56 protein-coding genes and 7 tRNA genes (1 of these 63 cut by a window edge) are annotated in these 57,499 nt (G+C 51.1%); 24 read left to right on the plus strand and 39 right to left on the minus strand.

Annotated elements, in window-relative coordinates; all coding sequences use genetic code 11:
* The first annotated feature begins 315 nt into the window (after nt 1-315).
* Entirely contained in the window at nt 316-525 is a 210-nt protein-coding gene (gene cspE, locus QRY16_RS07310; protein ID WP_006118399.1) for a transcription antiterminator/RNA stability regulator CspE, read from the plus strand.
* Nucleotides 526-854: 329 nt separating this feature from the next.
* Entirely contained in the window at nt 855-1,286 is a 432-nt protein-coding gene (locus tag QRY16_RS07315; protein WP_193405034.1) for a GNAT family N-acetyltransferase, read from the plus strand.
* Here QRY16_RS07315 and QRY16_RS07320 read toward each other — a convergent pair.
* A complete protein-coding gene (locus QRY16_RS07320; protein WP_289776140.1) occupies nt 1,264-2,619 on the minus strand; it encodes an aminotransferase-like domain-containing protein in 1,356 nt (451 codons plus the stop codon). The two genes, QRY16_RS07315 and QRY16_RS07320, sit on opposite strands and share 23 nt — an antisense overlap.
* A 128-nt stretch (nt 2,620-2,747) precedes the next feature.
* Here QRY16_RS07320 and QRY16_RS07325 point away from each other — a divergent pair, with 128 nt between their 5' ends.
* From QRY16_RS07325 to tatE, 6 genes are all read left to right on the plus strand, one after another.
* The gene (locus tag QRY16_RS07325; protein ID WP_289776141.1) at nt 2,748-3,713 is read left to right on the plus strand and encodes a substrate-binding domain-containing protein; all 966 of its coding nucleotides are present in this window, start codon (nt 2,748-2,750) and stop codon (nt 3,711-3,713) included.
* A gap of 2 nt (nt 3,714-3,715) precedes the next feature.
* Complete coding sequence (locus tag QRY16_RS07330; protein ID WP_289776226.1) at nt 3,716-4,510, plus strand: deaminated glutathione amidase; 795 nt, start codon at nt 3,716-3,718, stop codon at nt 4,508-4,510.
* 18 nt (nt 4,511-4,528) lie between these two features.
* Nucleotides 4,529-5,416, plus strand: a complete 888-nt coding sequence (locus QRY16_RS07335; protein ID WP_289776227.1) for an ABC transporter substrate-binding protein — start codon at nt 4,529-4,531, stop codon at nt 5,414-5,416.
* Nucleotides 5,413-6,366, plus strand: a complete 954-nt coding sequence (locus QRY16_RS07340; protein ID WP_289776142.1) for an amino acid ABC transporter permease — start codon at nt 5,413-5,415, stop codon at nt 6,364-6,366. The genes QRY16_RS07335 and QRY16_RS07340 overlap by 4 nt, the downstream gene beginning before the upstream one ends.
* The gene (locus tag QRY16_RS07345) at nt 6,363-7,139 is read left to right on the plus strand and encodes an amino acid ABC transporter ATP-binding protein (protein WP_289776143.1); all 777 of its coding nucleotides are present in this window, start codon (nt 6,363-6,365) and stop codon (nt 7,137-7,139) included. Before QRY16_RS07340 ends, QRY16_RS07345 begins: the two co-directional genes overlap by 4 nt.
* A gap of 119 nt (nt 7,140-7,258) precedes the next feature.
* Nucleotides 7,259-7,462 carry a twin-arginine translocase subunit TatE gene (gene tatE, locus QRY16_RS07350; protein ID WP_193405038.1) on the plus strand — a complete coding sequence of 68 codons (204 nt, stop codon included), beginning with the start codon at nt 7,259-7,261 and terminating at the stop codon, nt 7,460-7,462.
* Between the two features lie 298 nt (nt 7,463-7,760).
* On the opposite strand, the gene lipA is transcribed toward tatE, so the two are convergent.
* From lipA to leuS, 13 genes are all read right to left on the minus strand, one after another.
* Nucleotides 7,761-8,726 carry a lipoyl synthase gene (gene lipA / locus QRY16_RS07355; RefSeq protein WP_289776144.1) on the minus strand — a complete coding sequence of 322 codons (966 nt, stop codon included), beginning with the start codon at nt 8,724-8,726 and terminating at the stop codon, nt 7,761-7,763.
* Nucleotides 8,727-8,896: 170 nt separating this feature from the next.
* Nucleotides 8,897-9,556, minus strand: coding sequence for a lipoyl(octanoyl) transferase LipB (lipB, locus tag QRY16_RS07360; RefSeq protein ID WP_193405040.1), 660 nt, complete (start codon nt 9,554-9,556; stop codon nt 8,897-8,899).
* 81 nt (nt 9,557-9,637) lie between these two features.
* The gene (gene ybeD, locus QRY16_RS07365) at nt 9,638-9,901 is read right to left on the minus strand and encodes a DUF493 family protein YbeD (RefSeq protein ID WP_193405041.1); all 264 of its coding nucleotides are present in this window, start codon (nt 9,899-9,901) and stop codon (nt 9,638-9,640) included.
* Nucleotides 9,902-10,001: 100 nt separating this feature from the next.
* Entirely contained in the window at nt 10,002-11,213 is a 1,212-nt protein-coding gene (gene dacA, locus QRY16_RS07370; protein ID WP_289776145.1) for a D-alanyl-D-alanine carboxypeptidase DacA, read from the minus strand.
* A 127-nt stretch (nt 11,214-11,340) separates the two neighbouring features.
* Nucleotides 11,341-12,423, minus strand: coding sequence for an endolytic peptidoglycan transglycosylase RlpA (rlpA, locus tag QRY16_RS07375; RefSeq protein ID WP_289776146.1), 1,083 nt, complete (start codon nt 12,421-12,423; stop codon nt 11,341-11,343).
* Between the two features lie 10 nt (nt 12,424-12,433).
* Nucleotides 12,434-13,546, minus strand: coding sequence for a peptidoglycan glycosyltransferase MrdB (gene mrdB / locus QRY16_RS07380; protein WP_289776228.1), 1,113 nt, complete (start codon nt 13,544-13,546; stop codon nt 12,434-12,436).
* 9 nt (nt 13,547-13,555) lie between these two features.
* Entirely contained in the window at nt 13,556-15,460 is a 1,905-nt protein-coding gene (gene mrdA, locus QRY16_RS07385; protein ID WP_289776147.1) for a peptidoglycan DD-transpeptidase MrdA, read from the minus strand.
* Between the two features lie 34 nt (nt 15,461-15,494).
* Nucleotides 15,495-15,965, minus strand: coding sequence for a 23S rRNA (pseudouridine(1915)-N(3))-methyltransferase RlmH (gene rlmH / locus QRY16_RS07390; protein ID WP_193405044.1), 471 nt, complete (start codon nt 15,963-15,965; stop codon nt 15,495-15,497).
* Nucleotides 15,966-15,968: 3 nt separating this feature from the next.
* Entirely contained in the window at nt 15,969-16,286 is a 318-nt protein-coding gene (gene rsfS / locus QRY16_RS07395; RefSeq protein WP_193405045.1) for a ribosome silencing factor, read from the minus strand.
* 135 nt (nt 16,287-16,421) lie between these two features.
* On the minus strand, nt 16,422-17,066 hold the full coding sequence (gene nadD / locus QRY16_RS07400) for a nicotinate-nucleotide adenylyltransferase (protein ID WP_193405046.1): 645 nt from the start codon (nt 17,064-17,066) through the stop codon (nt 16,422-16,424).
* Nucleotides 17,059-18,090, minus strand: a complete 1,032-nt coding sequence (gene holA / locus QRY16_RS07405; protein ID WP_289776148.1) for a DNA polymerase III subunit delta — start codon at nt 18,088-18,090, stop codon at nt 17,059-17,061. The genes nadD and holA overlap by 8 nt, the downstream gene beginning before the upstream one ends.
* Nucleotides 18,087-18,686, minus strand: coding sequence for an LPS assembly lipoprotein LptE (lptE, locus tag QRY16_RS07410; RefSeq protein ID WP_289776149.1), 600 nt, complete (start codon nt 18,684-18,686; stop codon nt 18,087-18,089). The genes holA and lptE overlap by 4 nt, the downstream gene beginning before the upstream one ends.
* Before the next feature lie 14 nt (nt 18,687-18,700).
* A complete protein-coding gene (gene leuS / locus QRY16_RS07415; protein ID WP_289776150.1) occupies nt 18,701-21,283 on the minus strand; it encodes a leucine--tRNA ligase in 2,583 nt (860 codons plus the stop codon).
* A gap of 223 nt (nt 21,284-21,506) precedes the next feature.
* On the opposite strand from leuS, the gene QRY16_RS07420 reads away from it, so the two are divergent.
* On the plus strand, nt 21,507-21,989 hold the full coding sequence (locus QRY16_RS07420; protein WP_289776151.1) for a zinc ribbon-containing protein: 483 nt from the start codon (nt 21,507-21,509) through the stop codon (nt 21,987-21,989).
* A gap of 31 nt (nt 21,990-22,020) precedes the next feature.
* Here QRY16_RS07420 and QRY16_RS07425 read toward each other — a convergent pair whose 3' ends face one another.
* The 9 genes from QRY16_RS07425 to miaB form a co-directional block, all read right to left on the minus strand.
* Entirely contained in the window at nt 22,021-22,746 is a 726-nt protein-coding gene (locus QRY16_RS07425) for an amino acid ABC transporter ATP-binding protein (protein WP_193405051.1), read from the minus strand.
* On the minus strand, nt 22,747-23,424 hold the full coding sequence (gene gltK, locus QRY16_RS07430) for a glutamate/aspartate ABC transporter permease GltK (protein WP_193405052.1): 678 nt from the start codon (nt 23,422-23,424) through the stop codon (nt 22,747-22,749).
* Complete coding sequence (locus QRY16_RS07435) at nt 23,424-24,164, minus strand: amino acid ABC transporter permease (protein ID WP_289776152.1); 741 nt, start codon at nt 24,162-24,164, stop codon at nt 23,424-23,426. Before QRY16_RS07435 ends, gltK begins: the two co-directional genes overlap by 1 nt.
* Before the next feature lie 154 nt (nt 24,165-24,318).
* On the minus strand, nt 24,319-25,215 hold the full coding sequence (locus QRY16_RS07440; protein ID WP_289776153.1) for a glutamate/aspartate ABC transporter substrate-binding protein: 897 nt from the start codon (nt 25,213-25,215) through the stop codon (nt 24,319-24,321).
* A gap of 423 nt (nt 25,216-25,638) precedes the next feature.
* Nucleotides 25,639-27,162 (minus strand): apolipoprotein N-acyltransferase, encoded by a 1,524-nt coding sequence (lnt, locus tag QRY16_RS07445; RefSeq protein ID WP_289776154.1) that lies wholly within the window; start codon nt 27,160-27,162, stop codon nt 25,639-25,641.
* A 4-nt stretch (nt 27,163-27,166) separates the two neighbouring features.
* Nucleotides 27,167-28,048, minus strand: a complete 882-nt coding sequence (gene corC, locus QRY16_RS07450; RefSeq protein ID WP_193405055.1) for a CNNM family magnesium/cobalt transport protein CorC — start codon at nt 28,046-28,048, stop codon at nt 27,167-27,169.
* 81 nt (nt 28,049-28,129) lie between these two features.
* Nucleotides 28,130-28,603, minus strand: coding sequence for an rRNA maturation RNase YbeY (gene ybeY / locus QRY16_RS07455; protein WP_289776155.1), 474 nt, complete (start codon nt 28,601-28,603; stop codon nt 28,130-28,132).
* Nucleotides 28,600-29,661, minus strand: a complete 1,062-nt coding sequence (locus tag QRY16_RS07460; RefSeq protein WP_289776156.1) for a PhoH family protein — start codon at nt 29,659-29,661, stop codon at nt 28,600-28,602. Before QRY16_RS07460 ends, ybeY begins: the two co-directional genes overlap by 4 nt.
* Nucleotides 29,662-29,869: 208 nt before the next feature.
* Nucleotides 29,870-31,294 (minus strand): tRNA (N6-isopentenyl adenosine(37)-C2)-methylthiotransferase MiaB, encoded by a 1,425-nt coding sequence (miaB, locus tag QRY16_RS07465; protein WP_289776157.1) that lies wholly within the window; start codon nt 31,292-31,294, stop codon nt 29,870-29,872.
* A gap of 175 nt (nt 31,295-31,469) precedes the next feature.
* Here miaB and ubiF point away from each other — a divergent pair, with 175 nt between their 5' ends.
* Complete coding sequence (ubiF, locus tag QRY16_RS07470; protein WP_289776158.1) at nt 31,470-32,642, plus strand: 3-demethoxyubiquinol 3-hydroxylase; 1,173 nt, start codon at nt 31,470-31,472, stop codon at nt 32,640-32,642.
* 277 nt (nt 32,643-32,919) lie between these two features.
* Here the strand turns inward: ubiF and QRY16_RS07475 are convergent.
* The 12 genes from QRY16_RS07475 to nagB form a co-directional block, all read right to left on the minus strand.
* Nucleotides 32,920-32,994 (minus strand) — tRNA-Gln (locus tag QRY16_RS07475).
* Nucleotides 32,995-33,022: 28 nt separating this feature from the next.
* Nucleotides 33,023-33,097: transfer RNA gene (locus tag QRY16_RS07480), tRNA-Gln, on the minus strand.
* 6 nt (nt 33,098-33,103) lie between these two features.
* A tRNA-Met gene (locus QRY16_RS07485) sits at nt 33,104-33,180 on the minus strand.
* A gap of 22 nt (nt 33,181-33,202) precedes the next feature.
* Nucleotides 33,203-33,277: transfer RNA gene (locus QRY16_RS07490), tRNA-Gln, on the minus strand.
* Between the two features lie 36 nt (nt 33,278-33,313).
* Nucleotides 33,314-33,388, minus strand: a tRNA-Gln gene (locus QRY16_RS07495).
* Between the two features lie 22 nt (nt 33,389-33,410).
* Nucleotides 33,411-33,495, minus strand: a tRNA-Leu gene (locus QRY16_RS07500).
* Nucleotides 33,496-33,503: 8 nt separating this feature from the next.
* A tRNA-Met gene (locus tag QRY16_RS07505) sits at nt 33,504-33,580 on the minus strand.
* Between the two features lie 216 nt (nt 33,581-33,796).
* Nucleotides 33,797-35,464, minus strand: a complete 1,668-nt coding sequence (gene asnB, locus QRY16_RS07510) for an asparagine synthase B (protein WP_289776159.1) — start codon at nt 35,462-35,464, stop codon at nt 33,797-33,799.
* A gap of 303 nt (nt 35,465-35,767) precedes the next feature.
* Nucleotides 35,768-36,520, minus strand: coding sequence for an HAD-IIA family hydrolase (locus tag QRY16_RS07515; protein WP_289776160.1), 753 nt, complete (start codon nt 36,518-36,520; stop codon nt 35,768-35,770).
* Complete coding sequence (gene nagC / locus QRY16_RS07520; RefSeq protein ID WP_289776161.1) at nt 36,510-37,781, minus strand: DNA-binding transcriptional regulator NagC; 1,272 nt, start codon at nt 37,779-37,781, stop codon at nt 36,510-36,512. The genes QRY16_RS07515 and nagC overlap by 11 nt, the downstream gene beginning before the upstream one ends.
* A 7-nt stretch (nt 37,782-37,788) precedes the next feature.
* On the minus strand, nt 37,789-38,937 hold the full coding sequence (nagA, locus tag QRY16_RS07525) for an N-acetylglucosamine-6-phosphate deacetylase (protein WP_289776162.1): 1,149 nt from the start codon (nt 38,935-38,937) through the stop codon (nt 37,789-37,791).
* Between the two features lie 54 nt (nt 38,938-38,991).
* Nucleotides 38,992-39,792: a glucosamine-6-phosphate deaminase gene (gene nagB / locus QRY16_RS07530; protein ID WP_193405064.1), complete on the minus strand. Its 801-nt coding sequence runs from the start codon at nt 39,790-39,792 to the stop codon at nt 38,992-38,994.
* A gap of 333 nt (nt 39,793-40,125) precedes the next feature.
* Between nagB and nagE the strand changes: the two genes are divergently transcribed.
* The 3 genes from nagE (at nt 40,126) to QRY16_RS07545 (ending at nt 44,609) form a co-directional block, all read left to right on the plus strand.
* On the plus strand, nt 40,126-42,156 hold the full coding sequence (gene nagE / locus QRY16_RS07535; protein ID WP_289776163.1) for an N-acetylglucosamine-specific PTS transporter subunit IIBC: 2,031 nt from the start codon (nt 40,126-40,128) through the stop codon (nt 42,154-42,156).
* 153 nt (nt 42,157-42,309) lie between these two features.
* The gene (gene glnS, locus QRY16_RS07540) at nt 42,310-43,977 is read left to right on the plus strand and encodes a glutamine--tRNA ligase (RefSeq protein WP_289776164.1); all 1,668 of its coding nucleotides are present in this window, start codon (nt 42,310-42,312) and stop codon (nt 43,975-43,977) included.
* A 236-nt stretch (nt 43,978-44,213) separates the two neighbouring features.
* A complete protein-coding gene (locus QRY16_RS07545) occupies nt 44,214-44,609 on the plus strand; it encodes a hypothetical protein (RefSeq protein WP_289776165.1) in 396 nt (131 codons plus the stop codon).
* 59 nt (nt 44,610-44,668) lie between these two features.
* Here the strand turns inward: QRY16_RS07545 and fur are convergent, their stop codons facing one another.
* The 4 genes from fur to ybfF all read right to left on the minus strand — a co-directional run bounded on the left by fur (nt 44,669) and on the right by ybfF (nt 47,329).
* On the minus strand, nt 44,669-45,112 hold the full coding sequence (gene fur / locus QRY16_RS07550; protein WP_193405068.1) for a ferric iron uptake transcriptional regulator: 444 nt from the start codon (nt 45,110-45,112) through the stop codon (nt 44,669-44,671).
* Nucleotides 45,113-45,461: 349 nt separating this feature from the next.
* Nucleotides 45,462-45,992 carry a flavodoxin FldA gene (gene fldA / locus QRY16_RS07555; RefSeq protein WP_289776166.1) on the minus strand — a complete coding sequence of 177 codons (531 nt, stop codon included), beginning with the start codon at nt 45,990-45,992 and terminating at the stop codon, nt 45,462-45,464.
* Nucleotides 45,993-46,127: 135 nt separating this feature from the next.
* The gene (ybfE, locus tag QRY16_RS07560; RefSeq protein ID WP_193405070.1) at nt 46,128-46,403 is read right to left on the minus strand and encodes a LexA regulated protein; all 276 of its coding nucleotides are present in this window, start codon (nt 46,401-46,403) and stop codon (nt 46,128-46,130) included.
* Nucleotides 46,404-46,564: 161 nt separating this feature from the next.
* Complete coding sequence (gene ybfF / locus QRY16_RS07565) at nt 46,565-47,329, minus strand: esterase (protein ID WP_289776167.1); 765 nt, start codon at nt 47,327-47,329, stop codon at nt 46,565-46,567.
* Between the two features lie 250 nt (nt 47,330-47,579).
* Between ybfF and seqA the strand changes: the two genes are divergently transcribed.
* The 11 genes from seqA to nei form a co-directional block, all read left to right on the plus strand.
* Nucleotides 47,580-48,122, plus strand: coding sequence for a replication initiation negative regulator SeqA (gene seqA, locus QRY16_RS07570; protein ID WP_193405072.1), 543 nt, complete (start codon nt 47,580-47,582; stop codon nt 48,120-48,122).
* A 25-nt stretch (nt 48,123-48,147) separates the two neighbouring features.
* Entirely contained in the window at nt 48,148-49,788 is a 1,641-nt protein-coding gene (pgm, locus tag QRY16_RS07575) for a phosphoglucomutase (alpha-D-glucose-1,6-bisphosphate-dependent) (protein WP_289776168.1), read from the plus strand.
* A gap of 259 nt (nt 49,789-50,047) precedes the next feature.
* Entirely contained in the window at nt 50,048-51,004 is a 957-nt protein-coding gene (locus QRY16_RS07580; protein WP_289776169.1) for a YbgA family protein, read from the plus strand.
* Between the two features lie 346 nt (nt 51,005-51,350).
* Nucleotides 51,351-52,094 (plus strand): type 2 GTP cyclohydrolase I, encoded by a 744-nt coding sequence (locus QRY16_RS07585; protein WP_289776170.1) that lies wholly within the window; start codon nt 51,351-51,353, stop codon nt 52,092-52,094.
* Nucleotides 52,095-52,253: 159 nt separating this feature from the next.
* Nucleotides 52,254-52,910: a 5-oxoprolinase subunit PxpB gene (pxpB, locus tag QRY16_RS07590; RefSeq protein WP_289776171.1), complete on the plus strand. Its 657-nt coding sequence runs from the start codon at nt 52,254-52,256 to the stop codon at nt 52,908-52,910.
* Nucleotides 52,904-53,836, plus strand: coding sequence for a 5-oxoprolinase subunit PxpC (gene pxpC / locus QRY16_RS07595; protein WP_289776172.1), 933 nt, complete (start codon nt 52,904-52,906; stop codon nt 53,834-53,836). The genes pxpB and pxpC overlap by 7 nt, the downstream gene beginning before the upstream one ends.
* A complete protein-coding gene (gene pxpA / locus QRY16_RS07600) occupies nt 53,826-54,563 on the plus strand; it encodes a 5-oxoprolinase subunit PxpA (protein WP_289776173.1) in 738 nt (245 codons plus the stop codon). The genes pxpC and pxpA overlap by 11 nt, the downstream gene beginning before the upstream one ends.
* Before the next feature lie 55 nt (nt 54,564-54,618).
* Complete coding sequence (locus tag QRY16_RS07605) at nt 54,619-55,347, plus strand: DUF969 domain-containing protein (protein ID WP_193405079.1); 729 nt, start codon at nt 54,619-54,621, stop codon at nt 55,345-55,347.
* Complete coding sequence (locus QRY16_RS07610; protein WP_289776174.1) at nt 55,347-56,363, plus strand: DUF979 domain-containing protein; 1,017 nt, start codon at nt 55,347-55,349, stop codon at nt 56,361-56,363. Before QRY16_RS07605 ends, QRY16_RS07610 begins: the two co-directional genes overlap by 1 nt.
* Before the next feature lie 7 nt (nt 56,364-56,370).
* Complete coding sequence (pcp, locus tag QRY16_RS07615) at nt 56,371-57,018, plus strand: pyroglutamyl-peptidase I (RefSeq protein WP_193405081.1); 648 nt, start codon at nt 56,371-56,373, stop codon at nt 57,016-57,018.
* Nucleotides 57,019-57,029: 11 nt separating this feature from the next.
* On the plus strand, nt 57,030-57,499 hold the 5' portion of the coding sequence (gene nei, locus QRY16_RS07620; protein ID WP_193405082.1) for an endonuclease VIII. It continues 319 nt past the right edge of the window; the window shows 470 of its 789 coding nt (coding positions 1-470); the start codon lies at nt 57,030-57,032; its stop codon lies beyond the right edge, outside the window.

Below are 57,499 nucleotides of genomic sequence, written 5' to 3' on the forward strand. Positions count from 1 at the left end.
TGTAAAACACTAATCTCCACTCTGGTCTCCAATGTCATCATTGGCAGTGCCTTAAAACTGCCATTTTTACCCTAGGTGGGTCAGATTTACATCGGCAGGTGGGCCAGTTTTACATCGGTAGCGACAGAAAAGCCTGTATTTATGGGACGGCGTTGGCGATCTTAAGCCAGAAAAAAAGGCATAAAGTGTGATAAGAATAAAGAATATCGATATTTATCACTTTTCCATAAATTCACGCTGGACAAATCACGCTGCAATTGCTGTACTAGATACCGACACAGTTTAGTGTCCATTTTTCATGTAAAGGTAATATAGATGTCTAAGATCAAAGGTAACGTTAAGTGGTTTAATGAATCTAAAGGATTCGGTTTCATTACTCCTGAAGATGGCAGCAAAGATGTATTCGTACACTTCTCTGCGATCCAGAGCAACGGCTTCAAAACTCTGGCTGAAGGTCAGCGCGTTGAGTTTGAAATCACCGACGGCGCAAAAGGCCCATCTGCTGCTAACGTTATCAGCCTGTAAGTTAACAGTAAGAATTCAAAAAACCCGCCAGCTGGCGGGTTTTTTTATTTCTCCCTCTCGCCTCTACATTCGCCTGCCACAGAATTTCCCTGTTAGCGTCATACCTTCACCTCAGCAGCCGGGCTTCTTTACTGTCATCGTCGTTTCTTTTTAAACCGGCACTAGTGACATGAAAAGCGACTGACTAATGGCGCAGGATGACCCCGTTAATCTGCGGAGCCAGTCACATATCATTCCTGTAACATAATAATAACAAGCATTACCTGCAGCTTTTTTATTGCCAACGCTATATAACAGAATGACAGTAATGATGACGTACAGGGGACAGAATGCATATACGGCAGGCACAGGCAAAAGACAGCTTTGCGTTAAGCGCGTTGCTGGCAGAGTTGGGTTATGGTGGTACTGAACATTTTATTGAACAGCGGCTGGCCCAACTCAGCAGCGACCCTGGCGACATACTGTTGGTCGCGGAACATGATATGCAGGTGCTCGGTTTTTTATCGATGCACTTTATTCCGCAACTGGCGCTGGCGGGTGATTTTGCCCGTATCAGTTATTTCTGCATTGCGGAAGGTGAACGCAGCAAAGGCGTTGGACAACAGCTTATTCAGCATGCAGAAGCGATAGCATCACAGCGTGGTTGCGATCGTATGGAAGTTCACTGTCATGCTTCACGTTTGAAAGCCAATCAGTTTTATGCGCGTGAAGGTTATGTGGAATCGCCGAGTTACCACATTAAAGATCTGCACCCAAACTAATTTCACGACCAGAAGCAATCACCAGCGCGTTAGCGATCATATCCAGTTGCTGCTCGTTTATGCTGGCAATGCTGACGCGAATAAATTGCGTCGGACCTAAGCGGCAGCGCTCGCCGGGCAGTACAGCAATACCGCGCGCGGCTAATGTGATCATTGCAAATTGCTCTGAGACAACCGGTATATAGATGCTTAATCCATCGCGTGCTTCGAGTTCTAACCCGCGGCTTGCTAAAGCTCGCAATAATTTTTCACGGCGCTGACGGTAAGTTTCACGGGCGACGGCAATGTCTTGCTGAACGCTCGCGCTTTCCAGCATCCACGCCACGGCGTCCTGCAAAATACGACTGGTCCAGCTGACGCCAAAATTTCGCCAGGCCTGAATGCGTTTAACCATTTCTGAGGTGGCGGAAAGCACCGCCAGACGTAAATCTGGCCCATAGGCTTTGGAAAATGAGCGTACGTGGATGGTACGTTCCGGATAAATCGCCCCCAGGCTCCAGCCAGCCTCCACAGAAAGATCGCCAATACCATCATCTTCAACAATCAGGGTGGAACTGTTCGCTAAAACCTGAGCTAATGCCCGACGTCGCTCGCGACTGATATTGTGTCCTGTTGCCGAATGGGTGCGTGGCTGGTAAATCACCATCACCGGCGCTTTCTCCAGTAATGTTGCCAGCGCATCGGGTTGAGGGCCTTCGTGGTCGCAGGAAAGGGGAAGTATTTCTGCACCGACATTATCAAGCATATCCAGCAAGCGAGTCGCGGTGGGATCTTCAATGATGACCCGATCGCCTGGTGAAATCAGTGTTTGCACGACTAAATTCATGGCGTCAAAGCCGCCATCAGTCGCTAAAAAGGCTTCTGCCGAATAGGGCCAGCGAGGTTTTACTGCGTTTAGCAGTTGCAGCGAAATCGCTTCGCGATAATAGCTATTAAGCTGCGGAGATTGTATCGCTGCCTGCAGCGCCAGCTGTAAATCGGGCAACAACGCGGGATCGGGAGAAGCCATTGCAAGGTCAGCCCGGATGTTATCGCCGTAGTTACCAATCTTTTCAAAGCGAATCGGACGGGGCATTACGGTATTTCCGCTAACCCAAACCCCGCTACGGCCCTTACCCGCCAGCACTTTCTGCTTCTTTAATTGCCCCCAGGCAGCTGAAACGGTTGCCGGGCTGACACCCAGCACTTCTGCCAGTTCGCGTACGGCGGGCATCTGCATCCCAACGGCGATATGGCCCTCACGAATTAACGTCGAGGCGGCCTGCGCAATGCCTTTCACCGAAGCATCGTTTATTTGGCTGCTTAGCCAGAGTAAATCTACCGTTTTCGTCATAAGTAAAATGTTTGTTCAGTAACAAAGAAATGATTGTTCAGATTAGTATTCCGGATCTAGTATCAAATTCAAGCACTATTTGATGATTAAATAATCGCAGCTTAGCTGCACTGGCGGGAGACGAGAAAATGGCAAAGCTTACCATCAGACTGGCGGTACGTGACTGGGACTATTTTACGCCGCTAGCGCTCGGTGACATCAAGCCTGAAAGGTTTGAACTGAAAATCGACCGCGTCGGTACGTTAGTTAATGACATTGCTACCAGCAATGAATATGACGCAGGTGAAGTCTCTTTCAGCCGTTACGCACAGAGCCGGGCGAAGGGGGATGAGTCGCTGCTTGGTTTGCCACATTTTCTGATGCGTGGCTTTCGCCAGCGCTGCATTATCACCACCCTCGACAGCCCTTTGTCCTCGCCTGCACAGCTAAAAGGAAAAAAGATTGGCGTGACCGGCTGGCAGGATTCGGGCAACACCTGGACACGAACCGTGTTACGCGAAGCCGGTGTAGAAATTGATGATGCTTACTGGTTTGCAGGCCGTCTGACAGCCGATCATCCGATAGTTGATCGGCTGGCGGGTTTTGGTCGCCCTGGCCGTATTGAACCAGCGCCGGATGAGCGTCCGCTCATTGACTTACTGAAAGCGGGCGAACTGGATGCTGTTTTTACGCCGTTTATGCCAGAAGGTTTTTTCCTGCCGGAATCCGGCTTACGCCAGCTGCAAACGGATTTCTATCAGGCTGAGCTGGATTACTTTAAACGCGTGGGATATGTGCCGGGCATTCATATTTTGGCGATGAAACCCGCGCTGGCTGAAAAACATCCCGGACTGCCACACGCGTTAAGCGAAATCATCGATCGGTCTTATCAGCTCTGGATGCAAAAACGTGAGAAATATGCCGATACCACCCCATGGTTACTGGACGATTTGCGACGCACCGCGCAGGAATTACCGGCCAACTGGAATGAAAACGGTTTTAACGTTAACAAGAAGATGATTGCAGACTTTGCTAATGAGCTGTTTCAACAAGGTTTAACCAAAACATTACTGACGCCGGAAGCAATTTTTCCGCTGGCAGGACAGGGGGAATGATGATGAAAGTTGCGATGGGACAATTTGCGGTCAGCCGTGAATGGCAGGAAAATGCCACTATTTGTCTGGATTTAATGGCGCGGGCCCAGGCAGGCGGCGCGCACCTGCTGGTGTTGCCAGAAGGTGTACTGGCGCGTGATATTGCCGATCCTGATCTGGTTCTGAAAGCGGCGCAGCCGCTGGATGGTCCGTTTTTAACGCAGCTGCTGGCGGCCAGCAAAGGTAACGATCTCACCACGATGATGAGCGTCCATGTGCCGACTGAAGCGCAGAAGGCGCTGAACGTTCTGATCGCCATCCTTAACGGTGAAATTATTGCCGCTTACGAAAAACTGCATCTTTATGATGCTTTTGCCATGCAAGAGTCCCAGCGGGTGAATCCCGGTCATGTTGTTCCCCCCCTAGTCGATGTGGCAGGAATGAAAGTGGGTTTGATGACATGTTACGACGTGCGTTTTCCGGAACTGGCGCGTCGACTGGTGCTGGATGGCGCCGATGTGCTGGTTTTGCCTGCTGCCTGGGTTAAAGGACCATTAAAAGAGAGCCACTGGGAGCTGTTAACCACCGCACGTGCGCTGGAAAACACCTGCTACATGGTGGCTGTCGGTGAATGTGGCCCGCGCAATATTGGCAACAGTCTGGTGATTGATCCGCTCGGCGTAGCGATAGCAAAAGCGCCGGAATCGGGTGCATTAGTGTTTGCCGATCTCGATCCACAACGGATTGCTTATGCTCGTCGCGTTTTACCGGTTCTTGAAAACCGCCGTTTTGCTCGACCTGAATTGAAATCACACTGACAGCATTGGGGAAAATACATAATGAAGATAGCGACTGCGATTACGCTGGCTTTGGGGCTAACTGCAACTTTAGCCCACGCTGCTGATGTCATCCCGACGCAGAAGGTTGATCAGGCGCTGCACGATCGCCTGCCTGACGATATTAAGAAAGCAGGAAAAATGATTTCGGTGAACAACGGATCGTTTCCGCCTTATGAAATCGTTAATGGTCCGCATTCAATGGATGGGGCATCCGCTGACCTAACCCTCGCCCTGAGTCAGCTGCTGGGCGTGAAAATCGAGCATGCGACGGTGAGCGGTTTGTCGGGCGTATTGGCGGGCATCAATTCGGGTCGCTATCAGTTTGCCATTGGCCCTGTGGGCGATTATCCCGATCGCCAGAAGAAGGTCGACTTTGTCGATTTCGTCCAGGAATTTGTGGTTTTTGGCGTGCAAAAAGGCAATCCGGCTAAAATTAATGGACTGAAAGATACCTGCGGCAAGCGTATTGCGGTGATGGCAGCAGGCTCCGCCGAGCAGGTTATTCGTAAGCAGTCCGCCGCCTGTACCGCCGCCGGTAAACCCGCAGTAACGGTGCAGTCGTTTACCGATCAGCCTTCTTCTATTCTGGCGGTGCGTTCTAAACGTTCAGACGCTTTCTTCTCCTCACAGGCGCCGCTTACCTATTTTGTTGAACAAGCGCATGGTCAGCTTGAACTCGCTGGCAAAGGCCAAAAAAACGGTTTCGGCGATATTTTTCAGGGTACGGTCGTGCCGAAAAATTCACAGCTGGGCAAAGTGGTGCTGGATGGCTACAAGGAGCTATATCAAAACGGCACATATGCAGCGATCATGAAAAAGTGGAAACTGGACGGCAATATGATTGACGCGCCAGGCTTCAATCTGGCGAAAGGGGCGGCTCAATGAGTTTACACACCAACGATTCGCGAGCCACGGACAAGGCCGACGTGCAACAGCGCGACGTGGCTTTCGCCCACAGCGCGCCCTCTTATGGACGCTGGGTTTCATGGATTGTGGTGCTGGTTATTGCCGCTAACCTGTTGTGGTTGGTGGCAACCAATCCTAATTTTGGATGGAAAGTGGTGCTGCAGTGGTTCACTGAAGCCTCGGTATTGAAAGGGTTGCGGGTAACGCTGGGGCTGACCGTGGTGTCAATGATCCTCGGCACGCTATTGGGCTTGCTGCTGGCGGTCTGGCGTTTATCTGAGAACAGGTTACTGAGTGGTATTTCAGCTTTATATATTTGGTTTTTCCGGGGCACACCGCTGCTGGTACAGCTGATTTTCTGGTACAACCTGTCGACGCTTTTTCCAACCCTGTCGATTACCGTGCCGTGGACCGACATCACGTTTGCCAGCTGGAATACTAACGATCTTATTACCCCACTGACCGCAGCGATTGCTGGTTTGGCGCTGAACGAAGCGGCATATATGGCGGAAGTTATTCGTGCCGGTTTGCTATCGGTAGACAATGGCCAGATAGAAACGACTCAGGCCTTTGGTATGAGCAGAACGCGTGCGTTACGCCGCATTATTATTCCGCAGGCAATGCGTGCAATCATTCCGCCAACGGGTAACCAGTTAATTAGTATGATCAAAGCCACCTCGCTGGTGAGCGTAATTGCGATGGGCGATCTGCTTTATTCCGTGCAGGCAGTCTATAACCGTACCTTTGAAATCATCCCAATGTTAATGGTGGCGGTTATCTGGTATCTGCTTATTACTTCGATACTGAATGTCGGCCAGTCAGCAATCGAACGTTATTATGCGCGTGGTACAAAGCGTGTGGTGGTGGCTGCCAAACGTACTGCCACGCCAATGTCAAATGCGTCGCTGGTGCAAAAGGAGGATGTATGAGTTCTGATGCTGTTCAGCCTTTGGTACGCGCGCGTAACGTGCAGAAAAGCTATGGCGATAATGAAGTGCTAAAAGGCATTGATCTTGACGTTTATCCGGGCGAAGTGGTGGTTATCCTCGGGCCATCAGGCTCGGGGAAGTCAACTTTTTTGCGCTGTATCAACCACCTTGAAGATATGAATGCCGGCTCAATAATGGTGGATGATCAGCAGATTGGTTATGAGCTTAAGCGCAACGTACTGCATCGCTTGTCGCCTCGTAAAATCGCTCATCAGCGACAGAAAATTGGCATGGTGTTTCAGCAATTCAACCTTTATCCGCATATGACGGTACTGCAAAACATTATTGAAGCGCCGATTGGCGTGCATAAGTTCTCGCGTCAGGCCGCGCTGGCGCATGCTAAAGCCTTGCTGGCCACCGTTGGGTTAAGCGATAAAGCCGATGCCTGGCCGCGCCATCTTTCGGGTGGGCAGCAGCAGCGCGTCGCGATTGCCCGTGCCTTAGCCATCAAGCCTACGTTAATGTTATTTGACGAGCCGACATCAGCTCTGGACCCGGAATTAGTCGGTGAAGTACTGGCCACTATGCGTACGCTAGCCGATCAGGGCTTAACCATGATTGTCGTGACGCATGAAATTAGTTTTGCCCGCGAAGCGGCAGATCGCGTGGTGTTTATGGATGGTGGTGTGGTAGTGGAGCAGGGGACACCTGAAGAGGTCATTGTAAATCCACAACACCCGCGAACACAGGCGTTTCTGAGTCGTTTTATCTGAATTGTAGAGAGCAGCGCGTGGCTCAGCGATCTTACCCTGTTACAGATTGTAGTTGAGGCCAGTACAAAACTGCGCGTAAATAATACTCACCGTTTTTTGTTAAGGTTGAAAAATTAATTATGGAAGGTATCAGTATTGCCAAATTGCTGATTATCGGTGCGCTCATCGTACTGCTCTTTGGCACCAATAAGTTACGTTCACTGGGTGGCGATCTGGGCTCCGCAATCAAAGGCTTCAAAAAAGCCATGAAAGATGATGAATCCAGCGCAACCAGGAATACGGCTGAAGAGAGTCCAGCAGAACGCGTATCACATAAAGAATAATTTATTGTCAGCTGACAATAAATGTTACTTTTTGTTTCTGTAAGAATGATAAAAAACCAGGCTGCAAGCAGTCTGGTTTTTGTTTATATGCCGACTGCCAGCCTGGCGTTTTTCCACCCATAATGTCGTTACTGGTAGCCCCTCTATATATCTCTGACAGATTTCTCCAGCTCTGTTTTTATGCTGTTAACCTGCGGGTGATGCGCTCCACCAGGGAGGTGGATGGGCTGTTAAAGGTGATGTTGCCGATTAACCGGGGTGAATTAAGGTCGCGTTGGACGACACGACCTGGACAGCGTTATTTGACTTCCAGACCTTTGGCCTGCATATCTGCGTGATAAGACGAGCGAACAAAAGGACCGCATGCGGCATGGGTAAAGCCCATGGCCAATGCTTCTTCTTTCATCTCATCAAATTCAGCCGGACTGACGTAGCGCTGAACCGGCAAGTGATGGCGGCTCGGCTGTAAATACTGACCCAGGGTCAGCATAGTGACACCATGACGGCGTAAATCACGCATCACTTCAATAATTTCGGCATTCGTTTCACCTAAGCCGACCATCAAACCCGATTTAGTCGGCACGCCTGGATGCGCTTCTTTAAAACGTTCCAGCAGTTTTAATGACCAGTCGTAATTTGCACCAGGACGAACCTGACGGTAAACGCGCGGTACGTTTTCCAGATTATGGTTGAACACGTCCGGTGGTGTAGCGGTGAGGATTTCCAGGGCCCGATCCATACGGCCACGGAAGTCGGGCACCAGCGTTTCAATTTTAATGGTTGGATTCTTTTCACGAATTGCTGCAATGCAATCAGCAAAATGCTGAGCGCCGCCATCACGCAGATCGTCGCGGTCAACCGACGTAATCACGACATAGCGCAGCGCCATATCAGCAATAGTTTGCGCCAGTTTGCTTGGTTCATTTGCATCTGGTGCATTTGGGCGGCCATGAGCAACATCGCAGAATGGACAGCGGCGAGTACAGATTGCACCCAGGATCATAAAGGTTGCAGTACCGTGGTTAAAACATTCGGCAAGATTAGGACAGGACGCCTCTTCACAGACCGAGTGCAACCCGTTTTTACGCATTGCCGCTTTGATGCCCTGGATACGACTGGAATCCGCAGGCAACTTGATTTTCATCCATTCCGGCTTACGCAACATCTCTTGCCGTTCGGTGGTCACGGTTTTCACCGGGATCAACGCCATCTTATCTGCGTCACGATATTTGACGCCGCGTTCCATCTGAATTGGTTTACTCATAAAATCTGCAGGTTCCGGTCGGATTGCGATTTGAAAGCGCTTTCATAAAACGTAAAAGGGAAGCTTTCAACTTTATTTGAAAAAAGTGCAAAAATTATATCATTTCATTGGCAATGAAGCAGCCATCCTGAAGGCAGAAACGTTACATATTTGTAAAGTCGCATTCACAGTTAACTCAGCGCAGGGTCTTTTTGCGCCAGCCACTCCACATTTTGATAGTTCAGCTGACGTGCAAATGCCGCGACCAGCAAAGGCTGGACATCATTAACGCTGATCGCATGCTGGAAATGTTGTAGCTGCGTCATGCGCATGCCAGCATAACCACAGGGATTGATACGCAGGAAAGGGGATAAGTCCATTGCGACATTAAGCGCCAGACCGTGAAACGAACAGCCTTTACGAATTCGCAGCCCAAGTGAGCAAATTTTATCGTCACCCACATAGACACCCGGCGCGTCTGCGCGCGCGCGCGCTTCAACGCCAAAGTGAGCCAGCGTTGTCATTACCGTTTCTTCTAAAGCTGTGACCAACTGCCGCACGCCAAGCTTACGTCGCTTCACATCAATAAGCACATACATCACTTGCTGGCCGGGGCCGTGATAAGTGACCTGACCGCCGCGATCGCTTTGCACCACTGGAATATCGCCAGGCAACAAAACGTGTTCAGCTTTGCCTGCCTGACCTTGGGTAAATACCGGATAATGCTCCACCAGCCAAATCTCGTCGCGACTGTTGCCGTCACGGTGATCGGTATAATGGTGCATAGCTTCTGATGTGAATTGCCAGTTGCGTAAACCTAACTGGCGAACAAGAAGAGTTTCAACTGACACAACAGGGGTCCGTTAAAGGGTGAGAAGAAGATTATAATGTCGGCAAAGCGTAAGACCAACTCCCTTTACCGACGCTGGTAGTTACAGCACCATACGCACGATCTCGATTTTGCCCAGCTCTTCGTACAGGGTTTCAACCTGCTCGATATGGGTAGCGGTAATCGTAATATTAACGGAGTGATAATTGCCCTTGCTGCTCGGCTTCACTTCTGGCGAGTAGTCGCCGGGCGCATGACGTTGCACCACTTCAACCACTTGATCAACCAGCTCCGGTTGTGCCAGACCCATTACTTTGTAGGTAAACGGGGTAGGAAATTCGAGCAGTTCATTCAGTTTGGTTTTCATATTAACTCCGGTGCATAAAAAACGGGCTCCCGCCTGAGCGGGAGCATCATAATAACGTGTTATGGGGGCGCTGTGGCGATTTTTCAATCGCCCGCAGGGATTAGCCGAACCAGTGATGGAACATCAGCTTGATGTAGTCAACGATGCGGCTAAAGAAACCCCCTTCAGAAACTTCGTTCAGTACCACCAGCGGTCGTTGATCGATGGTTTTGCCGTCCAGCTGGAAATTAATGCTGCCGACAACCTGATTTTTCTTCAGCGGGGCATGCAATTCCGTATTGTTCAAAACATAGCTGGCTTTTAAATCTTTCATCCGTCCGCGCGGTATCGTCAGATAAGCATCTTTATCGACGCCTAGCTGTACGCGATCGCTGTTACCAAACCAGACCGGCTCAGAGGCAAATTCTTTACCGGCTTTCAGCGGTGCCACAGTTTCAAAGAAGCGGAAACCCCAGGTCAGCAATTTTTTGCTTTCGGTTTCGCGGCCTTTATAGGTATGCCCCCCCATCACGGCTGATATCAAACGCATCTGACCTTCGGTGGCAGACGCCACCAGATTATAGCCCGCGGCGTTAGTATGACCGGTTTTGATACCGTCAACGTTCAGGTTGGTATCCCAAAGCAGCCCATTACGGTTCATCTGACGAATATTATTAAAGGTGAACTCTTTTTCTTTATAAACCGCGTATTCATCCGGCACGTCGCGGATCAGCGCCTGGCCAATCAGCGCCATATCACGCGCAGAGCTGTATTGACCTTCGGCATCCAGGCCGTGAACCGTCTGGAAATGAGTGTTTTTCAGGCTAATGGCTTTCACATAGTTATTCATCAGATTGACGAATGCATCCTGGCTGCCAGCAACGTAATCGGCCATCGCTACACAGGCGTCGTTACCTGATTGCAGTACGATACCGCGCGTCAGCTGTGAAACCGGTACGCGATCGCCGGGCTTCAGGAACATCAGGGAAGAGCCTTTAAATACGGGGTTGCCGGTTGCCCAGGCATCCTGTCCCACCGTAACAATATCGTCCTGATGGATTTTTCCGGCTTTGACCGCTTGTCCAATCACATAGCTGGTCATCATTTTGGTCAGGCTGGCGGGATCGCGACGAGCATCCGCATTCTTCTCCGCCAGCACCTTACCTGAATGGTAATCGATAAGCACATAAGCTTCGGCATCAATGTCCGGCACGCCCGGAATCATGGTTTTAAGATTAACATCATCAGCAATAGCAGCATGGCTGAGAGAAAAAGCGATCAGTGAGCCCACTGTCAGGCGTTTCAGCAAACGAGATGTTTTCAGCGTGTTCATGTGTAGGACTACAACATCCATGGGTTTAAGGTTTAAAAAGGTAACTCATCATAACAAATGCCTGATTTACAGGCATCTGGCTTAATGAATGGGTTGTTAGCAGACGTAACGTCCAATGTGACTTACATCACATTTCATGCCGTGCGCTGGTAATAAAAGACGCAATCTGGCCTTCATTATTCAGGCGCTGTTGCAGTGCAACAGCTTCAGCGCGAGTTTTATAACCGCCAAGCTGGACGCGATAAACGTTACCCGCGGCTTCAACGGCACCCGGCACGCCAAAGCGCTGGCTTAAACTTTTTTGCATTTGTTGCGCTCGTCCCGGATCGTTCAGTGCGCCGACCTGCACGACATAACCTGCCACTGAATGTGTGCTGTTACTGGACGAAGCAGGTGCGCTGACAGCAGGAGAGGCGGCAACCATCGCTGGAGCAGGTTGTGGTTCGCTGCTTTCCAGTACGCCGTTCGCTAATGGCTGCGGCGCACCAAGAAATCCGCTGCTCTTTATCGGTGCGCCCATCGTGTCGCTGCTTTGCAGCGTGTTGTTGCTGATGGCATCCACATTCTGCGATGCGGGAGCGGTTTGCGCTGCGCTACTGCCGTTCATCACTGCCCCTCCGCTTAGGTCTGGGCGTGGTGGCAGTGAGTAGCTTTGCTTCGCGACAACGGTTCCAATGGTGCCGGGACCAGAAAGCGTGCCATCTGGGGCAACATTAATAAAATCGACACGTACCCGGCTATTGTTAGAAATATTAAGGCGATCGCCCGCAGCACGCGACAGGTCAATAATTCGACCCGGCGTATAAGGGCCACGATCGTTAACCCGAACGACAATCTGGCGACCGTTTGCCAGATTTGTGACGCGTACATAGCATGGCAGCGGCAGTGTGGGGTGCGCGGCGGTTAATGCATCGGGATCATAACTTTCACCGGTTGCGGTACGATTGCCAGCTTCGTCGCCATACCAGGCGGCCAGACCGACTTCACTGTAATTCGACGGATCTTTATTAATGTGATACGTCTTGCCATTCACGCTGTAATCCTGACTGGTTCCCGGATTAACAGGTTCGTAACGCGGCTCAACGCCAGGAATTTCCACTACCGGGCCAGTATAAGCCGGTTGCGGCGGCGCGGTATTTTGCGGTTCCGGGGTGGAACAGGCAGCCAGAATGAGTGATGCCAGTGCAACGCCAAGCCAGTCCTTACGCATGAGCAGCCTCTTAAACACTTTTAGATAACATTTTTCGGTGAGTGTGGATCGACATCACAATGCCGAATCCCGCCATAAGCACAATCAGCGCTGAACCGCCATAACTGACCAGCGGCAACGGAACGCCAACCACCGGTAAGATACCACTAACCATGCCAATATTAACGAAAACATAAACGAATAAAATCAGCATTAAACCGCCCGCCATTACGCGACCAAACGTGGTTTGCGCGCGCGCTGCCACAATCAAACCGCGCATGATTAACAGCAAATAAAGTACCAGTAATACCAGCACGCCGACCAGGCCAAGCTCCTCTGCCAGTACCGCAAAGATAAAGTCGGTATGTCGCTCAGGTAAAAACTCCAGTTGTGACTGCGTACCTTGCAGCCAGCCTTTACCGCGCAGGCCACCGGAACCAATGGCAATCTTGGACTGGATGATGTGGTAGCCCGCACCGAGCGGATCGCTTTCAGGATCAAGCAGCATCATGACACGGTCACGCTGATAATCGTGCATCAGAAAAAACCACAACACCGGAATAAACGCCGCCACCAGGAGCACCGCCACGCCGATCAGTTTCCAGCTCATCCCCGACAAAAACAGGACAAACAAGCCAGAGGCGGCAATCAGGATTGAGGTCCCGAGGTCAGGCTGGGCCGCCACTAACAGCGTGGGCACAAAAATCATGATCAGAGCAATGCCGGTATTTTTCAGCGTTGGCGGACAAACATCACGATTGATAAAGCGCGCCACCATCAGCGGCACGGCAAACTTTGCGATCTCCGAAGGCTGGAAGCGTACAATGCCTAAATCCAGCCAGCGTTGCGCGCCTTTACTGATTTGGCCAAAGGCATCGACCGCAATCAATAAGATGACGCAGATAATATAAAGATAGGGCGCCCAGCCTTCATAAACGCGTGGCGGCACCTGTGCCATGACGATCATGATCACCAGACCCATCAAAATCTGGCCGATTTTACGCTCCATCATGCCAGGGTCCTGGCCGCTGGCACTCCATATCACAATGGCACTGTAGGCCAGCAGACCTAAAATGATGAGCATAAACAGCGGATCAATATGGATTCGGATCCAGATCGATCTTTTCTGTGGGCTATCGTTCATGGACATGAATTATTCACCTTCATAGCCGGGCGGCGTTGGTGCCGCATCCGGCAGGACAGTATTGTTATCGCCTAACATAATATGATCCAGAATCTGGCGCATCACGGTACCGACGGCCGGGCCGGCGCCACCGTTTTCCAGAATCATTGTGACGGCAACACGCGGTTTGTCGTAAGGAGCAAACGCAGTCATCAGTTTATGGTCACGCAGGCGCTCGGCAATTTTATGCGCATTATAGGTTTCGTTCTCTTTCAAGCCGAACACCTGGGCAGTACCGGATTTAGCCGCGATTTTATAGGGTGCATCGGCGAAGCTTTTGTGTGCAGTGCCGTTCGGGCGATTTGCCACGCCGTACATGCCATCTTTGGCAATTTCCCAATAACCAGAATGAATATCGCCAACCGGGGCCGACGGCGGCTGGCGATAGGGAATAAGCGTGCGTCCTTCGCGCGTTGCGCGCAGCAGATGCGGCACCTTGATTACGCCATCGTTAATCAGAATCATCATCGCTTTGTTCATCTGCAGCGGCGTCGCTGTCCAGTAACCCTGACCGATACCGACCGGAATGGTATCACCCTGATACCACGGTTTTTTAAAGCGCTTAAGTTTCCATTCGCGTGTCGGCATATTACCGGCGCTTTCCTGTGGCAGATCGATGCCGGTGCGATGACCGTAACCAAACTTGTTCATCCATTCGGAAAGGCGGTCAATGCCCATGTCATAGGCGACCTGATAGAAAAAGGTATCAGCAGATTCCTCCAGCGATTTGGTGACATTGAGACGGCCATGCCCCCATTTTTTCCAGTCACGATAGCGTTTTTCGGAGCCGGGAAGCTGCCACCAGCCGGGATCAAACAGACTGGTATTGCGATTAATCACGCCAGCACTTAAGGCTGAAACGGCGACATAGGGCTTAACCGTTGATGCCGGAGGATAAGAAGCCTGAATTGCACGGTTATAAAGCGGACGGTTTTCATTGCTTAATAAGCCACGATAATCTTTGCTGGAAATCCCCTCGACAAACAAATTAGGGTCATAACTTGGCGTGGACACCATGGCCAGAATTTCACCGGTACGGGGATCGCTAACGACTACCGCCGCGCGGCTGCCAGTCAGCAGCGTTTCGATATATTGTTGCAGCTTGAGATCGATAGTGAGATAGATGTCGCGGCCGGCCTGCGGAGACTGTTCATGCAGCTGACGAATGACCCGGCCGCGGTTATTTACCTCGACCTCTTCATAACCGGTTTTACCGTGCAGCAGGTCTTCGTAGAAATTCTCGATGCCAAGTTTGCCAATATCGTGTGTCGCCGCATAGTTTGGCCATTTTTCTTCTTTATCAAGGCGCGCCACGTCGCGATCGTTAATTTTCGACACGTAACCCACCACGTGAGTCAGGGTCTGGCCGTACGGGTAATAGCGCCGCTGATAACCTTTTACTTCAACGCCAGGAAAACGGTATTGATTCACGGCGAAACGTGCAACCTGAATGTCATTCAGGCCGGTTTTCACCGGAATGGACGTGAAGCGACGCGAACGCTTGCGCTCTTTTTCAAAGGCATCGAGATCTTCATCACTGAGATCGAGTATCGGACGTAAATTCTGTAACGTCTGTTTGAGGTCATCGACTTTTTCTGGCACCAGCTCGGCCTGATAAATGGTGCGATTGAGCGCCAGCGGCGTGCCGTTACGGTCATAGATAATGCCACGGCTCGGCGCAACGGGCACCAGCTTGATACGGTTCTGGTTAGATCGCGTGCTGTAATCATCGAAACGTAAAATTTGCAGATGGTAAAGGTTGACCACCAGCACGGAGGAGAGCACTAAAATACCGACGAAAGCGATTAACGCCCGGCGGACAAAGAGTTTTTGTTCGGCGCTGTAATCGCGAAAGGCGTTGCTTTGTAATTTCATCCGCTACTTGTAATGTCTGATGTGGGCTTATCGGTCATTCACGATGATAAGGATGATTTGCCGTAATGCTCCATGCACGATAAAGACTCTCCGCAACCAGCACGCGCACCAGCGGATGGGGGAGCGTTAATGCTGAAAGCGACCAACGCTGTTCTGCCGCAGCTTTACAGGCCGGAGCCAGGCCTTCAGGGCCGCCAATCAGCAGGCTGACATCACGCCCGTCCTGCTTCCAGCGCTCCAGCTGCTGTGCCAGTTGCGGCGTTTCCCAGGAATGGCCGGGAATATCCAGCGTAACAATACGGTTGCCTTTGCCAACAGCCGCTAACATTGCTTCGCCTTCCTTTTCGAGGATGCGTTTGATGTCGGCATTTTTCCCACGTTTACCCGCCTGAACTTCAGTCAGTTCCAGCGGCATATCTTTGGGAAAACGACGCAAGTATTCCAGAAAACCGGACTGCACCCAGTCGGGCATTTTGGTGCCAACGGCAACGAGCTGCAGTTTCACTCGTTAGCTCCAGAGTTTTTCCAGTTCATATAACTGACGACTCTCTTCCTGCATCACATGCACGATAACTTCACCGAGATCAACGATAACCCAGTCGGCCGCATTTTTGCCTTCTACTGCCAGCGGCATCAGGCCCGCAGACTTAGATTCCTGCGCAACGTGATCGGCAATCGACGATACGTGGCGCGTCGATGTACCGGTGCAGATAATCATACAATCGGTGATGCTGGACTTGCCCTGCACGTCAAGTGCGACAATATCCTGGCCTTTAAGATCATCAATCTTATCAATAACGAACTCTTGGAGTGCTTTACCTTGCAAAAGGTTCCCCTTAAAACTGGTGATGGTGGGCTGACTAAAAGCCCGAATAGTGCACTGATTAACCGGTTCACTGACGAAATTGTTCGCAGAAAAAGTGCAGCCAAAAATCAAGCGGCGGAGTATAGCATGACGAGATCAGTCGCGATATAAGCCAGCGTGGTCGATATAGGCGATAACGGCAGCAGGTAATAAATCATCGCAGGGCTGATTCTGATGGCGCCGTTGGCGAATCTCAGTAGCAGAAATATCATACAAAGGCGTTTCTGCCAGCCAGATGCAGCCCGCGCTCCGCTGATGCAATTGCCGCACGTCATGGGTGAGGTGCTGCTCCAGCCAGCGCTGCATTTCTGGAGAATCCATGTTCGCTGCGTAGCCGGGACGTTTGCATACCAGCAGATGACATAACGATAACAACGCCTGCCAGCGGTGCCATTTCGCTACGGTCAGCAAAGAGTCCTGGCCGATAATAAATCCCAGCGGCTGCTGGTTGCCACGTTCGGCACGCAGGGCTTCCAGCGTCGTCACGGTCCACGATGGCGTGTCGCGTTGCAGTTCACGGGTATCAATCTCAAACAGCGGCTGCTGTTTGATCGCGCAGCGCAGCATATCCACGCGTTGCGCGGCACTGGCTTCTGGCTGAGGCCGGTGCGGCGGAACATTATTAGGTAATAAAGTAACGCGCTTTAATTCCACCTGCTGTGCCAGCGCTTCGACCGGACGGAGATGACCATAATGGATCGGATCGAAAGTGCCGCCAAACAGCGCGTGTAACTCAGACATACGCAAAACTCGCTGGAAAAGCACGGTGACAAATCAGCAACGACAGGGTCTCCAGCTGTGGCCAAACCGGTTGGCCGTAATCCTGTTTTAAGGTTAGCTCAATCTGCGTCAGCAGATGAATGGCGCGCTGTAAACGGGCCGCATCCAGCCGTTGTAATGCCTCGGTAAAAAGAGCCCGGCGGTTTTGCCAGATGCGTTGTTGATCCATCAGGCTACGCAGCGACTGTTGCGCCTGATGGCGTTGCAGGTGCAGCAGAGTCAGTAAGTCGCGTTGCAGCGTGCGTAATAAAATTACGGCTTCGCTGCCCTCTTTTTCCAGCTGATGCAGGATATGCAGCGCACGGCGACTTTTGCCCGCAAGCAAGGCATCCACCCAATGAAAAGACGTAAAGTGAGCGGCATCGCTCACCGCTTCTTCCACACGTGGCAAGGTTAATTTACCGTCCGGCCACTGAAGTGACAAACGCTCCAGCGCTTGTACCAGTGCCAGTAAATTTCCTTCATAGCAATAACAGAGCAGCTGGACGGCAGCGTCATCAACGCTGAGCTGCATGGCTTTCGCGCGACTGGCTACCCAACGCGGCAGCTGTGCCTGCTCGGGCGTCTGACAAGGAACCAGCACGCCATGCGCTGACAACGCCTTAAACCAGGCGCTGTTTTCCTGGGCTTTAGTCAGTTTTGCCAGACGACAAATAAGTAAAATATCGGCATGCAGCAGACCGGAAAGCTTAAGCAACTGCTCAGCCATTGCTGCGTTTGGGCCGTTTTCGGGAAACTGCAACGTGAGGGTTTGCCGTTGTGCAAACAGACTGAGCGCCTGGCAACTGGCGAACAGGCTTTCCCAGTCGGTTTGTGCATCCAGGGTGAAACTGAAGTGTTCTTCAAAGCCTTGCGCATTTGCCGTCGTGCGGATGGCATCGGCGCTCTCTTGCAACAGCAAGGGTTCATTACCTGCTAATAAATAGCAGGCGCGCAGCCCCTCACGAAGCTGCGCGCTGAGTTGTTCAGGATAAATCCTGATCATTGCAAACTGGTAGCAGAAGAAGAGGGCGCTTCCGCTGAGCCTTCACCTGGTACCGGAATAGACGATGCAGGTAATGTCTCTTTGTTGTTCAGCTGCGCAGCATGCACGGTCAGCAGTTTACGCACCAGCTGCTCGGCAGCTCGTTGGCGCATCTCCTGAATGATCATGTCCTGCTCGGCATCTTTTGCCAGCGCCGCATTCGGGTTATCGAAGAAGGAACGATAAACCGTGGTGCTGATTGGATAGATACCTTTACCAGGCAACAGAACCTGCGCGGTTACCGTCATCACCAGCTGATATTCTGCGGTAGTCCCGCTGATAAATACTGATGCGGTGTCACGACCTTGTCTTTCACCACCAAGGCGCAGTGTTGGAATATCGGCGCGGTTTTGCCTGGTATCTTCAACGAGGTTGACGTTGTTGAGACGCAGCTGCTGACGCACCGTACGTGCCAGCGGACCATAGGGATCGCCAGAATTAACAATCAGCGTTTTCAGCTCCGCTGGCACCTGGGTGGTGCCGCGTGGGTGAAAACCACAGCCAGCGGTGATCAACACCGCTAGCGTGACAAACAGCCTGATAATCGGATGTCGCACAGTTCCTCCTGAACTTAACCCACGACCAGGTTAAGCAGTTTGCCCGGTACATAAATCACTTTACGAATGGTAACGCCATCCAGATATTTCGCCACCAGATGTTCTTGCGCAGCGCGTGCCTGGACTTGCTCTTGGGTTGCGTCGGCTGGAACGGTGATTTTACCGCGCACTTTGCCGTTAACCTGAACTACCACTAACAACGAATCCTCAACCATTGCCGCTTCATCGGCTTCTGGCCAAACCGCATCGTCAATGTTGCCGTTACCCCCCAATGACTGCCACAGGATATAGCAGGCATGTGGAGTGAACGGATAGAGCAGACGCGTTACCGCCAACAGCGCTTCCTGCATCAGAGCGCGATCCTGTTCGCCTTCCTGCGGCGCGCGCGTCAGCTTATTCATCAACTCCATGATCGCAGCGATAGCCGTATTGAAGGTCTGACGACGCCCAACATCATCGGTCACTTTAGCAATGGTTTTGTGTAAATCGCGACGCAATGCTTTCTGATCATCGTCAAGTTGCGCGACGTCCAGCGCTACGGTAGCGCCTTTTTGCGTATGGTCAAACACCAGTTTCCATACGCGCTTCAGGAAGCGGTTAGCCCCTTCAACGCCCGATTCCTGCCATTCCAGCGTCATTTCGGCCGGCGAAGCAAACATCATAAACAGACGCACGGTATCCGCACCGTAACGTTCCACCATCAGCTGCGGATCAATGCCGTTGTTTTTCGACTTCGACATTTTGCTCATGCCTGCGTAGATCACCTCGTGGCCCTGATTGTCGACAGCTTTGGTAATGCGGCCTTTCTCGTCGCGCTCAACCGTCACATCAACGGGAGAAACCCAGTGGCGCTCGCCGTTTGCACCGACATAATAAAACGCATCGGCTAATACCATGCCCTGGCACAGCAAACGTTTGGCGGGTTCACTGGAGTTTACCAGTCCCGCATCACGCAACAGCTTATGATAGAAGCGGAAATACAGCAGGTGCATGATGGCGTGTTCGATACCCCCTACATACTGATCGACAGGCAACCAATAGTTCGCTGCCGCCGGGTCCAGCATCCCTTCGTTATAGTTAGCGCAGGTATAACGTGCGTAGTACCACGACGACTCCATGAAAGTATCGAACGTGTCGGTTTCACGCCGCGCGGGTTGACCATTAACCGTGGTTTTTGCCCAATCAGGATCGGCTTTAATCGGGCTGGTGATGCCATCCATCACGACGTCTTCCGGCAGGATAACCGGTAACTGATCTTCTGGTGTCGGCATCACGGTACCGTCTTCCAGCGTCACCATGGGGATAGGCGCGCCCCAGTAGCGTTGACGAGACACGCCCCAGTCGCGCAGACGGTAATTGATTTTACACACGCCAACGCCTTTCGCCGCTAAAGCCTCCGCGATAGCGTTAAAGCCGGTTGCGTGGTCCATACCACTGAATTCACCTGAATTAAACAGCGTGCCTTTATCGGTCATCGCCGCAACGCTGACATCGGGCTCGCTGCCATCAAGGTTCAGGATAACCGGCTTAACAGGTAAATGGTATTTAGTAGCAAATTCCCAGTCGCGCTGATCGTGGCCTGGCACTGCCATAACCGCGCCGGTGCCGTATTCCATCAGAACAAAGTTAGCGACCCATACCGGAATTAACTCGCCGGTCAGCGGATGAATAGCAGACAGGCCGGTAGCCATGCCTTTTTTCTCCATCGTCGCCATATCGGCTTCCGCCACTTTGGTGTTGCGGCATTCGGCGATAAAGTCAGCGAGGGCAGGATTATTTACTGCTGCCTGGGTGGCTAAAGGGTGGCCGGCAGCCACAGCGACATACGTGGCACCGAGAAAGGTATCAGGGCGCGTGGTGTAAACAGTGACTTTTTCTTCGCTATGGGCGACGTCAAAAGTGATTTCTACCCCTTCTGAGCGGCCAATCCAGTTACGCTGCATGGTTTTGACCTGCTCTGGCCACTCTTCCAGCGTATCTAAATCGTTGAGTAATTCCTCAGCGTAATCGGTGATTTTCACAAACCACTGAGGAATTTCTTTACGCTCAACCCTGGTATCACAGCGCCAGCAGCAGCCATCAATGACCTGCTCGTTCGCCAGTACGGTTTGGTCGTGCGGACACCAGTTCACTGCAGACGTTTTTTTATAAACCAGCCCTTTCTCGTATAGCCTGGTGAAAAACCACTGCTCCCAGCGATAGTATTCCGGCTGACAGGTTGCTAATTCGCGGCTCCAGTCATAGCCAAAACCCAGCAGTTTTAGCTGGTTTTTCATATAGGCGATATTGTCGTAAGTCCATGGCGCGGGTGCAGTATTATTTTTTACCGCAGCGCCTTCAGCAGGCAAACCAAATGCATCCCAGCCAATCGGCTGTAAAACATTTTTGCCGAGCATACGCTGATAACGCGCGATTACGTCGCCGATGGTGTAGTTACGAACGTGTCCCATATGTAGGCGGCCAGAAGGATAGGGCAACATGGAGAGGCAATAGTATTTTTCTTTACCTTCCTGCTCTGTCACTTTGAACGTTTCGTTTTCATCCCAGTGTTGCTGCACGCGGGATTCAATCTCTTCCGGGCGGTATTGCTCTTGCATGGCTGCCTGTGGTCCTTAATGAATATCACTTTGCTGACTTTAAGATCCGCATAGCATACCCATAAGGCTGCGTATCAACAACACCTCCCCGCCTTAGCTGGCGCGATTTCTCCATAAAGCGCCTGAGTCTTCACTCTTTTGCAATTCGTCTTTCAGACGACACGGCAAATATGACAAAACGACTAAACTTAATGCAGGCATTGAGCACAGAAAGGAGAATTAAATGAACAAAGTGGCTCAGGAATATCGGGAGTCGTTGGCGGTTTTGACCGATCGACTTCGCCACGGCGATCGTGACATTGATGGCTTAGTTGCCGCACGGCGCCGCCAGTTGCTTGTCAGCAGCAATCTTAGCGCAGGCGAAGTTGATCAGGCGCTGCTCTCAGTCCGGCGCGATTTAGAGGAGTTTGCGCGCAGTTATGCGGAAATTGAGCAACCACTAAACGACTCCGTTTTCATGAGGATTATCCGTGAAAGCGTCTGGAAAGAGCTGGCCGATATTACCGACAAAAGCCAGCTGGAATGGCGGGAAGTTTTTCAGGATCTGCACCACCATGGCGTATATCAAAGCGGGGAAGTGGTAGGGTTAGGTAATCTGGTGTGTGAAAAGTGCCATTTTACCCGCGCTATTTACACGCCGGAAACCCTGTCACGCTGCCCGGAGTGCGGGCACGATCAGTTTCAGCGACAGCCTTTTGAACCCTGAATGTAACCAGCGGGCCAGTGGCCCGCCTTTTTTAGTGCAGGATTTTAGCGAGGAAGTCTTTAGCGCGATCGGATTGCGGATTATTAAAGAAATCATCCTTATTGGAGTCTTCAATGATCTTACCTTCATCCATAAAGATAACGCGATTCGCTACTTTGCGGGCAAAGCCCATTTCATGAGTGACTACCATCATGGTCATGCCTTCCTGCGCCAGTTCGACCATAACGTCCAGCACTTCGTTGATCATTTCCGGATCAAGCGCTGAGGTGGGCTCATCAAACAGCATGGCGATCGGGTCCATACAGAGCGCACGGGCAATCGCCACGCGCTGTTGCTGTCCGCCCGACAGCTGGCCTGGAAACTTCTGAGCATGCGCGGACAGACCAACACGCGTTAACAGCTTTAATCCCTTATCACGCGCTGCAGCTTTGTCGCGCTTCAGCACTTTCACCTGCGCCAGCACCAAATTGTCAATAATACTGAGATGAGGAAAAAGTTCGAAATGCTGGAACACCATGCCCACCTGACTGCGTAGCGTCGCCAGGTTGGTTTTCTTGTTATTCACTTCAGTACCGCTGACGGTAATGCTGCCTTGCTGGATTGGCTCCAGGCCATTAACGGTTTTGATCAAAGTTGATTTACCCGAGCCGGATGGCCCGCATACCACCACGACTTCACCGGTTTTAACTTCGGTTGTGCAGTCGGTCAGTACCTGAAAATGACCATACCACTTAGAAACGTTTTTCAGGTTAATCATTTAAACCGTCCTTTTTCTTTTTAGATAACTGACTAACAGCGAAGCGCTCAGACTGATAACAAAGTAAACCAGACCAGCAAACAGAATCATTTCCACCTGGGTGCCGTCGCGTTCACCAATGGTGGATGCGGTACGGAAGAAGTCAGCCAGACTTAAGACATATACCAGTGAGGTATCCTGGAACAGCACAATGCCTTGTGTTAGTAATAACGGCACCATAGCGCGAAACGCCTGCGGCAGAATTACCAGACGCATTGCCTGCCATTGCGTCATACCCAGTGCCAGCGCGGCATTTGCCTGCCCGCGTGCGATGCTGATAATCCCGGCGCGGATGATTTCTGAATAGTAAGCCGCTTCAAACAGTGCGAACGCCACCATGGCTGAAATCAGGCGAATATCCGTTTTTGGCGAAATCCCCAGCACCTGCTGTAAAAAGCTCGGGACCACCAGATAAAACCACAGCAGCACCATCACCAACGGCACTGAGCGGAACAGGTTGACGTAGAGTTTGGCGAACCAGCTAATGGGTTTAAAAGATGACAGACGCATTACCGCCAGTAACGTGCCCCAGATAATGCCGAAGATTATCGCCGTGATGGTGATTTTGAAGGTAATGACCAAACCACTCATCAGGTAAGGCAGGCTGGGAGGAATAGAACTCCAGTCAAAATCGTACATTATTTTCCTCCCACGTTGCCCGGTAGACGGACTTTGCGTTCCAGCAGACTCATCAACAGCATAATGACCACATTAATTGCGACGTAAGCCAGCGTGATGGCCGTGAAGGATTCATAAGCATGTGCAGAATAATCGAGCAGCTTGCCCGCCTGGGCGGCCATATCCACCAGACCGATAGTCGAGGCAATGGCTGAATTCTTCACCAGGTTAAGCATTTCTGAAGTCATCGGTGGCACAACCACGCGATAGGCATTCGGCAGCAAGACATAACGATAAGTTTGCGGCAGCGTTAACCCCATCGCCAGGCCGGCATTTTTTTGTCCGGTTGGCAGCGACTGAATCGCAGCACGTACCTGCTCGCAAATTCGGGCAGCGGTAAACAGGCCAAGGCAGATAACAGAAGAGATAAAGAACTGAATGTTCGGGGCCAGTTCAGCTTTAAACCACATTCCGAGATTTTCACCAACCAGTTCTGGTGCCACCAGATACCAGAAGAAGAACTGGACAATGAGCGGAATATTACGAAACAGCTCCACGTAACAGGTGCCAATCGTCGATAACAGACGATTAGGGACGGTACGCAGAATGCCAAAGAATGATCCTACACAGAAGGCAATAATCCAGGCGCAACAGGAGACGGCAATCGTCACCTGAAAACCGGACCACAGCCAGCCAAGATAGGTGGTGTTACCGAACGGGGCTTGTTCAAGAAAGATGCCCCAGTTCCAATCGATACCCATAAACAGCTCCGGTAAAAAAGGGTAGCTAAGCTACCCTGAAGATTGATGAACGGCTTTTGTTGCCTGTTTCAGGGGAACGACCTGTTACAGGTTGTCTGTCCACGCCGCAGTTTCAGCAATCGAGAGGGCAGCGCGGCTGCCCTTATTATCATTGTTAATTCAATGCTTTGTCGTTTGGCTCTTTAAACAGCGCTTTCATGTCATCAGACAAGTCGAAGTTCATATTTAAATTCTTCGGTGGGATCGGCTGCTTAAACCAGGTGTCGAACCATTTTTCTGCCTGACCAGAAGATTGCGCTTTAACAATGGTGTCATCCACTAACGTTTTGAATTGCGGGTCTTCTTTACGCAGCATACAGCCGTAAGCCTCTTTCGACTGTGGCGTGCCTAAAATTTTCCAGTTGTCGGGCTTCTTCGCTTTTGCACGTTCACCTGCAAGCAGCGCATCATCCATCATAAAGGCCACAGCGCGACCGGTTTCCAGCGTACGGAAAGAATCGCCATGATCTTTAGCGCTGATAATGCGCATTTCCATTTTCTTCTCGTCATTCAGCTTATGCAGCAGAATTTCTGACGTGGTGCCCGATGTCACAACGACGGTTTTGCCTTTCAGATCGTCGAAGCCTTTAATCGGGCCATCTTTTTTCACCAGCAGACGTGTGCCGATGACAAAGATAGTGTCTGAAAACGCAACTTGTTTCTGACGTTCAAGATTATTGGTGGTTGACCCGCATTCAAAATCGTAAGTACCGTTCTGCAACAGTGGAATACGGTTTTGCGAGGTGATAGGGATCATTTTTACCTGTAAGTCAGGCTTGTTCAGCTTCGCTTTAATGGCATTCACGATGGCGTTGGAATAATCCTGTGAATAGCCGACGACTTTTTGCTGATTGTCATAGTAAGAAAAGGGAACTGATGATTCACGGTGCCCGACGACGATGACACCATTGTCATTAATCTTTTTCAGGGTGCCGCTGAGATCTTCCGCCTGGGCCGCTCCTGCTGCTGCGCTCAACAGCAGAAGAGATAATGCCACTTTGCGTATCTGCATGTTCCAACTCCTTCGTATGGAATTTGCACAGGGTATAACCTGTGCTGATTATGATGTTGTGTGTATTTCCTGCTGCTTTTCTTATCATCCCAGAGCGCAAACGCGCTCAGAATAGCCACTAACATAGCGAATCGTTAACGGAAGGAAACAAAAAAGTTTCTTTTTTGCGAGGTGATCCGCACCAAAAAAAGGCAAAAAAAGCGTTATGCACGAAGAGTGTGCAATAAAGCGATCCGGCCTGGTGCAAACTACCCGGCAATGCGTTATCAAAACCTACGGCTGCGAAAAACCCTGAAATAAATAGCAAACTTCGTGCCAAAATTTTTTCACAAAAATAACAGAAGTTAGGGTAAAGGAAGGAAACGGGGTGAGATGAGAGTAAAACGGCGAAGGAAATCTTCGCCGTTTTGGTGACGTGCAAACTTAACGGCGACGGCAGCGGAAAGCGAGAATCGCTGCCAGTACCGTTAATATCCAGACTGGCCAGACACCTGCGCGTGCATACGGTGTTTCACCGGTAGTTGGGGTGACGGTATCGGTTAACACGTTGCGGGTAAACTGCGGCAGGCTTTTCTCAACATCACCGTTAGCGTTTACCACGGCGGTGACACCATTATTAGTGCTACGCAACAGCGGACGGCCCAGTTCCAGTGCACGCATGCGCGCCATCTGGAAATGCTGCCACGGTCCAATTGAGTGGCCAAACCAGGCGTCATTGGAGACAGTCAGCAGAAAATTGGTGTCTGGGCGGAAATTCGCACGCACCTGCTCGCCCAGCACAATCTCATAGCAGATGGCGCTGGTCAGGTTATACCCCGCCACGTTGAGCTGTGGTTGAATATAGGCACCGCGACTGAAAGAGGACATCGGCAAATCAAAAAACGGGGCCAGCGGACGCAGTAAATCAGCCAACGGAACAAACTCGCCAAAAGGAACCAAATGGTTTTTCTGATAGCGGTTTGCGCTGAAATAGTTATAAGGCTGCTGACCGCCCAGGACGATCACCGTGTTGTAGTCATGATAATGGTTCTGTTCCAGACGCGAATCGACGATACCCGTGATCAACGCGCTACCGCGCTGGTGTAACTCGTTGTCCAGTGAGTGCAGGAAGGGCTGCTGATTACTTTCCAGGTCGGTGATAGCAGACTCGGGCCAGATAATAATCGGCGCTTTGCCCATGAGCGGCTGGCTCAGGCTGGTATAAATGCGCAACGTATTCAGAAGTTGTTGCGGATCCCACTTCATCGATTGCGGAATATTGCCCTGTACCAGGGCAACATCAACGCTGCGCTGTGGCAGCGGTTGATACCACTGGATATAACGCAGCGGCCACGGCAGCGCCAGCAGCACAATGGCAGCAATCAGGCTTTTACCGTTGCGCTGTTGTACGGCATGGGCCAGCAAGCCAGCAATCATCATCAGTAAAAAGGTCAGCGTTTCCACCCCCGCCAGGGGGGCCAGGCCCTTTAGTGGACCATCGATCTGGCTGTAACCAAATTGCAGCCAGGGGAAGCCGGTTAGCACCCAACCACGTAGAAATTCGGTGATTTGCCACAGTGCCGGCGCGGCCAGCGCCAGTCGCCATAACGTGGCTCGCGGCCAGAACCGGTTAAGCAAACCGGTAAACAGCGCGGGATAAATCGCCAGATAGGCAGCAAGCAAAATCACCAGAAATACGTTAACCGGCCCAGGCATGCCACCAAAGGTAGCGATGCTGACATAAACCCAGTTAATGCCGCTACCAAACAGGCCAAAGCCCCAGATAAAGCCAATGGCTGTGGCCTGCGGACGGGTTCGGTTGAGGGTCAGAATTTGCAGGCCAAAGAGCGAAAGCAGCGCTGCAGGCCAGAAATCATAAGGAGAAAACGCAAGGGTGCCAGCTGCACCCGTTATTAAAGCCAGCAGCAGGCGGACCCGCTGCCGCGAGTAAAGAGAGGCTAAAGCCATAAATTTATTCGTCATCCAGTTGAGGTTGCGGCGAATTTTCCGGAATTTTTACGTGAACCTGGATGATACGGCGGCTGTCAGCCATCGCGACTTTGAATTGGTAACCATCAATGTCAATGCTTTCCCCGCGTGCAGGCAGGTGGCCGAATGCCTGCATAACCAGACCGCCGATAGTATCGACTTCATCATCGCTAAATTGTGTGCCGAAAATCTCATTGAAATTTTCAATCGGCGTTAAGGCACGCACGGTGAAGGTCTGGCGGTTTAGCTGGCGAATATCACGATCTTCTTCATCATCATATTCATCTTCAATCTCGCCAACGATCAGCTCAAGGATGTCCTCAATGGTCACCAGACCTGAAACTCCGCCAAATTCATCAATGACAATCGCCATGTGATACCGCTGCGAGCGAAACTCTTTCAGCATGCGGTCAACGCGCTTACTCTCAGGTACGACAACAGCAGGGCGCAGCACTTTTTCTATGCTGAATGGCTCTGACTCGCTGCTCATAAATGGCAATAGATCTTTTGCCATCAGAATACCCTCGACATGATCCTTATCTTCGCTGATCACCGGAAAACGTGAATGCGCGGATTCGATGATGACATCAAGACATTCTTCGAGGTTTTGGTTGCGTTTAAGGGTAATCATTTGCGAGCGCGGGATCATGATGTCTCGCACGCGCTGTTCCGCAATATCCAGTACCCCTTCGAGCATGTCGCGGGTATCCTGATCGATCAGATCTTTTTGACTGGAATCGCGGATCAGCTCCAGTAGTTCGTCACGGCTTTTGGGTTCGCCGTGGAACAGTTGGTTGATCAACAGGGAAAAAAATCCCTTTTTACTACTGGGTGCATCGCTGTTTTGAGAATGGTCGTCGCTCATGGCGGTTTATGTAGATCTCTCGGGTGAGGGAATGGATCTGTCGGCGTTGCTGCCGACAGCGGTTTGACCTGAACTCAAGATTCAGGCGTCTTGTTTCTCCGAAATGTACGGATCGGGATAGCCAAGAGCAAGCATTATCTCGGTCTCGATTCCTTCCATTTCTTCAGCCTCTTCGTCTTCGATATGGTCGTAGCCCAGCAAATGTAACGTGCCATGCACTACCATATGCGCCCAATGCGCTTCAACAGTTTTACCTTGTTCAGCAGCCTCAAGCTCCACAACCTGACGACAAATAATCAGGTCGCCGAGCAGCGGCAACTCAATACCGGGCGGTGCTTCAAATGGAAACGACAGCACATTTGTCGGCTTATCTTTACCGCGATAAGTCAGATTAAGCTCATGACTTTCCGCTTCATCCACCAGACGAATAGTGACTTCGCTTTCTGGCTGGAAGGGCATGACGGCCGCTTCAAGCCAACGCTGAAAAAGCCCCTCGTCTGGTAAACCGTCGGTTTGCTCGCAGGCACGTTGAAGATCAAGGATGACCGAACTCATTTGCTCTCCTGCGTGACAGTTTGCGCGGCAAACGCTTCGCGTTTACGCTCTTCGGCCTGTTGAGCGCGATGTTTTTGATCGGCCTCTTCCCAGGCTTCATAAGCAGTCACGATGCGTGCGACAACAGGATGGCGAACCACATCTTCGCTGTGGAAGAAGTTAAAACTGATTTCCTCCACTTCAGACAGCACTTCTATGGCATGACGCAGGCCAGATTTGATGTGGCGTGGTAAGTCAATCTGCGTCACATCGCCGGTAATCACCGCTTTGGAGTTGAAACCAATACGCGTCAGGAACATTTTCATCTGCTCGATAGTGGTGTTCTGACTTTCATCCAGAATAATGAACGCGTCATTCAGGGTACGACCGCGCATATAAGCCAGCGGTGCCACTTCAATGACGTTGCGCTCCATTAACTTCTTAACGCGCTCAAAACCCAGCATTTCAAACAGGGCGTCGTACAGAGGACGTAAATAAGGGTCCACTTTTTGGCTGAGATCGCCTGGCAGGAAGCCCAGTTTTTCACCGGCTTCGACTGCCGGGCGGGTCAGCAGGATACGGCGAATTTCCTGACGTTCCAGCGCATCAACGGCTGCCGCCACTGCCAGATAGGTTTTCCCGGTACCTGCTGGGCCGACGCCGAAAGTGATGTCATGATCAAGAATATTAGCGATATATTGCGCCTGGTTTGGTGTGCGCGGCTTGATCACGCCACGTTTAGTTTTGATATTCACCACTTTGCCATAGTCCGGCACGCTTTCAGCCGTTTGTTCCAGCACGCGGCTTTCTTTAATAGCCAGGTGAATCTGTTCTGGCTCAATATCAGGAATATCGCCACGAACGGGAGCCGTATCGACATACAGTGTTTTAAGGATGTCTACCGCAGCGTTGACACACAGGGCGCGTCCTACCAGTTTAAAAAGATTGTCGCGACGATTGATTTCAATGCCCAGACGACGTTCCAGCTGTTTTACATTGTCATCAAATGGACCACACAGGCTCATCAGACGGCGGTTATCGGCCGGTTCAAGGGCGATTTCACGAGTTTCGATATTCAAACGAATCCTTTGGGTCACTCAGGGCCAGTTGAAAAGGTGTCTGACGCACCGTTTGGCTTAACCGGATGCACCATCACGAAATTATTTATATCGTAAAGCCTGGGCGCAAGCTTCAGAAATGATATTTGGGCGGCACTTTCAGAAACCAAGTGCAATAAACGGAAATTGACGGCAGCACTGCGCGTGCTGCCGCAAAGTAAGGCAGGTATCAAGGCTGGAACGTACCCACGCCGATTTCATTCTCTTTACGTGTTCGCGCAATGACGGACGCCGGGCTTTCTGTTATGCGCAGGCCCATCTCATCTTCGCCGCGAACCAGTTTGCCGCGCAGTGAATTGGCATAAACGTCAACGATTTCGACATCAACGAATTTGCCTATCATCTCAGGCGAGCCTTCAAAATTGACCACGCGGTTATTTTCGGTACGTCCTGATACTTCCATGACATTTTTGCGTGAGATACCTTCAACCAGAATACGCTGAACGCTGCCCAGCATGCGGCGGCTCCACGCCTGAGCCTGCTGATTGATGCGGTCTTGCAAAATATACAGGCGCTGCTTCTTCTCATCTTCACTGACATCATCTGGCAGGTCGGCGGCTGGCGTGCCGGGACGCGCTGAATAGATGAAGCTGAAGCTCATGTCGAAATTCACGTCGGCAATTAGCTTCATAGTTTGCTCGAAATCCTGTTGGGTTTCGCCTGGGAAGCCAATGATAAAGTCAGAACTGATCTGAATATCAGGACGTGCAGCACGCAGCTTACGAATAATTGCTTTGTATTCAAGCGCGGTATGCGCACGCTTCATCAGTGTCAGAATACGGTCAGCACCACTCTGGACGGGAAGGTGGAGAAAACTCACCAGCTCTGGCGTGTCGCGGTAGACTTCAATGATGTCATCAGTAAATTCAATTGGATGACTGGTGGTGAAGCGAATGCGGTCAATGCCGTCGATTGCCGCCACCAGACGCAGCAACTCAGCAAAGGTGCAAATTTCGCCGTCAAAAGTCGGACCGCGATAGGCGTTAACATTCTGGCCCAGCAGGTTAACTTCGCGTACGCCTTGCGCTGCCAGCTGGGCAATTTCCAGCAGAATATCATCGCTTGGGCGACTCACTTCTTCACCGCGCGTGTAGGGCACCACGCAGAAAGTACAGTATTTATTGCAGCCTTCCATAATGGAAACAAAGGCGGTTGGGCCTTCAGCGCGTGGCTCTGGCAGACGATCGAATTTTTCGATCTCCGGGAAACTAATATCAACGATCGGGCTTTTGCTGCCTCGTACACTGTTGATCATTTCCGGCAGGCGGTGCAGCGTTTGCGGGCCAAAGACAATATCAACGTAGTGCGCTCGCTGACGGATATGATCGCCTTCCTGCGACGCCACGCAGCCGCCGACGCCGATGATCAAATCAGGGTTACGCTCTTTTAAGGTTCTCCAGCGTCCTAACTGATGGAAAACTTTTTCCTGTGCTTTCTCGCGAATAGAGCAGGTGTTGAGCAGCAGAACATCCGCGTCTTCAGCCTCTTCGGTGAGCGTGTAGCCGTGCGTGCTGTTCAGCAAGTCAGCCATCTTTGATGAATCATACTCATTCATCTGACAGCCCCAGGTTTTGATATGCAGTTTTTTCGTCATCGAACTAGCCATTGATTCAGTGCAGTGAAGTGCAGGGCGCGTATTGTAATGCTTTGCTGCTGTTGTGACCAGTCTAAGGGCTTTTCTGATCGTGCCGGATTTTTTTCCGGTACACTTTGCCCTCATTGTCCCGCTCGCTGTACAGGCAGCGGAGAAAAGAAGAAGGATATGAGCAATGCAGGATAACCAGTTTGATGTCGTCGTAGTTGGTGGCGGTATGGTCGGCGCGGCGTTAGCGTGCGGGCTGGCGCAACAGGCGTTTCGCGTGGCGGTAATAGAGCGGGCCACACCGGCGGCGTTTGTGACCGAAAGCGAGCCTGACATACGCATTTCTGCCATTGGCTCATCATCAGTGGCATTACTGAAACAACTCGGGGTCTGGCCGCGTGTCGAAACAATGCGCTGTGCGCCTTACCGCAAGCTGGAAACCTGGGAATGGCAAACCGCACAGGTAAGTTTTGATGCTGCCTCGCTGGGATTACCCGAATTAGGCTATATGGTTGAAAATGCAGTTCTGCAACGTGCGTTGTGGGAGCGGATGGAGCAGACTGGCGTCAGTTTGATTTGTCCGGCGACGTTAGAAAACCTACAGCAGGAAAACGGCGGCTGGCGGTTGGATCTTAATGATAACCAGACTGTTCATGCGCGGCTGGTGGTGGGGGCGGACGGCGCAAATTCACAGGTACGGCAAATGTCGGGCATCGGAATTCATGGCTGGAGTTATGCGCAGTCATGTTTGTTGATCAGCGTGACTTGTGAGCACCCGGCAGGTGATACCACCTGGCAGCACTTTACCCCGCAAGGTCCGCGTGCGTTTCTGCCGCTTTACGATAATCATGCTTCACTGGTCTGGTATGACTCGGCAGCTCGTATTCGTCAATTGCAGGCGATGGCGCTACCGCAGTTAGAAAAGGAGATCGCCACCCATTTCCCGGCGCGTTTAGAGCGCTTCAACGCTCATGCGGCGGGCGGTTTCCCGCTGGTTCGGCGTCACGCTACCCGCTATGTCCTGCCTGGATTAGCACTGGTGGGCGATGCCGCACATACCATTAATCCGCTGGCAGGGCAGGGTGTGAATCTGGGGTATCGGGATATTGATGCGTTACTTGATGTGTTGAGCGACGCTCGCAGCAATGCCGAAGACTGGGCTTCTGAACGCGTATTACGGCGTTATCAGGCCAAACGGCGCAATGATAATTTGCTGATGCAAAGCGGTATGGATCTTTTTTATTTTACGTTCAGCAATCGCCTGCCGCCGCTGAAGTTTGTACGCAATTTAGGGCTGATCGTTGCGGAACATTCTGGTGTGCTGAAACGTCAGGCTTTACGTTATGCCCTGGGGCTTTAATCTCAGCTTTGGCAGGAAAAGATGCTGCAGTGATAGCATTAGGCCAGCACTGGCGCGACAGGGGTTCCTCTCCCGGTGCTCTGGCCGGGCCATAATGGATTGAGCTGCTTCGCTCTTCAGACGCACCAATCCTGACCTGCAAACCTGAATAGGGCTGTTGCAAAATACGGCTGAGCTTGCATTAAGGTGATAAACCCGAGGCTGAGAAGTAGAGCCTCTGGCAATCCAGAACGGCAAAAACAACAAAGCCCGCAGAAGCGGGCTTTGTTATGCAATTTGGCTGGGGTGCAGGGATTCGAACCCCGGAATGCTGGTATCAGAAACCAGTGCCTTACCGCTTGGCGACACCCCAATGGTGTTAAATCAAATTGTCTTTTGTATGGCTGGGGTGCAGGGATTCGAACCCCGGAATGCTGGTATCAGAAACCAGTGCCTTACCGCTTGGCGACACCCCAAGAAAATGGTGGCTACGACGGGAATCGAACCTGTGACCCCAGCATTATGAGTGCTGTGCTCTAACCAGCTGAGCTACGTAGCCAAATTGTACTGCTGTTCGATGATGGCTGGGATACCTGGATTCGAACCAGGGAATGCCGGTATCAAAAACCGGTGCCTTACCGCTTGGCGATATCCCATTCGTCGACTCGCATCCGCGAGAAAACATCGAAAATTGGCTGGGGTACCTGGATTCGAACCAGGGAATGCCGGTATCAAAAACCGGTGCCTTACCGCTTGGCGATACCCCATCCACGCTGCCGAATCATGAAATGGTGCGGGAGGCGAGACTTGAACTCGCACACCTTGCGGCGCCAGAACCTAAATCTGGTGCGTCTACCAATTTCGCCACTCCCGCAAAAAAGATGGTGGCTACGACGGGAATCGAACCTGTGACCCCAGCATTATGAGTGCTGTGCTCTAACCAGCTGAGCTACGTAGCCATCTTTTTTCGCGCTACCTTCATCGGCGTTGCGGGGCGCATTATGCGGAGTTGACTACACAGCGTCAACAAATTTTTTGCCGTTTTTCGCCTTAAGGCACCTGTTTGTCTGGCTTATAACCAGGCTGCTGATTTATTCGGCAATTATTCCGCGCTTACAAGGTTCCAGACAAAAAAATGGGCCATTAAAGGCCCATTTGCCAGTATATGGCGGTGCTTATTGATAAGCAGACTGATGGACACCAACTGCACGACCTGATGGATCGTCCATAGTTTTAAAGGCTTCATCCCATTCAATGGCTTTCGCAGACGAGCAGGCGACAGAAGGGCCTCCCGGAACACACTCAGCGGCGCTTGGCAGCGGGAACAGCTCTTCGAAGATCTCACGGTAGAGATACGCTTCTTTTGAGTTCGGCGTGTTGAACGGGAAACGGAAATGCGCCGTTGCCAGTTGTTGATCGCTGATTTGTTGAGCAGCTACCTCTTTCAGACTGTCGATCCAGCTGTAACCTACGCCATCAGAGAACTGTTCTTTCTGACGCCACGCCACGCTTTCAGGCAGATAAGAAGAGAAGCATTCGCGCAGGATATGTTTCTCCATTTTACCGTTGCTGCCACACATTTTGTCTTTTGGGTTGATGCGCATTGCAACGTCGAGGAATTTCTTATCCAGGAACGGAACACGTGCCTCCACACCCCAGGCAGACATTGCTTTATTAGCACGCGCGCAGTCAAACATATGCAGCGCCAACAGTTTGCGTACGTTCTCTTCATGGAATTCTTTCGCGTTCGGCGCTTTATGGAAGTAGAGATACCCTCCAAACACTTCGTCCGCACCTTCACCCGACAGCACCATTTTGATGCCCATCGCTTTAATCTTACGTGACATTAAATACATCGGCGTAGAGGCGCGGATAGTGGTGACATCGTAAGTTTCGATGTGATAAATCACATCACGAATCGCATCCAGACCTTCCTGCACGGTGAAATGAATTTCGTGATGCACAGTACCAAGATGATCGGCAACGGCTTTTGCTGCTTTCAGGTCAGGTGAACCTTCCAGGCCCACCGCGAAAGAGTGCAGCTGTGGCCACCAGGCGTCGCTTTTGTCCTGATCTTCAATACGTTTCGCCGCATAACGCTTAGTGACCGCAGAAATGATAGAAGAATCAAGCCCACCAGACAGCAGTACGCCGTAAGGGACATCAGACATCAGATGGCTTTTCACGGACTCTTCCAGCGCATGTTTCAGGCCAGCAGCATCAGTTTCGTTGTGCTCAACGTTTTTATATTCCATCCAGTCGCGCTGCCAGTAACGACGAATTTCACCCTCGGTGCTGGAAAGGTAGCTTCCCGGCGGGAATTCTTTAATTGAGCGACAAACCGGCACCAGGGCTTTCATTTCTGACGCAACATACAGGTTGCCATGCTCATCATTACCCATGTAAAGCGGGATGATACCGATATGATCGCGACCAATCAGATAGGTGTTTTTCACACTGTCATACAGGATGAAAGCGAACATGCCTTCCAGATCGTCCAGAAAATCGACGCCTTTTTCCTGATAAAGCGCCAGGATAACTTCACAGTCAGAACCGGTCTGGAATTGGTAGCGATCGCTCAACTCGGCGCGCAAAGCCTGATGGTTATAGATTTCGCCGTTAACAGCCAGCACGTGGGTGTGATCAGCGTTATACAGCGGTTGCGCACCGTTGTTAACGTCAACAATTGAGAGACGTTCATGTGCAAGAATCGCATGATCATCAGCATAAACGCCTGACCAGTCTGGTCCGCGATGACGCATCAAACGTGAACATTCCAGCGCTTTCTTGCGCAGCTCAGCAGGATCGGTCTTCAGATCCAACACACCAAAAATAGAACACATAACTGACTCCTGAACTTACCTGACGGCGATATTATCTTTCGTATTTGCCGCAGCCGGTCGCTGCGTGATGTATAAGAAAATGCGCTATTTCATGCATTCAATGCAAGCAGAATCACCATTTACTGACAAAAAGTTGTTCGCAACCGGCGAGATTTAAATATTCAACAATAGAATAGCGGTTTATTTGATGGATCGACAATAAAACAAAATAAGTGATGGTTATTTAATCAGTGCAGCAGGCGATCGGCGGGAAAAGCGGTGACGCACTGTACGTTATATACGGCGCGTCATACGAGGAAAGCATTAAAACAGGTCAATATCCGCGACAGAGGGGTAAATCCAGTCTGGACGAAAAGGCATGGCGTCAATGTCGCTTAAGGTTGAGACACCCGACAGCACTAACACCGTTTCGAGGCCAGCCTGGAAGCCAGCCAAAATGTCAGTACGCAGGTTATCTCCTACAATCACCGTCTCTTCAGAATGGGCCTGCATTTTATTGAGTGCAGCGCGCATGATGTATGGGCTTGGTTTACCAACATAAAAAGGACGGCGACCGGAAATCGTCTCGATTCCGGCGCAGAGAGCGCCACAGGCAGGGACAAAACCGCGAGCATGCGTATCTGGGTTAGTGGCGATAAAGCGCGCGCCACTGGCAACAAAGAAGGCGGCTTTATGCATCATATCCCAGTTAAAGGAGCGCGTTTCGCCAACGATAACAAAGTCTGGATTAACATCAGTGATGGTGAATCCCGCTTTGTACAACTCATGTATGAGTGCGCCTTCGCCAATCACATACGCTTTCTTGCCTTCCTGACGACGCAAAAAATCTGCGGTTGCCATCGCGGAAGTGTAAAAAACCGAATCCGGCACCTCAACACCCGCTGAAGCAAATCGGTTCGCCAGATCCTGAGCCGTTTGAGACGGATAATTGGTAAGCACCACCAGCGGCATCTCTTTTTGCAAGATGCGTTGCAGAAATTCCTGCGCGCCGGGTATAGCGGTATTGTCGTGCATCAGCACGCCATCAATATCACAGATTACGCTTTTAATGGTCATAGTTCGTTCCGAAGCTGTCTGCCAGAACAGCAGGTTCAACCTGATCTTCCAGAAGATGCTGTAACAGGATGCCGTTAAGCATGGCACGTTTTGCCAGCGCAAAAGCACCGATTGCTGAACGATGATCCAGTTGAGATCGCACCACCGGCAAATTTTTGCGAAACGCATTTAGCGCCTGAGTGTTGATACAACCTTCAATTGCAGGCAGCAGCACTTTTTCTGCGTCGGTGATTTCACCGGCCAGCACCACTTTTTGCGGATTAAACAGGTTGATGGCGATCGCAATGGCTTTGCCTAAATAACGGCCTACATATTCGATCACTTCACAAGCCAACGCATCACCCTGATTTGCCGCTTTGCAAATCTGCGGCATATGACAATCGTCTGGCGTTAATACGCTGGGATAACCCTGCTGCAACAGATGACGCACCCGATTTTCAATTGCACCATTTGCTGCGATGGTTTCAAGGCAGCCGAAATTGCCGCAATGACAACGTTCGCCCAGGGGATCAACCTGAATATGGCCAATCTCGCCGACATTGCCATTGCTGCCAAGAAAGATATGCCCGTTGGCGATGATGCCTGCGCCAGTACCACGATGCAAACGCACCAGAATAGAGTCGGCACAATCGCGACTTGCACCCAAATAGTGCTCGGCGAGCGCCAGACTACGAATATCGTGACCGACAAAACTGGTTACGTTAAAGCGTTTCTTCAGGTTAGCAACCAGTGGCCAGTGACTGACAGAAATATGCGGCATATAACGAATCACGCCGTTAAAAGGATCAACCAGTCCGGGAATAATCACGGATATGGCAATCAGCTCGCGGATTTTACGCTGATGAAGCGCCATAAAGTCAGTAATCGTATTGAAGAGCGCATGCTCCAGCGTTTCCTGGGTGCGTTCAGGCAATGCATAGTCTTCCTGCGCCAGCGATTTACCACTCAGATCAAACAGCGTGAGTGTGGCATCGTTACGCCCCAGGCGAATGCCGATAGTATGAAAATGGCGGGTTTCAGTAATGATGGAAATCGCGCGGCGTCCGCCGGTGGACGCTTGTTGGTCCACCTCTTTAATCAGGCCGCGCTCAATGAGCTGACGGGTAATTTTTGTGACGCTGGCGGGGGCAAGCTGGCTCAGTTCAGCGATTTGTATGCGTGAAATCGGCCCTTGTTGATCGATTAGCCGATAAACGGCTGCGCTGTTGAGTTGCTTGACAAGATCGACATTTCCTATTTGTGTCTGGCCGCCAGTAGTCATTCAGTGCTTACTCGCTCAGGACGTCGTCTCCGTTGACTAACGTCTTAATAATTTTAAAGTCACGTGTAAACACAGTCAGGTTTGCGATTTTTCCTGCTTCGATCGTACCTAACCGTTTTTCCACACCCATCGCTCGTGCCGGATAAAGTGTCGCCATGCGCAGCGCTTCATCTAAGGCAATGCCAGCATGTTCGATGCTGTTTTGTACCGCTTCGATCATGGTCAATGCAGAGCCGCTCAGCGTACCGTTCTCATCTACACACAGGCCGTCACGATAGTATATTGTTTTGCCGGCAAAAATGAACTTATCGATATTTGCCCCAGCCGGTGCGGTGGCATCGGTGACGAGTACCAGTTTGTCGCCTTTGATGCGTTTTGCATTGCGCACGTTAGCGTAATGGACGTGCAGACCATCCGCAATGATGCCGCAGTATACATCAGGCGAATCAAACAGCGCACCGATTAGGCCAGGTTCACGTCCGGAGAAAGCGGGCATGGCATTATACAGATGGGTTGCGAATGTAATGCCTGCGGCGAAACCGGTTCGGGCCTCTTCATAAGTGGCATTTGAATGGCCTGCTGAGACGATAATGCCCGCTTCAGTCAACTGGCGAATAACATCCTGACCGGCGTTTTCCGGCGCCAGCGTGACTTTGGTAATGACGTCAGCATTTTCACAAAGGAACTGAACTACCTGCGCATCGGGCAAGCGGATGAGTGCAGGGTTGTGGGTGCCTTTTTTGGCGGTGCTTAACCACGGCCCTTCCAGATGCAAACCCAGCGCCTGATTTTGATGGGTCTTCAGATAGCTGCGCATGGTTTCAACCGCGCGCTTCATGAGTTCATCGCTGCTGGTGATTAAGGTTGGTAAGAAGCTGGTGCAGCCTGATTTTTCATTGGCGCGCTGCATGATTTCCAGTGTTTCAATAGTGAGCGCATTAATGTCATCGTTGAACTGCACACCCCCGCAACCGTTGAGTTGAAGATCGATAAAACCGGGAGCGATGATGGCACCTGAAACATCGCGCTTTTCTATGTCCGCGGGTAGCGCTTCATAAGGGCACACGCGCTCAATTTTACCCTCAGCAATAACCACGGCATGGTTGTCCAGAATTTCGTGGCCGCTGTAAATGCGACCGCTAACTAATGCGTACATCTTTCTTCTCCCGGCTGGGTCTGCTGTTATTCGATTCTCAGCAGACATCTGCAATTAAACACCTTTCATATTTTCCGCTTCCATCTCGCGGAAATATTTAACCGTTTTCACTTTCAGTTCCATTGTGGCGGGTTCGTCACACACCACGACGGCTTTTGGATGCAACTGTAGGCAGCTGATAGTCCACATATGGTTAACGTTGCCTTCAACTGCGGCTTGCAGCGCCTGTGACTTGATGTGGCCGGTCACCAGAATCATCACTTCTTCGGCTTCCAGCAACGTTCCTACGCCAACGGTCAGGGCATATTTTGGCACCTGATCGATGTCGCCATCAAAGAAGCGAGAATTTGCTACGCGAGTATCATGCGTCAGCGTTTTTATGCGCGTGCGAGAAGCCAGAGATGATGCGGGTTCGTTAAAGGCGATATGACCGTCATTACCGACGCCGCCCATAAACAGGTGAATGTTGCCCAGTGCGCGAATTTTCTCTTCATACTGGCGACATTCTGCATCAACGTCTGGCGCGTTACCATTCAGAAGGTTGATGTTTTCTGGTTGAATATCAATATGATCGAAAAAATTACGATACATAAAGCTATGGTAGCTTTCGGGATGTTCTTTCGGTAAGCCAACATATTCATCCATGTTGAAAGTGACAACGTGTTTGAAACTAACCTGGCCCGCTTTATGCATCTCAATAAGGTGTTTATACGCTTCCAGCGGCGTGCCGCCGGTTGGCAAACCGAGAACAAAAGGGCGGTCGGCGCTGGGTTTGAAGGTATTGATGCGGTCAACAATATGGCGTGCAGCCCACTTACCAACCTGGGTTGGCGTGGCCAGGGGAATCAGTCTCATGTTTCACCTCAGTTAAAAATTGGAAAGGATAAACGCTATACCGCTGTGCTAATAATCAGCCTAAACTGATTATGCGTTAACGCTATGGTAATCCTTTGTCTCGATAATTTGTAGCATAAAATAAGTTTGGCGTGATAGCCATACGAAGCCATACGCAGTGATGTTTTTTGGTGATAAAAATCACAGACGGGACGGTTTTAATTTGTGGGGCGAATTAAATTGTCATTACACTGCGCAGCGGAAAGAAAAATAGCATTACCGATCTTTGCTGCTGACAAAAAAACAGTAAGCGGTAGCAAAGCAATAAGCGTGTCTCACTAGGGGGTAGGGCAAATGTTAGGTTATTTACAAAAGGTTGGCCGCGCGCTCATGGTGCCGGTAGCGACCCTGCCAGCGGCAGCAATCTTAATGGGGGTAGGTTACTGGCTTGATCCCGACAGCTGGGGCGCAGGCAATGCGCTGGCGGCGTTATTGATCAAATCTGGCGCTGCTATCATCGAAAATATGTCTGTGCTGTTTGCCATTGGGGTGGCTTACGGCATGTCAAAAGACAAAGACGGGGCAGCCGCATTGACAGGTTTTGTCGGTTTTCTGGTGGTAACCACGCTTTGTTCACCGGCTGCGGTAGCTATGATACAGAAAATGCCGGTAGAGCAGGTTCCCGCCGCGTTTGGCAAAATCAATAACCAGTTTGTCGGCATCCTTGTCGGTATCCTGTCGGCAGAAGTGTATAACCGCTTCAGTCACGTAGAACTGCCAAAAGCGCTCTCCTTTTTTAGCGGGCGTCGGCTGGTGCCGATTTTGGTCTCTTTCCTGATGATCCTGGTCGCGTTCATTCTGATGTATATCTGGCCCATTATTTTTGGCGGCCTGGTTAATTTTGGTGAACACATCCAGAAACTGGGTTCGGTTGGCGCGGGTGTCTACGCCTTCTTTAACCGCTTATTGATTCCGGTTGGCCTGCATCATGCCCTGAATTCGGTGTTCTGGTTTGACGTGGCTGGCATTAACGATATTCCGAAATTCCTTGGTGGCGCGCAATCGCTGGCCGATGGCTCTGCAACGGTCGGTATTACCGGACGCTATCAGGCTGGCTTCTTCCCTATTATGATGTTTGGTCTGCCAGGGGCTGCGCTGGCCATTTATCATTGCGCACGTCCCGAAAATCGCGCCAAAATCGGTGGGATTATGCTGGCTGCGGCTTTTGCTTCTTTCTTTACCGGCATTACGGAGCCGCTGGAATTCTCTTTCATGTTTGTGGCGCCGGTACTTTATGTCATTCATGCCGTATTGACCGGGATTTCAGTTTTCATCGCTGCCAGTATGCATTGGATTGCCGGTTTTGGTTTCAGTGCCGGATTAGTGGATCTGGTTCTGTCTACGCGTAACCCACTGGCAACGCATTGGTACATGCTGATTCCACAAGGCCTGCTCTTCTTCATCCTTTACTATGTGGTATTCCGTTTTACTATCCAGAAATTCAATCTGTTAACACCAGGCCGTGAGCTGGCGGTCACCGGTGATGAAAAGGATGGTTATGACGTTAACGTAGATAAAACAGAAGCGGGTGAAAATGCTACGGAATCTCTGGCGCGCCGCTATATTGGTGCGATCGGCGGTTCAGACAACCTGACCAATATTGATGCCTGTATTACACGTTTACGCCTGAACGTTAAAGATTCGGCGCAAATTAATGAAGGCGTGGCTAAACGGCTGGGCGCTTCTGGCGTGATTCGACTGAATAAACAAAGCGTGCAAATTATTGTGGGAACGCAAGCTGAAAGCATTGCGTCTGCGATGAAACGGGTGCTAACCAAAGGTCCGGTATCCGCCACAGCGAGCAGCATTAGCGCCCCTGCAATGCCAGAGGTCAAACCACAGGCCATACTCAACAGCGAGAAACAGGTCATTGCTGCGCTGGTCGCCCCGGTAAGTGGTGAAATTATTGCTCTGGATGCAGTGCCGGATGACGCTTTCGCCAGTAAAGCCGTTGGAGAAGGGCTGGCTATCCAGCCGACCGGTAAAATGGTGGTTGCGCCGATTGCCGGAACGATTGTGAAAATCTTCACTACCAATCATGCGTTCTGCCTTGAAACCGATAACGGCGTTGAAATTATTGTGCATATGGGACTGGATACCGTGGCGCTGGAAGGCAAAGGTTTTACGCGGCTGGTAGAAGAGGGCGCCACTGTGGTTGCCGGACAGCCGGTGCTGGAAATGGACCTTGAGTTCCTCAATGCGCATGCGCGTTCAATGATAAGCCCGGTTGTAGTGAGTAATAGCGATGACTTTGCCGGGCTGAATTTGCTGGCAAGCGGACACGTTGTTGCAGGCGAAACCCGACTCTATGAAGTAAAAGGCTAAATACTTCATGGTATAACCTCAAAGGCAGGACGCGATTCCTGCCTTTTTTGATTTAAACGCTTAACAAACGGTTGTTTCCCTTCGACGCTTTGTGGATCATACTCCGTTACTTTGTGGTACAAATCACCCGCTATTCGTATTGAGGATTTTGTGATGAGTGAGGCTGAAGCCCGCCCAACTAACTTTATTCGTCAGATCATTGACGAAGATTTAGCGAGCGGCAAGCACAGCAGCGTGCACACCCGTTTTCCGCCAGAACCAAATGGTTATTTGCATATTGGTCATGCTAAATCGATCTGCCTGAACTTTGGTATCGCCCAGGATTATCAAGGGCAATGCAATCTGCGTTTTGACGACACGAATCCGGTCAAAGAAGATATGGAGTTCGTTGAATCTATTAAGCATGACGTGCAATGGTTGGGTTTTGAATGGAGTGGTAAGGTTTGTTACTCCTCAGACTACTTCGATCAGCTTTATAACTATGCGGTTGAACTCATCCAAAAAGGTCTGGCTTACGTTGATGAACTCACGCCAGAACAGATTCGCGAATACCGCGGCACGTTGACGGCGCCGGGCAAAGACAGCCCTTATCGCGATCGCAGCATTGAAGAAAACCTCGCGCTATTTGAGAAAATGCGTAACGGCGGATTTGAAGAAGGTAAAGCCTGCCTGCGCGCCAGGATTGATATGGCGTCAAGCTTTATCGTGATGCGCGATCCGGTGCTGTATCGCATTAAATTTGCCGATCACCATCAGACCGGCAGTAAGTGGTGCATCTATCCGATGTATGACTTTACCCACTGTATTTCCGATGCGCTGGAAGGCATCACCCATTCACTGTGTACGCTGGAGTTCCAGGACAATCGCCGCCTCTATGACTGGGTTCTGGATAACATCACGATTCCGGTGCATCCACGGCAATACGAGTTTTCGCGTCTGAATCTGGAATATGCCGTGATGTCGAAGCGTAAACTGACTCAGCTGGTGAATGAAAAGCACGTAGAAAGCTGGGACGATCCGCGTATGCTGACCGTTTCGGGCCTGCGTCGTCGTGGTTACACCGCGGCATCCATTCGTGAGTTTTGTCGTCGCATCGGGGTGACTAAGCAAGACAATATCGTTGAGATGGCATCGCTTGAATCTTGTATTCGTGACGATCTTAATGAGAACGCGCCACGTGCAATGGCGGTGCTGGATCCACTGAAGGTCGTGATTGAAAACCTGCCTGCAGGGCATAACGAAAACATCAGTATGCCGAATCATCCAAATAAAGCGGAAATGGGCACGCGTGAAGTGCCGTTTAGCCGTGAAATTTGGATTGATCGTGCTGACTTCCGTGAGGAAGCGAACAAGCAATACAAGCGTCTGGTGTTGGGTAAAGAGGTACGTCTGCGTAATGCTTACGTCATTCGCGCGGAACGTGTCGCAAAAGATGAAGAAGGTAAGATTACCTGCATCTATTGCACCTGTGATGTAGATACACTGGGCAAAGACCCTGCAGACGGTCGAAAAGTTAAAGGTGTGATTCATTGGGTTTCAGTCGATCACGCACTGCCTGCAGAATTCCGTCTTTATGATCGCCTGTTTAGTGTGCCAAATCCGGCGGCTGCAGAGGATTTTCTTTCGACCATCAACCCAAATTCGCTGGAAATTAAACAGGGTTTTGTCGAGCCAGGCTTGAAAAATGTGGAAGCGACTTCACCCTATCAATTTGAGCGTGAAGGTTATTTCTGCGCTGACAGCTCTTACTCAAAACCTTCTCAACTGGTGTTTAACCGCACAGTGGGGCTGCGTGATACCTGGGCAAAAACTGGCGATTAAAGTTTTTCATCGCTGACATTACAAAAAAACAAAAGGGCGAATAATCGCCCTTTTTTATGGCTGTAATTTTTGTCAATGCAGCCGTTTATGCTGACATACAGAAATTGCTCATTTTGGGCAAAATTGTGAGAAATGCGAGTTTAGTAAAATTAATCTATTACAGGATGTGAAATGATGATTTTCAGGTAGGCTATGCGCTTTAGAGCGTTGCTATGCGGGTTTTAAAAGGAAAATAAATGACCGATATCGCCCAGGAAGCCAAACACAGTGTTGTTGTTTTACATCAATTAATTGAACGTATTTTCAGCCGGTCTGCAATAGTTGATGACAGCTTTCAGCTCTTACTTTCCCATTTCCATCCTGATTTTTGCATGATAACGCCACAAGGAAAACAGCTAAATTTAAATGAGGTTGAAGAACTATTTTATCAGCTGCAAGGGCAGCGTGAGGGAATGCGTATTGCTACCAGCGAGCATGTGATCATTTCGCAACATATGAATGAAATCACCATCCAGTATCGTGAACTGCAAATGATGAACGGTAAAAATCAGAGCCGCATCTCACTGGCAATCCTTGATTGCAGCACTTCTATTCCGCGCTGGCGCTACCTGCAGGAAACGCTCGTTGCCTGACGTTCAGACAGAAAAAAAGCCGGTTAAAACCGGCTTTTTCATAGGGCTGCATGGCACGTTTATTTATCGTGAAGCGTTTCGTCTTCACGGCAGTCACCCAGCGAGCAGTGACCATAGAGATACAGGCTGTGGTTCGTTAATTTAATGCCGTGGCGCGTGGCGATTTCATGTTGACGGGTCTCAATAGACTCATCACTGAACTCGATGACTTTGCCGCAGTCCAGGCAGATCAGATGATCATGATGATGCTGTTGCGTCAGCTCAAAGACAGATTTACCGCCTTCAAAGTTATGACGCGTCACGATGCCCGCATCATCGAACTGGTTCAAAACGCGGTAAACGGTCGCTAAACCAATCTCTTCGCCCATATCAATCAGGCGTTTATATAGATCTTCCGCACTGACGTGATGGCATTCAGGTTCCTGAAGCACTTCCAGAATTTTCAGTCTGGGCAGCGTGACTTTCAGGCCAGCCTTCTTTAATGCGGTATTGTTGTCAGTCATGCGGATTTTGTCCTGTTACTTTAATCACTTTTGTGGCGCTTGGCCTTGAATGTCGATCTACACCCATTCTCATTTGCGTCTCATTATAGAACTGAAGCAGCGAAATGAAAACCGAGGGGAAATGCGGGAAATCACCGTTAGCTGTAAGGCATGTACCGAGCCGGGGAATTTCTGCAGGGTTCTGTTAACATTTCGTTCAGCCTCATTTCTTATCCAGAAAAATAAGCGGATGACCGATAGGGGTATTCTACAGGTTAAACGAAGAAAGTTAAAAAAATGTGGCTATTATTTCTATAGGAATTTTCTTTGGCTCAATGTGAGCCAGCGCCCACATTGAGTCAGAGAAGCTTTACGCTTCGATAATTTCTTTGAGCTGAAGCTCGTCAAAAATCTGCTTAACCCATTTATCAACGCGTTCGTTAGTTAGTTCTGGCTGACGGTCTTCGTCGATAGTCAGACCGAGGAAGTTTTTATCGTCAGCCAGGCCCTTAGATGCTTCGAAGTGATAGCCTTCGGTTGGCCAGTGCCCAACAATGATAGCGCCGTTCGGTTCGATGATGTCACGAATGGTGCCCATCGCATCACAGAAATATTCTGCATAATCTTCCTGATCGCCACAACCAAACAGGGCGACCAGCTTACCGTTGAAATCGATCTCTTCCAGCGTGGGGAAAAAGTCATCCCAGTCGCACTGCGCTTCGCCATAATACCAGGTTGGGATGCCCAGCAGCAGGATGTCAAACGCTTCCAGATCTTCTTTGGTGCTTTTTGCGATGTCGTGCACTTCAGCAACGTCTTTACCCAGCTGTTTCTGGATCATTTTTGCAATGTTTTCGGTGTTGCCGGTATCGCTGCCAAAGAAGATGCCTACGATTGCCATGGGTAAAATAACCTCTTAAATCCTGATGATGAGTTGTGTGCTAAAGCAGCACATTTCTGCGAATAATAGCAGACGAGGCAAAAGCGCGGAACTCGTAAAGCCGCGACATTTGTTTCTGCGTGCGTTTTGTTGGCTTCAGTCCAGCTTGAGTTGTGCCAGCAACATCTGTTCGATCAGTTCGCTGCGGCTGAGGTTACGTTGTTCCGCCAGGGTATTCAGCGCCTCAACGGCTTCACGGTTCATTTTCAGTTCGACACGGCGTAGCCCGCGCCCTTTGTCACGTTTCAGTTGATTGCGTTTATTGATACGCAGTTGTTCATCGCGCGAAAGCGGGCTGGTTTTAGGGCGACCGGGTCGACGCTCCTCAGCAAACAGATCGAGCGTGGTGCGGTCAGTGTGTTCTTTTGCCATGGCTTAATGAAACTGAATGGGCGCGAGCTCAGGCCGCGCAGATTATAAATTATTGGCGCTTACCGCGACAAAAATGATCGGCGGCAAATTTTTAGCGCGCCATCATACTCCACGCTAACCGCGTGCGCCAATCCTAAACTTTTGCTGACAGGTATTTGCTTTTAAAGCGCAAAAAAACGGCGGATGCTGCGCAAAACAGCATCAGGCTTCTCGGCATGGACCCAATGTCCTGCGCCATTGATGACATGTGCCTGCGCTGCCGGAAACTGTTTTAATAATGTGTCGCGATATTGATTATCCAGATAGGCAGAATCACCGCCGCGAATAAATAAAACCGAATGCGGCCACGCTGGGATCTCCTGCCAGCCAGTAATGGTCGCGTAATTGTCCCACAGCACCGGCACGTTGAAGCGCCATTTACCGTCATGAAATGATTTGAGAATGAACTGAATCACGCCCTCTTCATTAATCACGTTGCGCATTATCCTGGCGGTTTCACTACGACGTGTAACGCCGGCTTTATTCACCGCGCGGATAGCGGCAAAAACGTCATCATGGCGGCGGGTTTGATAGTCAACCGGCGCGATGTCAATCATGACTAATTGTTCAATACGTTCAGGAGCCAGCGCGCTCAGCGCCATGGCAATTTTGCCACCCATCGAATGCCCGATAACCGACACACGATCAATGTCATGGGCGTCCAGCGTGTCGAACATGTCCTGCGCCATGACAGCGTAGTTCATCTCTTCAGATCGCGGTGACAGGCCATGATTCCGGACATCAACCTGAATTAATGGGCGATCGTCCTTTAAACCCCGCGCCAGCACGCCAAGATTGTCGAGGCTACCAAAAAGGCCGTGAATAAGCAGGACGGGTAAGGAATCAGCAGTTGATTGTTCAGTTTGCAGACGGGCGTTCAAAATCATGGCAAAGTTCTTAAGTTTGAGACCTAAGCTTAGGTTATCATGGATTCACCTTTTTAGGCGCGCCGGTTCCGGCGGCATTAGGACATATTCTGACTTTTGCCCATAAACCGTTTGAACGCTAACAGCCCGCCTGAATTTAACTTTATAATCCTCATGTTAGAACCCGCTCACATTTCGGAACGCCAAATTTTGCTAAGGGCTTTTCAGGAAACAGGTGGTTCTGTCATGGGTAAGAACCGTACGGAATAAGATGAAAACGATCGAAGTTGACGAAGAGCTCTACCGTTATATTGCCAGCCACACGCAACATATTGGCGAAAGCGCATCGGATATTCTGCGTCGCATGCTGAAGTTCACCGCCGGTCAAACTGCGGCAGCTGCGCAAACCGCAGCGAATACTGAAGGCAAAGAGGCACAGTCCGTGCGTGCCGAATTGCGTCCGCAGGATCGCGTGCGTGCGATGCGTGAACTAATGCTTTCCGATGAATATGCGGAGCAGAAGCGCGCGGTTAACCGCTTTATGCTGATTTTGTCAACGCTCTATCGTTTAGATACGAAAGCGTTTGCCGAGGCAACCGCCTCACTGCAAGGCCGCACCCGCGTATACTTTGCAGGCGATGAGCACACGCTGTTGCAGAACGGCACCCATACGAAGCCAAAACATGTTCCTGGCACGCCGTACTGGGTGATCACCAATACTAATACCGGTCGCAAAAGCAGCATGGTCGAACACATTATGCTGTCGATGCAGTTCCCACAGGAACTGACAGAGAAAGTTTGCGGCACCATTTAAACTGAAGCGTCAGGGAGAAGCGCCAATGGCCAATCACCCCCGTGCCGGGCAGCCCGCCCAGCAGAGCGATTTGATTAACGTTGCACAATTAACATCACAGTATTATGTCCTGAAGCCCGATGTGGCGAACCCGGAACATGCAGTGAAATTTGGCACATCAGGCCATCGCGGTAGCGCAGGACGGCAAAGCTTCAATGAGTTGCACATTTTGGCAATTGCCCAGGCGATTGCTGAAGAGCGTAAAAAGAATGGCGTTACGGGTCCATGCTACGTAGGTAAAGATACCCACGCGCTTTCTGAGCCAGCGATTTTGTCTGTGCTGGAAGTGCTGGCCGCCAACGGCGTTGACGTCATTGTGCAGCAGGAAAATGGCTACACGCCAACGCCGGCGATCTCCAACGCTATTCTCGAACACAATAAGTCAGGCGGCGCGCTGGCTGATGGTATCGTGATTACGCCTTCACACAATCCTCCTGAAGATGGGGGGATCAAATACAACCCGCCAAATGGTGGGCCAGCGGATACTAATGTCACTAAAGTGGTAGAAGATCGTGCTAACCAGTTGCTTAAAGACGGCCTGAAAGACGTTAAACGGCTGCCATTACATGAAGCGCTGGCAAGCGGACATATTGTCGAAAAAGATTTGATCCAGCCATACGTTGAAGGCTTGGCGCAGGTTATCGACTTTGCAGCCATTCAGAAAGCTGGCCTGAAAATTGGCGTCGATCCGCTTGGCGGTTCCGGTATGGCTTACTGGCAACGCATTGCTGAGCACTACCGATTAGATCTGACCATTGTGAACGATGCGATCGATCAAACCTTCCGCTTTATGCACCTTGATAAAGATGGCGTGGTGCGTATGGACTGCTCTTCTGAGTGCGCAATGGCGGGACTGCTGGCTTACCGCGACAAATTCGATTTGGCGTTTGGTAACGATCCCGACTACGACCGTCACGGCATTGTCACGCCAGCAGGCTTGATGAACCCAAACCATTACCTGGCGGTGGCGATCAACTATTTATTCCAGAACCGTCCGCAATGGGGCAGTGATGTTGCTGTCGGTAAAACCCTGGTGTCTAGCGCCATGATTGACCGTGTGGTTAACGACATCGGCCGCAAACTGGTTGAAGTACCGGTTGGTTTCAAATGGTTTGTCGATGGTCTCTATGACGGCAGCTTTGGCTTTGGTGGCGAAGAGAGTGCGGGGGCTTCTTTCCTGCGTTTCGATGGTACCGCATGGTCAACTGACAAAGACGGCATCATCATGTGCTTGCTGGCAGCCGAAATTACCGCGGTAACCGGCAAGAATCCACAGCAGCATTATGATGAGCTGGCCGAACGTTTTGGAGCGCCGAGTTATAACCGTTTGCAGGCACCTGCAACATCAGCTCAGAAAGCTGCACTCTCAAAACTGTCACCGGAAATGGTCAGCGCCGATACGCTGGCGGGTGATCCCATCGCTGCACGTTTAACCGCAGCGCCAGGAAATGGTGCTTCAATCGGTGGTCTGAAAGTGATGACAGAAAATGGCTGGTTTGCAGCACGTCCTTCAGGCACTGAAGACGCTTATAAAATCTATTGTGAAAGTTTCCTTGGCGCAGAACATCGGGCACAAATCGAGAAAGAAGCAGTAGAAATTGTCAGCGAAGTGCTGAAAAACGCCTGATAAACGCTGTTCTAAAAAAGCGCCTTTCAGGCGCTTTTTTTATGTCATAAAACCGTAGCCCCGGCGGTAGTCATATCCAGGGCATCCGCTGTTAGTCCTGGCGTGAGGATAACCATCCGGAGAGCAAGCCTGACTCAGTTTACCCGGTTTTTTCTGCCATCACTGGCAAAGCATCGTCAAATCTGGCGTTCTGAGCCTTTAAGTATGGCCACTTTCCGCTATCTTTAAACTTATACAACTCTCCAGAAGGTGTATAAGTATGAGTGAGAAAATTCCTGTCGGAATCAGTGCTTGTCTGCTGGGGGATAACGTCCGTTTTGATGGGAGCCACCAGCGATTAACCTTCGCAACGGAACAGCTGATGCCGTTTGTGCGCTTCGAGTCCATTTGCCCAGAGATAGCCATTGGGCTGCCTGCGCCACGACCCGCGTTGCGTCTGGTAAAGCAACAGGATGACGAATTACACCTTTGTTTCAGTAAAGACGGCGGTGAAAATGTCACGCAGGCGATGCGCAGCTGGTCAGCGGAGCGGGTGAAATCGCTGCATCATCTTTGCGGTTATATCTTGTGCGCGAAATCACCCAGTTGTGGAATGGAACGCGTACGCGTTTATGAGCCAGAAACCCATCACAATCGCAAAACGGGAACCGGTATTTTCACCGGCTTTTTACGTAAGGAGATGCCCTGGCTACCCCTTGAAGAAAATGGTCGGTTGCACGATGCCACATTGCGGGAAAACTTTGTTGGTCGTATTTGTGCGCTGCATGAATTTAATCAGATGTGGCAGGCAGGATTAACACGTTCCTGCCTGCTTGCCTTTCATCGCCGTTACAAGTTGCTGCTGCTGGCGCATTCGCAAGAAAAATATCGTGAGCTGGGACCTTTTGTGGCGTCAGTGAATCGATGGGATTCACTGGATGCATTTGCTTTTGAATACCGCCAACGGCTGATGGCGCTGATGTCGCATCCTGCCTCACGCCGTAATCACACCAATGTACTGATGCATGTACAAGGTTATTTCCGCCGCCAGCTTAGCTCGCCGCAGCGGCAGGAACTGGCGACGTTAATTGATCGCTATCGACAGGGTACGCAACCGTTATTGGCGCCGATCACCATTCTTAAGCACTACCTGGCAGAATATCCCCACGCATGGCTGGCCCAGCAACGTTATTTCGACCCTTATCCCGAAGCGTTATGCCTGCGTTATGGGCAATAATTCGAAAGTAAAATGCCCGCTTGAGCCTGGTTTTGCGTCTGGTCTGTCGCGGCGGTAAAGCCAGCGCGACTGCGCTGTATCGCCACGTCGAAACAGGGGAAGTACACGCTATGCCTTCCTACCTGCCACGACGCGAGGTACGCATTTTGATAAATAAGCTGAATTTATCTGCCCTTATTTGCTGGCGCGGGAAGCGATATACAGCCATCGCACGCGCATGGGCGAAGAAACAGAATAAGAAACTCGATTATCCGGCACCGATCGTAGAACATAAGGTTGCATGTAAAAAGACATCAATCGCTTTTGAGCGCGCAAAAAGGCGGCTTGAGGCGGCGAGGGAGCCGAAATGAATCATTATGAATTAGAGCACATCGTTAATCAGCAGCTGAATAGCCACACGTTTAGCGACTACGCACCAAACGGATTGCAGGTTGAAGGACGAGCTGAGGTCAAAACCATCATTACAGGTGTGACCGCGTGTCAGGCGCTGGTAGATGAAGCCGTGGCGCGTAACGCCGATGCGATTTTGGTACACCATGGCTACTTTTGGAAAAATGAATCCGCCATTATCAAAGGGATGAAGCGCAATCGGCTGCGTGCATTATTGGCTAATGACATCAATTTGTACGGCTGGCATTTGCCGCTGGATGCCCATGCACAGCTCGGCAACAACGCGCAGCTGGCAGAACTGCTGGATATTGATGTGCAGGGCGAAGTGGTGCCGCTGGTGTTCTGGGGCGAGCTGAAAACCCCGCTGAGTGGTGAAGAACTGGCCCAGCGCATTACGCAGAAACTGGGGCGACAGCCGCTACACTGCGGCGATAACGCGCCTGCGCAGATACGCCGTATTGCCTGGTGCAGCGGCGGTGGGCAAGGCTTTATCGATAATGCCGCCGCCTTTGGCGTTGATGCTTACCTCACGGGCGAAGTCTCTGAACAGACCATCCACAGCGCGCGTGAGCAAGGTCTGCATTTCTTTGCTGCGGGCCATCACGCCACCGAACGCGGCGGCATTAAAGCACTAGGGGAATGGCTGGCTGAAAGTTATGGCCTTGATGTCACTTTCATCGATATTCCCAATCCCGCTTAATTCCTTCTCAGGTCCTGTGTTTTTGCGCAGGACCTAAAACCATTGACACATCTCTGTCACTTTCGCATAACTATCTGCTTTATTCCGATAAGCAAATGCCTGCGCTGCGCATCTGTTTCCGTCAGATATGTGTTATTTCAGGTGAAATGGAGGTGGGTGTTGCAACGAGCACGTTGTTATTTGCTGGGCGAGCGCGCGGTGGTGCTGGAACTGGAACCGCCAGTTTCACTGGTGAGCCAACAGCGTATTTGGGGACTGAATCAACGGCTTCAGGCACATGAAGAAGTGCTTGAAGTTATTCCTGGGATGAACAACATCACTCTTTTGCTGCGTGATCCACAACATAAAGCGCTGGATGCGATTGAGCGGCTACAGCGCTGGTGGGAAGAAAGCGAAGCACAGCTACCAGAATCGCGTCAGGTCGATATTCCGGTTATCTATGGCGGTGAGGGCGGGCCGGATCTTAACGTAGTCGCTGAACAGGCTGCCATGACTCCCAAACAGGTGGTGGAGCTGCACAGCAGCGGCAATTATGTGGTGTATTTCATCGGGTTTCAGCCTGGCTTTCCCTACCTGGGCGGCCTCGATCAGCGTCTGCATATGCCGCGTCGTGCAGAACCGCGCGTGCTGGTGCCGGCAGGTTCAGTCGGCATTGGCGGCAGTCAAACCGGCGTGTATCCGCTTGCGAGTCCCGGCGGCTGGCAGCTGATTGGTCAAACCCAGGTGGCGCTATTCGAGCCAAAAAATCAACCGCCCACGTTATTGTGTCCTGGCGATACGGTACGGTTTGTGCCGCAAAAGGAGGGCGTATGTTAAGGATTCTTCGTGCCGGGCTGGCAACCAGTATTCAGGACAGCGGGCGCAACGGCTGGCGGCAATACGGTATCAGTACCAGCGGCGTATTAGATCAGCCTGCAATGACGACAGCTAACCTGCTGGTAGGTAATGATCCCGGCAGCGCCGTGCTGGAGATTGTTCTCGGCCAGTTTAAAGCTGAATTTATGCGCAACGGCTGGTTTGCCTTAACTGGCGCGGGCTGTAATGCTGAGTTGGATGGTAAAGCAGTGTGGACCGGCTGGCGCCTGCCAGTGAAAAAAGGTCAGGTTTTATCATTATCCATGCCGGTGCGCGGCATGCGCAGCTATCTGGCAATCAACGGAGGTTTCGATCTCCCTGAAATGCTGGGATCCAGTAGCACCGACCTCAAGGCAGCATTTGGTGGCTGGCAAGGGCGCAAGCTGGAAGATGGCGATCGCCTGCCGCTGGGGAGACCCACCCGAGATTTCAAAAAGAAAGCTGGTGTACGTCAAATATTATGGGGTAACCGAATTCGTGCTTTGCCGGGGCCGGAATATCATGAGTTTAGCCGCGAGTCGCAGCAGATGTTTTGGCGGACAGCCTGGAAACTTAGCCCACAAAGTAACCGTATGGGGTATCGCCTGCAAGGGCGTCAGCTTCATCGCGAAACGCCGCGTGAATTGTTGTCGCACGGCTTAGTGCCTGGTGTGGTTCAGGTGCCACCGAATGGTCAGCCGATCATCCTGATGGCTGATGCGCAGACTACCGGTGGTTATCCGCGTATCGCCTGCATTATCGAAGCCGATCTCTATCATCTGGCGCAGATCCGTTTAGGTGATCCCATTCACTTTATTCACTGTACGTTGCCAGAAGCGATGCAGGCGCGCGCGCATCAGCAGCGCGCTCTGGATCAGATGGTATGGGGACTTGCTTATGAAAATTGATCTAAACGCGGATCTCGGCGAAGGCAGCAGCAGCGATCGTGCACTGTTGCAATGGGTAAGCTCGGCCAATATTGCCTGTGGATTTCACGCGGGCGATGCGCAAACCATGTTGCAATCGGTACGCTGGGCGAAAGAGTTTGGCGTCGCCATTGGCGCACATCCCAGCTTTCCTGACCGGGAAAATTTTGGTCGCACCGCGATGCAGCTTCCGCCAGAAACGCTATATGCACAAATGATTTACCAGATTGGCGCATTAAAAATTCTGACGGAAAGTGAAGGCGAGAAGCTGATTCATGTGAAACCGCACGGCATGCTGTATAACCAGGCGGCGGCAGAGCCGGCTTTGGCCGACGCGATCGCGCAAGCGATTAAAGCGGTAGATGCCAACCTGATCGTCGTCGGCCTTGCTAATAGCGAATCGATTCGGGCCGCTACACATTATGGTTTGCGCACCCGTGAAGAGGTCTTTGCCGATCGTGGTTACCTGAAAACGGGGGAGCTGGTACCGCGTGGTCAGCCGGGAGCGCTAATTGAAGATGAAGCATTGGCGGTTGAACAGACGCTGACGATGGTGCAACAAGGTCGGGTAAAAAGCGTTGACGGTGAATGGGTGGCGGTGAACGCGCAAACCGTTTGCCTGCATGGCGATGGTGAGCATGCGTTACAGTTTGCACAGCGACTGCGCGATACGTTTGCGATAAATCAGATTGCCGTTAGCAGCCTTTAAATTTTGACTGTTAGCCCGGCAACGCGCCGGGTTTTTTTATCTTATAAGGGAAAATATGGACAGCGTGGTAAATCTTTGGCCGCTGCTTGGCATTGCTGCCATTGTGGTGGGTTTTGTGTTGCGTTTTAATCCAGTACTGGTGGTGATTGTTGCCGGTTTCGTGACGGGTTTAGCGGCGATGATGCCGTTAGCCGACATCCTGGAAACGCTTGGGGCGGGCTTTCTAAACACCCGTAATCTACCGCTGATTTTGCTGTTACCGCTGGCGGTTATTGGCTTGCTGGAGCGCCACGGTTTGAAAGAGCGCGCGCAGACATGGATTGCACAGATTAAAACGGCAACCGCAGGCCGCCTGCTGATTGTTTACCTGCTGGCGCGCGAACTCACGGCTGCGCTAGGGTTAACCAGCCTCGGCGGACATCCGCAAATGGTGCGTCCGCTGTTAGCCCCGATGGCCGAAGGCGCGACCGAAAGCCGTTATGGTGATATTTCGCCTGAAGTGCGCCATCGTCTGCGTGCGATGTCGGCAGCAACCGATAATGTCGGCCTGTTCTTCGGGGAAGATATTTTCGTTGCTTTTGGCGCCATCATTTTCATGCACAACTTTATGCAGGAGTCAGCAGACATCCAGACCGAACCGCTGCATATAGCGGTATGGGGCATCCCTACTGCCGTCGCAGCTTTCCTGATTCACTCCGCTCGTCTGGTCCGTCTGGATCGTCAACTTGCGCGTGAATTACAGAACCTGAACGGTCAGGCCTTAAAAGCCAAAGGAGGGCAGTAATGTTTCAGCAACAATATTTAATGTGGCTGGCGGGCATCATTCTGCTGATTGTTGCCGTCCTTTCCTGGCGCGACAGCGCTAATCCGCGTCGCTTCACCACCGGCTTATTTTGGGCGCTTTATGGTTTAGTTTTCCTGGTTGGTGACTGGACAGCGCGCTTGATGACACAAATCACAGGAACGCCGGAAACAGGCTTGCGCGCGCTGCATATTATTATTGGTGTTGTGGTTGTTTTAATGGCGCTGCTTGCAGGTTTGGGGGGCGTAAAGCTGGGCCGTTATCACCAGCGTAGTGATGAAGAGAAGCAGGCCAGCGCCAAGCGCCTGGGCAATAAATTGTTTCTGCCTGCATTAGCGATTCCGGTTATTACCGTGGTAGGTGTGCTGGCGTTTAACCATATTCCGGGTTTGCAAGAGAAGGTCTTTGGGCCGGGCAGTCATTCCACGCTGGTGACCCTGTTCTCAATGATGATCGGCTGTTTGACCGGCTGGCTGATGGCGTTGAAAATGACGCACGATAAACCGCTTCAATCGATGCAGGAGACCCGTCGTCTGCTGGATGCGGTCGGCTGGGCATTCATTCTGCCGCAAATTCTCGCCACGCTGGGTTTATTATTTACGTCGGCGGGCGTCGGCGGCGCTATTTCACACCTGACTGAAACCTATCTGGCCGTTGATAATCGCTTTATAGCCGTTACTGTGTATGCGGTCGGTATGGCGCTATTGACCATGATTATGGGTAACGCTTTTGCGGCGTTTCCGATTATCACCGCAGGTGTCGGTATTCCCGTCCTGGTTTTGCAACACGGCGGCGATCCGGCAGTCATGGCGGCGATTGGCATGTTCTCCGGCTATTGCGGCACATTAATGACGCCAATGGCAGCGAACTTCAATATCGTACCTGCGGCGCTGCTTGAACTGCCGAATAGTAACGCGGTGATCAAGGCTCAGGTGCCAACCGGTGTGCTACTGTTAATCGTAAACGTCTTTTTGCTCTATTTTCTGATGTTCCTGTGAGGAAGACATGAAAACTGTACTGATGACCGCTTTCGAACCGTTCGGCGGTGAAGATATTAATCCCTCCTGGGAAGCGGTAAAGGCGTTAGAAGGTAAACAAATTGCAGGTGCAACCATCATGACACGTCAGTTACCGGTGGTTTTTGACAAGGTATTGACGGTACTTTATCAGGCGCTGGATGAGATCAAACCCGACGCGATTATTTCAGTAGGGCAGGCAGGCGGACGCAGTGATATTACCGTCGAGCGTATTGGCATCAACGTTGATGACGCACGCATTCCGGATAATGCAGGCAGGCAGCCCGTAGATGAAGCGATAGTACCGGATGGTCCGGCCGCCTATTTCTCACGGTTGCCAATCAAAGCCATTGTGTCAGCGGTGCGCGAAGCGGGCATTCCCGCTTCGGTATCACAAACCGCGGGAACTTTTACCTGTAATCGCGTTATGTATGGATTACTGCACTGGCTGCAAACTCAAGGCAGCCCGGCGCGTGGTGGCTTTATCCATATTCCCTATTTGCCGGAGCAGGCAGCCCACCATCCCGGCGCGCCGAGTATGTCATCAGCTAATGTGATTCAGGCGCTGGAAATTGCCGTTCGCATCACGCTGGAAACGAAAGAAGATGTGAAAGTCGTTGGTGGCGCAACACATTAAGAGGCGGATGAATGCCAGAAGGACCGGAGATCCGTCGTGTGGCGGATCAGCTTGAAACAGCCATTGTCGGCCAACCGTTAACGGATGTATGGTTTGCTTTTGCTGAACTAAAAACTTTCGAATCGGCGCTGCTGGGTGAACAGGTCAAAGCGATTGAAACGCGTGGCAAGGCATTGCTGACGCATTTCAGCAACGGTTTAACGCTGTATAGTCATAATCAGCTTTACGGCGTCTGGCGCATCGTACCATCTGGTAGCCAGCCGGAAACTAAGCGGCAATTACGCGTCCGGTTGGCTAGCGCTGAACAGGCGATTTTATTATATAGCGCTTCGGATATTGAATTGCTGAATGCGGATACATTAGCGACTCATCCGTTTCTGAATCGCATAGGACCAGACGTTTTAAATAGCACGCTAACGGTAGCAGACGTTAAAGCACGGCTGCTTTCGCCGCGCTTTAGTCGTCGTCAGTTCAGTGGATT

It is taken from the genome of Mixta mediterraneensis, from assembly GCF_030283135.1.
GTDB classification, from domain to species: domain Bacteria; phylum Pseudomonadota; class Gammaproteobacteria; order Enterobacterales; family Enterobacteriaceae; genus Pantoea; species Pantoea mediterraneensis.

Excerpts from the sequence above, each read along its gene's own strand:
- cspE (WP_006118399.1), top strand. The coding sequence starts at position 316 with ATGTCTAAGATCAAAGGTAACGTTAAGTGGTTTAATGAATCTAAAGGA.
- QRY16_RS07315 (WP_193405034.1), top strand. The coding sequence starts at position 855 with ATGCATATACGGCAGGCACAGGCAAAAGACAGCTTTGCGTTAAGCGCG.
- QRY16_RS07320 (WP_289776140.1), bottom strand. The coding sequence starts at position 2,619 with ATGACGAAAACGGTAGATTTACTCTGGCTAAGCAGCCAAATAAACGAT.
- QRY16_RS07325 (WP_289776141.1), top strand. The coding sequence starts at position 2,748 with ATGGCAAAGCTTACCATCAGACTGGCGGTACGTGACTGGGACTATTTT.
- QRY16_RS07330 (WP_289776226.1), top strand. The coding sequence starts at position 3,716 with ATGAAAGTTGCGATGGGACAATTTGCGGTCAGCCGTGAATGGCAGGAA.
- QRY16_RS07340 (WP_289776142.1), top strand. The coding sequence starts at position 5,413 with ATGAGTTTACACACCAACGATTCGCGAGCCACGGACAAGGCCGACGTG.
- QRY16_RS07345 (WP_289776143.1), top strand. The coding sequence starts at position 6,363 with ATGAGTTCTGATGCTGTTCAGCCTTTGGTACGCGCGCGTAACGTGCAG.
- tatE (WP_193405038.1), top strand. The coding sequence starts at position 7,259 with ATGGAAGGTATCAGTATTGCCAAATTGCTGATTATCGGTGCGCTCATC.
- lipA (WP_289776144.1), bottom strand. The coding sequence starts at position 8,726 with ATGAGTAAACCAATTCAGATGGAACGCGGCGTCAAATATCGTGACGCA.
- ybeD (WP_193405041.1), bottom strand. The coding sequence starts at position 9,901 with ATGAAAACCAAACTGAATGAACTGCTCGAATTTCCTACCCCGTTTACC.
- dacA (WP_289776145.1), bottom strand. The coding sequence starts at position 11,213 with ATGAACACGCTGAAAACATCTCGTTTGCTGAAACGCCTGACAGTGGGC.
- rlpA (WP_289776146.1), bottom strand. The coding sequence starts at position 12,423 with ATGCGTAAGGACTGGCTTGGCGTTGCACTGGCATCACTCATTCTGGCT.
- mrdB (WP_289776228.1), bottom strand. The coding sequence starts at position 13,546 with ATGAACGATAGCCCACAGAAAAGATCGATCTGGATCCGAATCCATATT.
- mrdA (WP_289776147.1), bottom strand. The coding sequence starts at position 15,460 with ATGAAATTACAAAGCAACGCCTTTCGCGATTACAGCGCCGAACAAAAA.
- nadD (WP_193405046.1), bottom strand. The coding sequence starts at position 17,066 with ATGTCTGAGTTACACGCGCTGTTTGGCGGCACTTTCGATCCGATCCAT.
- holA (WP_289776148.1), bottom strand. The coding sequence starts at position 18,090 with ATGATCAGGATTTATCCTGAACAACTCAGCGCGCAGCTTCGTGAGGGG.
- leuS (WP_289776150.1), bottom strand. The coding sequence starts at position 21,283 with ATGCAAGAGCAATACCGCCCGGAAGAGATTGAATCCCGCGTGCAGCAA.
- QRY16_RS07420 (WP_289776151.1), top strand. The coding sequence starts at position 21,507 with ATGAACAAAGTGGCTCAGGAATATCGGGAGTCGTTGGCGGTTTTGACC.
- QRY16_RS07425 (WP_193405051.1), bottom strand. The coding sequence starts at position 22,746 with ATGATTAACCTGAAAAACGTTTCTAAGTGGTATGGTCATTTTCAGGTA.
- gltK (WP_193405052.1), bottom strand. The coding sequence starts at position 23,424 with ATGTACGATTTTGACTGGAGTTCTATTCCTCCCAGCCTGCCTTACCTG.
- QRY16_RS07435 (WP_289776152.1), bottom strand. The coding sequence starts at position 24,164 with ATGGGTATCGATTGGAACTGGGGCATCTTTCTTGAACAAGCCCCGTTC.
- QRY16_RS07440 (WP_289776153.1), bottom strand. The coding sequence starts at position 25,215 with ATGCAGATACGCAAAGTGGCATTATCTCTTCTGCTGTTGAGCGCAGCA.
- lnt (WP_289776154.1), bottom strand. The coding sequence starts at position 27,162 with ATGGCTTTAGCCTCTCTTTACTCGCGGCAGCGGGTCCGCCTGCTGCTG.
- corC (WP_193405055.1), bottom strand. The coding sequence starts at position 28,048 with ATGAGCGACGACCATTCTCAAAACAGCGATGCACCCAGTAGTAAAAAG.
- ybeY (WP_289776155.1), bottom strand. The coding sequence starts at position 28,603 with ATGAGTTCGGTCATCCTTGATCTTCAACGTGCCTGCGAGCAAACCGAC.
- miaB (WP_289776157.1), bottom strand. The coding sequence starts at position 31,294 with ATGACGAAAAAACTGCATATCAAAACCTGGGGCTGTCAGATGAATGAG.
- ubiF (WP_289776158.1), top strand. The coding sequence starts at position 31,470 with ATGCAGGATAACCAGTTTGATGTCGTCGTAGTTGGTGGCGGTATGGTC.
- asnB (WP_289776159.1), bottom strand. The coding sequence starts at position 35,464 with ATGTGTTCTATTTTTGGTGTGTTGGATCTGAAGACCGATCCTGCTGAG.
- QRY16_RS07515 (WP_289776160.1), bottom strand. The coding sequence starts at position 36,520 with ATGACCATTAAAAGCGTAATCTGTGATATTGATGGCGTGCTGATGCAC.
- nagC (WP_289776161.1), bottom strand. The coding sequence starts at position 37,781 with ATGACTACTGGCGGCCAGACACAAATAGGAAATGTCGATCTTGTCAAG.
- nagA (WP_289776162.1), bottom strand. The coding sequence starts at position 38,937 with ATGTACGCATTAGTTAGCGGTCGCATTTACAGCGGCCACGAAATTCTG.
- nagB (WP_193405064.1), bottom strand. The coding sequence starts at position 39,792 with ATGAGACTGATTCCCCTGGCCACGCCAACCCAGGTTGGTAAGTGGGCT.
- nagE (WP_289776163.1), top strand. The coding sequence starts at position 40,126 with ATGTTAGGTTATTTACAAAAGGTTGGCCGCGCGCTCATGGTGCCGGTA.
- glnS (WP_289776164.1), top strand. The coding sequence starts at position 42,310 with ATGAGTGAGGCTGAAGCCCGCCCAACTAACTTTATTCGTCAGATCATT.
- QRY16_RS07545 (WP_289776165.1), top strand. The coding sequence starts at position 44,214 with ATGACCGATATCGCCCAGGAAGCCAAACACAGTGTTGTTGTTTTACAT.
- fur (WP_193405068.1), bottom strand. The coding sequence starts at position 45,112 with ATGACTGACAACAATACCGCATTAAAGAAGGCTGGCCTGAAAGTCACG.
- fldA (WP_289776166.1), bottom strand. The coding sequence starts at position 45,992 with ATGGCAATCGTAGGCATCTTCTTTGGCAGCGATACCGGCAACACCGAA.
- ybfE (WP_193405070.1), bottom strand. The coding sequence starts at position 46,403 with ATGGCAAAAGAACACACTGACCGCACCACGCTCGATCTGTTTGCTGAG.
- ybfF (WP_289776167.1), bottom strand. The coding sequence starts at position 47,329 with ATGATTTTGAACGCCCGTCTGCAAACTGAACAATCAACTGCTGATTCC.
- seqA (WP_193405072.1), top strand. The coding sequence starts at position 47,580 with ATGAAAACGATCGAAGTTGACGAAGAGCTCTACCGTTATATTGCCAGC.
- pgm (WP_289776168.1), top strand. The coding sequence starts at position 48,148 with ATGGCCAATCACCCCCGTGCCGGGCAGCCCGCCCAGCAGAGCGATTTG.
- QRY16_RS07580 (WP_289776169.1), top strand. The coding sequence starts at position 50,048 with ATGAGTGAGAAAATTCCTGTCGGAATCAGTGCTTGTCTGCTGGGGGAT.
- QRY16_RS07585 (WP_289776170.1), top strand. The coding sequence starts at position 51,351 with ATGAATCATTATGAATTAGAGCACATCGTTAATCAGCAGCTGAATAGC.
- pxpC (WP_289776172.1), top strand. The coding sequence starts at position 52,904 with ATGTTAAGGATTCTTCGTGCCGGGCTGGCAACCAGTATTCAGGACAGC.
- pxpA (WP_289776173.1), top strand. The coding sequence starts at position 53,826 with ATGAAAATTGATCTAAACGCGGATCTCGGCGAAGGCAGCAGCAGCGAT.
- QRY16_RS07605 (WP_193405079.1), top strand. The coding sequence starts at position 54,619 with ATGGACAGCGTGGTAAATCTTTGGCCGCTGCTTGGCATTGCTGCCATT.
- QRY16_RS07610 (WP_289776174.1), top strand. The coding sequence starts at position 55,347 with ATGTTTCAGCAACAATATTTAATGTGGCTGGCGGGCATCATTCTGCTG.
- pcp (WP_193405081.1), top strand. The coding sequence starts at position 56,371 with ATGAAAACTGTACTGATGACCGCTTTCGAACCGTTCGGCGGTGAAGAT.